The following is a 56,533-nucleotide window of genomic DNA, read 5'->3' as shown; positions in this document are numbered from 1 at the left end:
GTATCCACGCGAAGGAATATACGTTGAACGGCGAGACGGACGAGGCGATCCTCCACGCCTATCTCGAACGGGAAAGAGCCGCACCCAAGTGGTGGATGCCGCGCCTCGCATAAGAGAAACCGATGACCGTGTTCCACCGCAATGAAACCCGCGATCAGTTGCCCGAACATTTGAAGGGCGGCGTCATCGCCATCGGCAATTTCGACGGCGTCCATCGCGGCCATCAATCGGTGTTGAACCGGGCGCTCGAAATTGCAAGTGCGCGCGGCGTTCCCGCCCTTGTGCTGACGTTCGAGCCGCATCCGCGCACCGTCTTCAAGCCGGATACGCCGGTCTTCCGCCTGACGCCGGCGCCCTTCAAGGCGCAGATTCTGGAAGCAATGGGCTTCAACGCGGTCATTGAATATCCCTTCGACTACGATTTTTCGCAGCGTTCGGCGGAGGATTTCATCCATTCCATCCTGAAGGACTGGCTCGCGGCATCAGAGGTTGTGACCGGCTTCGACTTTCATTTCGGCCGCGGCCGCGAGGGCGGACCTGCCTTTCTTATGGATGCCGGCAACAAATATGGTTTCGGCGTCACGCTGATCGATGCTTTCCGCGACGAAAACACGGACGTTGTTTCTTCAAGCCATATCCGGGCGCTTTTGAAGGAAGGCGACGTCTCCTCGGTCGCCGCCATGCTCGGCTATCATTATACGGTACAGTCGAAGGTCATCGATGGCGAGAAGCTTGGCCGCCAGCTCGGCTTTCCGACCGCCAATATGCAGTTGCCGCCGGAGGCGGAACTTGCAGCCGGCATTTACGCCGTTCGTTTCCGCCTCGAAAACGGCAGGCTCTATGATGCGGTGGCAAGCTATGGCCGGCGCCCGACCGTGACGGAAAACGGCGTGCCGTTGCTCGAAACTTATCTTTTCGATTTCAGCGGCGATCTCTACGGCCAGATCTGCTCGGTCTCTTTCTTCGGTTATCTTCGCCCCGAACTGAAATTCGATGGGCTCGATCCGCTCGTCGCGCAGATCAAGCGCGACGAGGAGGAGGCGAGGGCGTTGCTTTCAGGTGTCCGGCCGCTCGGAGAACTCGACCGGAAGCTTTGTTTCGACTGAGCAATTCCAGCAAAAGCGCTTGAGCGTTTTGCGTCCGGAATTGCGTAAAAACGAAGAACCGCTCAGGACAGACTGAGCGCAGGCTGCGTTTTCTGGCGCGGCAACGGCGGGAAAGCGAGTGCGATTGCCGCCGCACCGAGCCCGACCAGGGCGGAGCCGATGAACAGCCACGAATAATTGGCGTAGGTATCGTAGATCCAGCCGCCGATCAGCGGACCGAATGCCATGCCGATGCTCGACAGCATCGTTGCCGCCCCGAACACCGTGCCGATGACGCGCGGGCCGAAATATTCACGGGCCAGCACGGCATAGAGCGGCATCACCCCGCCATAGGCGCTGCCGAAGATGACGGCGAGCGCATAGAACTCGCCGAGCTTGCTGACAGCAAGGTAGGTGGCAAGGGCCGCTGCCTGCACGAGCAGAGCTGCGATGATGACCGGTTTCACGCCGATCCGGTCCGCCAGCGTGCCATAGAGCAGGCGTCCGCCGAGACCGGCGAGACCCTCGACACTGTAGATGCTGACGGCAGCCATAGGCGCAACGCCGCAAAGCGTTGCGTAGCTCACCATATGGAAGATCGGTCCGGAATGGGCGGCACAGCAGGCGAAGAAGGTCAGCCCGAGTACGATGAACTGCGGCGAGCGGAAAACCCTCCACAAATTGGGGGCGTTGCCATCGCCCGACACGACGGCCTCATGCTTATCCTGCGGTGGCGACGGCCGGCGGCGCACGAGAAGGGCGGCCGGGATCATCAGGATGAGCGCACCGATGCCGATGATCATCATTGCGGGGCGCCATTCATAAGCGGTGATCAGCCAGCGCGCGAAGGGCGAAATCGTCATAGGCGCGACGCCCATGCCCGCCGAGACCAAGGAGACGGCAAGGCCGCGGTTCTCGTCGAACCACTCCGTCGTGGCGGCGATCATCGGCGCGAAAAAGGCGCTGGCCGAGAGACCGACGAGCACGCCATAGGTCAGCTGGAACTGCAGAAGCGTTTCCGCGCGGCTGGCAAGCATCAGCGCCAGGCCAAGGATGACGGAGCCGATCAGCACCACCGGGCGCGGTCCGTACCGGTCGCTGGCCGCACCCCAGAAGAAGCCGCCTATGCCCATGACGATGAAATTCAGCGTCATGGCGCTGGCGATGCCGGCATGCGACCAGCCTGTCGCGTCGGCGATCGGTTGCTGAAAAATGGCGAGAGAAAACATGGCGCCGAGGGCAACGCACGTCATCAGTGCGCCGGCCGCGACGATAACCCAACGGTAGGAACTGCTCATATCCTTATCACTCCTTACGGATTTGATCGGGCATGATGATTTCTCATGCCTGCGGGTAAAGACGTTCGGGTAATCCGCATTTCGACAGGGGCTTTGATTTTTTTGTATCGATCGCCACCATCGCATATTGCCTGCGCTTTGCATCCGTTGCGACCGGAGACTGTTGCAGCCAGTCAGCTTCGGAGTGACGCCCGTCGCCGTCAATCTGATGGCGCCGGCAGCCGCCAGAGCCGGAGGGCCGCAAGTGACGAGCCGCAGATGCCCCGCCTGCGGCTTTTCGTGAAGCCGGGAGGCTGAAATCCCTCTTCCTTTTCCGCTGAAAAACGCCTATGAACCGGCCCGATGAGTAAATTCCGGCTGGCGCATTCGATACGAATTATCGGCCCGGTCTTCCGCGCGCGCTGAGCGGCCGGAAGGTCCGGGTTTTCGCGCTTGAACTGAGCAAGCGCTTTCCGTCACCATAGATTTGATGTCCGCGCGCCCTGTCCGGGCCGCTAGAAACGATTGTCACACATGACCGACACAGCCGAAAAGATCGATTACTCGAAGACCCTCTACCTGCCCGAGACGGACTTCCCCATGCGCGCCGGCCTGCCGCAAAAGGAGCCGGAACTCGTCGCCCGTTGGCAGAAGATGGACCTCTACAAGAAGCTGCGCGCATCCGCCGCCGGCCGCGAAAAATTCGTCCTGCACGACGGCCCGCCCTATGCGAACGGCAACATCCACATCGGCCACGCGTTGAACAAGATCCTCAAGGACGTCATCACCCGCTCCTTCCAGATGCGCGGTTATGACTCCAACTACGTCCCCGGGTGGGACTGCCACGGCCTGCCGATCGAATGGAAGATCGAGGAAGAGAACTATCGCGCCAAGGGCAAGGCCAAGCCTGACCTGACCGAGCCGTCGGCGATGATAGAGTTTCGCCGCGAGTGCCGCGCCTACGCCGAAAAGTGGATCGCGATCCAGGGCGGCGAGTTCCAGCGCCTCGGCATAACAGGCGATTTCGAAAACCCGTATCTGACGATGAACTTCCATGCTGAAAGCCGCATCGCCGGCGAACTCTTGAAGATCGCCAGGAGCGGCCAGCTCTATCGCGGCTCCAAGCCGATCATGTGGTCGGTCGTTGAGCGCACGGCGCTGGCGGAAGCCGAAGTCGAGTATCATGACTATGAGAGCGACACGATCTGGGTGAAATTCCCGGTCACTTCAGGTTCGGCTGCCCTCAAGGATGCATTCGTCGTCATCTGGACCACAACGCCCTGGACGATCCCCGGCAACCGGGCGATCGCCTATTCCTCGCGTGTTGCGTACGGCCTCTATGAAGTCACGGCTGCCGAGAACGATTTTGGTCCGCGCCCGGGCGAAAAGCTGATCTTTGCCGACAAGCTCGCCGAGGAATCTTTCGCCAAGGCTAAGCTGCAGTACAAGCGCCTCACCGACGTCACGGCTGCCGATCTCGCTGGCGTCACCTGCGCCCATCCGCTCAAGGGTGTCGGCGGCGGCTATGAATTCGCCGTACCCCTGCTCGATGGCGACCATGTCACCGATGATGCCGGTACTGGTTTCGTGCATACCGCGCCGAGCCACGGCCGTGAAGACTTTGACGTCTGGATGGCGCATGGCCGCGAGATCGAGGCACGCCACATCGAGACCAAGATACCGTTCCCGGTTGATGACGGCGGCTTCTATACCGCCGACGCCCCCGGCTTCGAAGGCGCACGCGTCATCGATGATAACGGCAAGAAAGGCGATGCCAACGACCGCGTCATCAAAGCGCTGATCGAGGCTAACGCGCTCTTTGCCCGCGGCCGCCTGAAGCACCAGTATCCGCATTCCTGGCGCTCCAAGAAGCCGGTCATCTTCCGCAACACCCCGCAGTGGTTCGTCTATATGGATAAGACCCTGGCGGACGGAACCACACTGCGCACCCGTGCCTTGAACGCGATCGACGACACTCGCTTCGTGCCCGCCGCGGGCCAGAACCGCCTGCGCGCCATGATCGAGCAGCGCCCGGATTGGGTTCTGTCTCGCCAGCGCGCCTGGGGCGTGCCGATCTGCGTCTTCGTCGACGAGCAGGGCCAGGTGCTGCAAGACGATGCCGTCAACCAGCGTATTCTCGACGCTTTCGATGCCGAAGGCGCCGATGCCTGGTTTGCCGAAGGTGCCAAGGAACGTTTCCTCGGCAATGAGCATGACCCGGCCAAGTGGTCGCAGGTCATGGATATCCTCGACGTCTGGTTCGACTCGGGCTCCACGCACACTTTCACGCTGGAAGACCGCCCCGACCTGAAATGGCCGGCCGATGTCTACCTCGAAGGTTCCGACCAGCATCGCGGCTGGTTCCATTCGTCGCTCTTGGAATCGGCTGCGACGCGTGGCCGCGCGCCCTATAACGCCGTTATCACCCATGGCTTTACCATGGATGAGAAGGGCGAGAAGATGTCGAAGTCGAAGGGCAACGTGGTCTCTCCGCAGGATGTGATGAAGGATGCCGGCGCCGATATCCTGCGCCTGTGGGTCATGACGACCGACTATTGGGAAGACCAGCGCCTCGGCAAGACGATCATTCAGACCAATGTCGATGCCTATCGCAAGCTGCGCAACACCATCCGCTGGATGCTCGGCACGCTGGCGCACGACAAGGGCGAAGTTGTCGCCTCGGCCGATTTGCCGGAGCTGGAACAGCTGATGCTGCATCGTCTGTCCGAGCTCGATCAGCTCGTACGCGAAGGCTATGACGCCTTCGAGTTCAAGAAGATTGCCCGCGCATTGATCGACTTCGCAAATGTCGAGCTCTCGGCCTTCTACTTCGATGTCCGCAAGGATGCGCTCTACTGCGATGCGCCCTCAAGCCTTCGCCGTCGTTCGGCGCTCTATGTCATCCGCATGATCTTTGATTGCATGGTGACATGGCTCGCGCCGATGCTGCCCTTCACGATGGAAGAGGCCTGGCTCTCGCGCAATCCATCGGCCGTTTCGGTGCATCTGGAGCAGTTCGCCCCGGTCGCCACGGAATGGCGCAACGAGGCCCTGGCCGAGAAGTGGAAGAAGATCCGCACGATCCGCAGCGTCGTCACCGGCGCGCTTGAAATCGAGCGCAAGGACAAGCGTATCGGCTCGTCACTGGAAGCGGCGCCCGTCGTCTACGTCGCCGACGCGGAACTGCGCAAGGCGCTCGACGGACAGGATTTCAGCGAAGTCTGCATCACGTCTGGTATAACGGTCGAAGCGAGCGCTGGCCCGGCCGAAGCCTTCCGTCTGCCGGAAGTCCCTGATGTCGCTGTCGTTCCGAAGCTTGCCGAAGGCGTAAAATGTGCCCGTTCCTGGCGCATCACCACCGATGTCGGGTCTGATCCTGATTATCCCGACGTTTCGGCACGCGATGCTGCCGCCCTGCGCGAACTCGGCATCCGCGCCTGAAGATATTTGCCGGGTGAATTGCCTTTATGGCGTTCATCCGGTAAAAGCTGCCTGAAAATGGCCGGATTTTTGCGTCAGGGGGACGATTGTCCGGTAGCGATACTGATACCGGCATGCGGGAAGGGTTTTCATGTTAGCGACGCATTGGTTCCGTTTGGGCACCTGCCTGTCTCTTGTCATGGCGGGAAGCTCCATGATGTCAGGCTGCGCCAGCAGTCCGACTTACGGCACCGACAAGACCGCCATGGAACAGCTTGCCGACGACCTCGGCCAGTCCGTTTCGCTGACCGGTCCCGGTCCCAAGAACACCGGTGTAAAGTACACGCCGCGGCCGACGCTCGTCATGCCCGCTAAGGACCAGAAGGAAACCCTCGTCCCGCCGCAGGAGAATGTTGCCAACAAGGACAATCCGCAGTGGGTTGAATCGCCGGAAGAGGCTCGCGCCCGTCTCGTCAAGGAAGCTGACGAGAACTCGGACAATCCGAGCTATCGCTCGCCGCTCGCAAGCTCGGCCATCGAAGGCGGTCGCCAGACGAGCGAAGCCCAGGCCAAGGCCTATCGCGAAGCGCGTGCGCTGCAGAAGGGCGCCTATATCGACCAGCGTCGCTATATTTCCGATCCGCCGACCGAATATCGCGCCGTCGACGATCCGGCAAAGCTCGATGACCTCGGCACGCCGGAGCAGAAGAAGGCCAAGCAGCGCAAGAAGGATGCCGCGGTCGCCAATAGCGGCACCAAGTGGTGGCAAATCCTTCAGTAGGGCTTTAGCTGCGTAGTATCGATCAATTGCGTTGCGTCAGAATAGCGCCGGTTCTCGCAACTGGCGCTATTTCGTATCTCTTCTGCCCGAAAAGAATGCCTTCAGCATATCTGCCGCTTCGGTCTCGTTGAAGCCAGAATAAACCTCCGGCGCATGATGACAGGTCGGCTGGGCATAGAAGCGGACGCCATTGTCGACTGCTCCGCCTTTCGGGTCCTCCGCGCCGTAATAGAGCCTGCGGATACGGGCGAAGGAAATGGCAGCCGCGCACATGGTGCAGGGCTCCAGCGTGACATAGAGATCGGCGCAGGCAAGACGTTCCTGGCCAAGCTTCTCGCAGGCCATGCGGATGGCGGCGATCTCGGCATGGGCGGTGACGTCGTTGAGTTCCCGCGTGCGGTTTCCGGAGACGGAGACTGCCGTGCCATCGATGACGACGACCGCGCCGATCGGCACTTCGCCGCGATCTCCCGCAGCGCGCGCTTCCTTTAACGCCATCTCCATAAATCGATTTGTCTTCACGTTCGCACGAATTTCCACTTAACCGCAGGTGCATGACCTGATAGACAGGCCGAAAAGGCAGGCAAACAACAAATGACATCCAAAGACAAGCCAAAACGCCCAGGCGAAAGGCCCTCCGCGCGCGACGCACGGCCGAGAAGCGGTTCAAAGGCCGGTATCGACAAGCCATCGAAGGGCGCTGCTGCTGAAGTGGCAGCCAGCGAAGCTGATGGCGACGCAAAGGCCGAGCGCATTTCCAAGGTAATGGCGCGCGCCGGCGTCGCCTCCCGTCGCGATATCGAACGCATGATCATGGACGGCCGCGTCACGCTGAACGGCAAGCTCCTGGATACGCCTGTCGTCAACGTCACGCTGGAAGACAAGATCGAGGTCGACGGCGTGCCGATCCGCGGCATCGAGCGCACGCGTCTCTGGCTCTACCACAAGCCGCCGGGCCTGGTGACGACGAATTCAGATCCCGAAGGACGCCCGACCGTCTTCGACAATCTGCCGGAAGAGCTGCCCCGCGTCATGTCGATCGGCCGTCTCGACATCAATACAGAAGGCCTGCTGCTGCTCACCAATGACGGCGGTCTGGCTCGTGCGCTCGAGCTTCCGACAACCGGCTGGCTGCGCCGCTACCGCGTGCGCGCCCATGGCGATATAGATCAAGACGCGCTCGACAAGCTGAAGGACGGCATTGCCGTCGACGGCGTCCTCTACGGTTCGATCGACGCGACGCTCGACCGCACGCAGGGGTCCAACGTCTGGATCACCATGGGTTTGCGCGAAGGCAAGAACCGCGAAATCAAGAACGTTCTCGGTGCGTTGGGCCTTGAGGTCAACCGCCTGATCCGCATCTCTTACGGCCCTTTCCAGCTCGGGGAACTGCCCGAGGGCGAAGTGATCGAGGTTCGCGGCCGCACGCTGCGCGACCAGCTCGGCCCCCGCCTCATCGAGGATGCCAAGGCAAATTTCGATGCGCCGATCTATAACGCTCCGGCCGTTGCCGCCGATGAGCCCGAAGAGCCGGCGCCTGTGCGGCGTGAACGTCCGCGTCGCGACGAGGACAAGCGCGAACGGGCGCTGAGCCGCCTCGATACCAAGCGCGGCGACCGTCGGGATGATCGCCGAGACGATCGGAAGGACGACCGTCGTAGTGAAGACGACAGGCCGAAGCGCCCGGCGCTCGGCAGCCGCCGCAATGCCAATGTCTGGATGGCACCCGGTGCTCGTCCGCTTGGCGAGAAGGCAGCGGCCAAAGCTGCCAAGAATGCCCAGACCGCGCGCCGTCGCGGTGAAACCGCCCCGGTGAAGGAGCAGCGCTTTGAGCCTGCAGCAAATCGGATGCGCCCGCAGATCAATCGCGTCCATGAAGAGGACGGCGAATGGATCCGCTCGACCGAGACGCCTGCCAAGCGCGATGAGGATGAAGGCTTCGGCCGCAAGCGCTCCTTTGGTGATAAGCCGCGTGGCGAACGTCGCCCGCGTACGGGTGGAGAGGAGCGTGCGCGTTCCTTCCGCGACCGGCCACGAGAAGAGGGTGGCGAACGTTCTTCCCGTCCAGCAAGAAGCTCTGGCGGCGAAAGCCGGTCCGAGCGTCCTCGTGGCGACAAGCCCTTCAGTGGCAAGCCGCGTGGCGAGCACCGTCCGCGCACGGAGGGTGGAGAGGAGCGTCCGCGTTCCTTTCGCGACCGGCCACGAGAAGAAGGTGGCGAACGTTCTTTGCGTACGGCCAGAAGCTTCGGCGGCGAGGGCCGATCAGAGCGTCCGCGCGGCGACAAGTCCTTCGGCGACAAATCCCGCGGGGCAAAGAATTTTTCCGGCAAGCCGAAGGGTGATAGGCCGGGTGGTGGTGGCAAGCCTTCTGGCGGGCCGTCGAGAGGTGGTGCGAAAGGCAAGGGAATGACACGCGGTGCGGATCGTCGGCGGTGAGTTTCGCGGACGGCCGCTTGCCGTACCAAAATCCAACGACATCCGGCCGACTGCCGACCGGACGCGTGAGAGCCTGTTCAACATTCTGAGCCATGCCTATCCGGAATGCGTCGATGGCACCCGGATACTCGATCTTTTCGCCGGTACGGGCGCCGTCGGCCTCGAGGCCGTCTCGCGCGGCTGCCGCCACGCGTTGTTCGTCGAAAACAGCGTGGAGGGCAGGGCGCTCCTGTGGGAAAACATCGATGCGCTGGGCCTGCATGGTAGGACGCGTATCCTGCGCCGTGATGCAACCGATCTCGGCAGCGTCGGCAATCTCGAGCCTTTCGACATGGTCTTTGCCGATCCGCCCTATGGCAGGGGATTGGGAGAGAAGGCGCTTGCGGCGGCTGCCGACGGCGGCTGGCTCAAGCCTGGCGCGATTGCCGTTCTGGAAGAACGCGCCGATGTTGCCGTTTCGGTTCATCCTTCCTATGTTTTCCTCGAAAGTCGAATATTCGGCGACACCAGAGTACATTTTTTCCGGTATCAGCCGCAGTAGCCGGCACGTAGGAGCAGATCGTGCCGCAGGCGGAAATCATCAGTCCGAAATCGCCTGCCATCAGCGACCTTCCGACGGTCGCCGTCGCCTTTGGCGGCGGCGGCGCACGCGGCCTCTCGCATATCCACATTATCGAAACGTTGGATGAACTTGGCATCCGCCCGGTCGCGATATCAGGTTCTTCCATCGGCGCTATCATGGGCTCCGGCATGGCCGCCGGCATGTCGGGGGCGGAAATCCGTGAACATGCGCTGGCGACAGTGGGCAATAAGGCCGCCGTCGTCAGCCGCATCTGGGGTCTGCGGCCGGCAACGGTGCGCGACGCCGTGGCCAAGGGTATCCGCATCGGCCAATTCAATCTCGAACGCATCCTGAAAGCCTTCCTGCCATCGGAGCTTCCCCAGCGTTTCGAGAATCTGCTCGTGCCGATGAAGGTGATCACGACCGATTATTACGGTCAGAGCGAAGTCATCGTCGAACACGGCCAGCTTTTTCCGGCACTCGCCGCGTCATCTGCCATTCCTGCCGTCTTCATGCCGGTGAGACTGCATGGGCGGGTCATGATTGACGGCGGCATTGCCAATCCCGTGCCTTACGAATGCTTGATGGATATTGCCGATATCGTCATCGGCATTGATGTCGTCGGTGCACCCGAGGGCGACGGAACCCACATCCCGAACCGGATGGAAAGCATCTTCGGCTCTGGCCAGCTGATGATGCAGGCGGCGATTTCCCTGAAGCTGAAGCTCCTGAGGCCGCATATCTTCCTGCGCCCCATCGTCGGCCGCACGGGTGTCATGGATTTCCTGAAGGCTCGTGACGTGCTCGCCATGTCCGTCGGCGTCAAGGACGAGCTGAAATATGCGCTCGACCGGGAAATCGAGGCGCGGCTGAAGCGTTAATTTTTCAGAAGCTGGTGGACGTTTAGGCGTCTGCCGTCGCGTCGGACCTGCTTACCAGGGGATCGTCGTCGAAGGGATCGGGTACCCGCTTGGGCTTGATCAGCGGCTCCGGATGGATCGGTTTCGAAAACAGCAGGTCTTGTCCCGCTTGCAGACCCTCCGAAACCTGCAGCACCAGCCGCGCTTCGTCGCGCTTGCGAATGTCCTCGCCGATCTCGTAGGCATCGATTTCGGTGACCCCGAGAGCCTCCAGGGTGCGCCGGCCGAACAGCAGACCGGATTCCAGCGTTTCGCGCAGCTCGTAATCGACGCCCTTGTTGCGCAGTTCGATGGAGTGAATGCGGTCATAGGAGCGCACGAAGAGCGTCGTCTGCGGATAGTCGGCCTGGACCAACTCGACCACCTTGTCGGTTATCTCCTTCTTCTGGGTGCAGACGAGCACGATCTTGGCCCGGTCGATGCCGGCCGAACGCAGCACATCCTTGCGGGTGCCGTCGCCGAAATAAATGCGGAAACCGAAAGAAGATGCCTGCCGGATGCGGTCTGCGGAAAAATCGATGACGGTCACGCTCCGGCCGCCGGCAAGCAGGATCTGCGCGGCGATCTGGCCAAAACGCGAGAAACCGACCATGAGCACATCCGCACCCGCACCCTCGAAATCCTCGTTGAGTTCTTCATGCTCTTCTCCCGTCAGCATCCGTTTGGAAAGGGCGGCACCGAGCGGCGTCAGCGCCATGGAAAGGGTGACGATCGCAACGAGCAGCGAAGCCGTACTGCCGGGCATTAGCCCCGCGACGGCAGCCGTGGTGAAGAGGACGAAGCCGAATTCACCCCCTTGCGGCAGCAGGAAGGCGATGCGTACGGCGTCATTATGTGAGGAGCGCGCCGCGCGGCAGAGCACATAGATGATGAGCGATTTCACGGCCATGATGATAGGCACGGCGATGATGATGAACAGCACGTTGTCGAGCAGCACCTGAAGCTGCAGGGACAGCCCGACAGCGATGAAGAAGATAGCGAGAAGCACGCCGCGGAAGGGTTCGATATCGGCTTCCAACTCATGCCTGTAGGAGGATTCCGCCAGCATGACGCCGGACAGGAAAGCGCCCATCGCCATCGAGAGCCCGGCAAACTGCATCAGGCTTGCCGATCCCATCACGACGAAGAGTGCTGCCGCAATCATCGCCTCGCGCGCGCCGGTGCGCGCAATGATCTGGAAGAGTGGGGTCAGCAGGTATCGGCCCATGATGATCATCGCACCGATCGCCGCGACGGAGATGCCGAAATCGACGAGCGGACTGCCGCTGCCCTTGTCGCCGTCGAGGATGGTGACGACAGCCAGAAGCGGCACGATCGCCAGATCCTGAAACAGCAGCACGGAAAAGGAGCGCTGCCCGTAGCGGGTATTGACGTCGCCGTCGTCTTCGAGAATCTGCATGGCGAAAGCGGTCGAAGAAAGCGCCAGCCCGAAGCCGGCGACGATGCTGCCGCGCCATTCAAGCACGCCGGAAAACCAGGCGAGTGCTGTCAGCGCCAGGCCCGTCACCACCACCTGCGCCGTGCCGAGACCGAAGATATCGCGCCGCATCTGCCAGAGGCGGGTGGGCTTCAGTTCAAGACCGATGATGAAGAGCAGGAAGACGACACCGAGTTCGGCGACGTTGAGGATCTGCTCGCCATCGGTAATGCCATGGAAGACCGGCCCGATGACGATACCCGCCGCCAGATAGCCGAGAACCGTGCCCAGCCCGAGCTTCTTGAAGATCGGTGCGGCGACGACGGCGCCGCCAAGCAGCAGGATCGTTTCCGTGAAAAGCGCGTTGGGTGCGGACATGCTTCATTTCTTTCGGGTGGCGGGACAAGCGGACAGCCAGGAAAAGAATCGGCATCCACGGCCTTGATGCTTTTAGGAGTGCACAATAAATGGAACGGGAAGGAAAGGCCAAATCATGTCCTCTGAAATTGATTCCTCGACACTTCTTTCCCGTGCAAGTCAACTGATCGATCTGGCGAAAAAGGCAGGTGCAGATGCAGCCGACGCGGTGGTCGTCCGCTCGCGTGCGCAATCGGTCAGCGTTCGCTTAGGCAAGGTCGAGGGAACCGAGTCCTCCGAGAGCGACGACTTTTCGCTGCGCGTCTTCGTAGGCAAGCGGGTGGCAAGCGTTTCCGCGAATCCGGGCTTCGACCTGCAGGCGCTGGCTGAACGCGCCGTCGCCATGGCCAAGGTCTCGCCGGAAGATCCCTTCGCCTGCCTCGCCGATGAAAACAGGCTCGCAAAGACCTATCCCGATCTGCAGTTGCTCGATACGACCGAAGTCAGCGCCGACCAATTGCGGGAAGCAGCCTTGGCTGCGGAAGCTGCAGCCCTTGCCGTGAAAGGTGTCACCAATTCGTCCGGCGCCGGCGCCTCCGCCGGTCTGGGCGGGTTGGTGCTTGCCACTTCGCATGGTTTCGAAGGCAGCTACATGGCCTCGCGCTTCGGCAACTCCGTCAGCGTCATTGCCGGCGAAGGCACCGGTATGGAACGCGACTACGATTTCGACAGCCGTCTCTACTATGCCGAGCTCGACAATCCCGCCGAAATCGGCCGCCGGGCCGGCGAGCGCGCCGTCAAGCGCGTCAATCCCCGCCAGGTGCCGACCGGCAAGGGTATCACCGTAATCTTCGATCCGCGTATTGCTCGTGGTTTCGTCGGCCATATTGCCGGCGCCATTAATGGTGCGTCGGTTGCCCGCAAGACGAGCTTCCTCCGTGACAAGATGGGTCAGCAGGTGCTGAAAACGGGCCTGTCGATCACCGACGATCCCCTGATCGTGCGCGGCCCGTCTTCCCGTCCTTTCGATGGTGAGGGCGTGTCCGGCGAGCGGCTCGTGATGATCGAGGATGGGGTGCTCAAGCACTGGTTCCTGTCAACTTCCACCGCAAATGAAATCGGCGGCCTGGAGACTAATGGCCGCGGCGTGCGCGGCGGCACTTCTGTCACGCCCGCCTCGACAAATCTGGCACTCGAGCCCGGCGACATTTCGCCGGAAGAGCTGATCCGCAGCGTCGGCAACGGTTTCTACGTGACCGAGCTGATCGGCCAGGGGGTCAACATGATAACAGGCGAATACAGCCGAGGCGCGACTGGTTTCTGGATCGAGAATGGCGAACTGACCTTCCCAGTGTCTGAGGTGACGATCGCCTCGAACCTCAAGGACATGTTCATGCGGCTGACGCTCGCAAACGACATCGACCGTAAATTCGGTGTGGCGGCTCCGACCTTCGCCATTGAAGGCATGACACTTGCCGGCCGCTGACGAACGGATCACGCGATGAGCGACACGGACAAGCGCTGGCAGAGCGATCTCGCGCTGATCGCCGATGCTGCGAAACAGGCGGGCGCCGTCGCACTTGGTTTCTTCAACAACTCGCCGGAAGTCTGGTGGAAGAACGAGGAACGCTCGCCCGTCAGTGCCGCCGATTTCGCCGCCAATGAAAAGCTTGAAACCATTCTGTGCAGGGCGCGGCCGAGCTATGGCTGGCTGTCCGAAGAGACCGACGACGATGCCGGTCGCCTGAAACACGAGACGCTGTTCATCGTGGATCCGATCGATGGCACACGGGCATTCTTGGCCGGCAAGGATCTTTGGTGCGTCAGCGTCGGCATCGTCCATCGTGGCCGCCCGGTTGCCGGCGTACTTTATGCGCCAGCGCTCGATGAACTCTACGAAGCGGTGGAAGGTGGCTCCGCGCTGAAGAACGGCGAGCCGATTTCAGTCTCCACGCGCAGCCAAGCCGATCTCAGCCAGCTTGCCGTCAGCGAGGAACTGTTCAAGCTTCTGCCTGCGGAGGTTCGCGAACGCAGCGAGCGTGTCAAATATATCCCCTCACTCGCCTACCGCATCGCCATGGTGGCCGATGGCCGGCTGGACACGACGTTTGTCGGGCGGAATGCCCACGACTGGGATATTGCGGCAGCCGATCTTATTCTCGAGCGAGCCGGTGGCGGTCTCGTCGATCTCTCGGGGCACCCGACAACCTATAATAGAGAAAAAGTCAGCCACGAGGCGCTCTGCGCTTCGCCCATCCAGCGTCTTCGCGAATATCTGGACTTGTTCACTCAGCTAACAGACGGTTGACGTTTCCGTCAAAATCCCTCAGATGAGGGGCCGGAGGAGAATAGGCAGAAAGAGAATAAAAATGACGGACTCCGGCGGTAAAAAGCAGCTCCTGCACCTCGTCTTCGGTGGCGAACTCGAAAATCTCGATGGCATCCAGTTTCGTGATCTGAAGGATCTCGATATCGTCGGTATTTTCCCCGACTATGCCACGGCACTGACGGCCTGGAAGGCCAAGGCGCAGCAGACGGTCGACAATGCGCATATGCGCTATTTCATCGTCCACATGCATCGTTTGCTCGATCCGCAGGATACGACCGGGGGCAAGTGACCCGCGCAGCAATCGGCTTGTCCTCCGCTGTCCACAGCGGGGGCCTTCGTGCATCGGTTCTTGCCCTCGTTCGACGCATTCTGAACAAATTGATCGGCCATGGCGGCCGCAACGATAATTAGGGAATTGGATTGATGTCGGTCTGCATGGATCGGAGGCCTGCTGAATGAGCTCCCGGATGGCGCGGATCGGTCTGAGCGCGTACCGTCTGGCGGGAACTGTGGCGTCGCCGGTCGTCGGCCTCTACATCACCTACCGCACGGCCAAGGGCAAGGAAGATCGCGCCCGCCGGTTGGAGCGCTTCGGCTATGCTAGCGCCAATCGGCCGCAAGGCCCGCTCGTCTGGTTTCATGCCGCAAGTGTCGGCGAAACCAATGCCGTCATTCCCCTGATCCGTGAAATTCGCCGCCGCGACATCCATGTCATCCTGACGACAGGCACCATCACCTCGGCAAGGCTTGCCGCTGAGCGTCTCGGCAATGATGCGATCCATCAATATGTGCCGCTCGACCTGAAGCCCGCCGTTGGCCGCTTCCTCGATTACTGGCAGCCGGATTGCGCCATCATTGCCGAATCCGAGATCTGGCCTGCGACGGTGCTTGAACTCGGCCATCGCCGCATCCCGCAGATCCTCGTCAATGCTCGCATGTCGGACCGCTCCTTCGCCCGCTGGCGCCGCCGGCCCTCGCTTGCCGAGGCGCTCTTCGAAAACCTGGCGCTCGTCATTGCGCAGTCGGATGTCGATGCCGAACGTTTCCGCGATCTCGGCGCCGTGCCGGTCATCACGTCGGGCAACCTGAAGGTCGATACCGACGCACCTCCCTATGACAGTGCTGTCTTCGCCCGCTATAAAAAGCAGATCGGCGATCGCAAGACATGGGCGGCGATATCCACTTTCGACGGCGAGGAAAATGCCGCCGGCATCGTCCATCGGGCGCTGCGTGATCGCGACAAACAGCTGACCATCATCGTACCGCGCCACCCCGAGCGCGCTGACGAGGTCGAGGCAGCCCTCGTCAAACAGGGTCTGAAGGTTGCACGCCGTACGCGTGACGATGTTCTGACCCCGGATGTCGATATCTTCCTTGGTGATACGATCGGCGAAATGGGCCTGTATCTGCGCCTGACGGAAGTGGCCTTCGTCGGCCGCTCGCTCTTTGCCGAGGGCGGCCAGAACCCACTCGAGCCGGCTATGCTCGGCTGCGCAATCCTGTCGGGCGGCAATGTGCAGAATTTCCGCGAGGCTTATCAGAAGCTCGCCCGCAGCGGCAGCGCCCGCATGGTGCGCGATACGGAAATGCTGGCGAAGGGCGTGCATTATTTGCTGACCAATGACGAGGCGCGCGGCAGGATGATCCAGGCCGGCATCGCCACCGTGCATGAAATGCGTGGTGCGCTGAGCGCCACGTTGAAGGGGCTGGAGCCCTATATCAATCCGCTGACGGTGAAGGCGCGCCTTCTGCCGAAAGCCGTGGCGCAGGCCTGAGGAGCGGTCATGTCGGCAGAGGCGAAGATCAGGGGCATCCTCTTCGACAAAGACGGTACGCTGCTCGACTATGACGAAAGCTGGCTGCCGGTAAACCGAGAGCTTGCCCGGATCGCCGCCGAAGGCGACGCAGCACTTGCCGATCATCTGCTTGCCGCATGCGGCATGGACCCCGTCACAGGCCATATTGTTCCCGACAGCCTGCTTGCTGCCGGCAATACGCACCAGATCGCCCAGGGCCTCGTTGCCGCGGGCTCGAAACTCGATGTGATCGAGCTGACGATCAAGCTTGACAATCTCTTTGCCAACGCCGCCGAATTTTCGGTGCCGGTCACCGATCTCGCGGCCTTCTTCGGGCGCCTGCGCAAGCGCGGATTCAAACTCGGCATCGCCTCCAGCGATAATGAGCGCTCGATCCGCCAAACGGCCCAGCGTTTTGGCATTTCCGACTATGTCGACTACATCGCCGGTTATGATAGCGGCTTCGGCAGCAAGCCTGAGCCCGGCATGGTGCTCGGCTTCTGTGCTGCGACGGGCCTGCAGCCGGAACAGATCGCTATGGTCGGCGACAACAATCACGATCTCCATATGGGCAGAAATGCAAAAACCGGCCTGACGATCGCGGTTCTGACCGGCACCGGCTCGCGTGAATCGCTCTCCGCCTCCGCCGATCATGTTTTCGATGACATCACCCATATCGAAGCGCTGCTGCCGGATCTGCAACTGGCCTGAGGCGCAAGGACTTGCATTTTCACGTGTTTTGGCTTCTCAATCCGCGCCGGTCGATTTTGTGAGACCTCGCCTGGGGGTGAGGGCAAGGAAACGGGACGGCATCATGATATCCGAAGCGCCGCCTTTCTGGTGGAGGCGGGCAGGTTGGCAGGCATGGGCTCTGTCGCCCCTTTCTTTCCTTTATGGTCGTGTGGCGGGCTATCGCATGGTCCATGCGCGCCGCGCCTCGGTTCCGATTCCCGTCATCTGCGTCGGTAATTTCACAGTGGGGGGGGCGGGCAAGACGCCGACGGCAATTGCCATTGCCCGTGCCGCCAAAGCCAAGGGTCTCAGGCCAGGTTTCTTAAGCCGCGGTCACGGCGGCTCGCTGGATGTCACCACCGTCGTCGATCCCGCCCATCACCGCGCAGTCGCGGTGGGCGACGAACCGCTGTTGCTGGCGCAGGAAGCCCTGACGGTGATCTCCCGCAAGCGTGTCGATGGTGCAGTGAGGCTCGTCGAAGAAGGTGCCGATGTCATCATCATGGACGACGGTTTCCAGAGTGCACGGCTCGCAATCGACTACGCGCTTCTGGTGATCGATGCGACGCGCGGTCTCGGCAACGGTCATATTGTCCCCGGTGGCCCGGTGCGCGCGCCGATCAGATTGCAGTTGCGCCAGGCGACCGCGCTTCTGAAGGTCGGAGATGGCAATGCCGCTGACCGTATCGTCCGCATCGCGGCGCGCGCTGCCAAACCCTATTTTACCGCCACGCTGAAAGTGTCCGGCGAGAATTCTCTCGACGGCCTCAAAGTACTCGCCTTTGCCGGTATTGCCGATCCGGAGAAATTCTTCCGCACGGTCCGTTCGCTTGGAGCGAACATCGAGGTGGCGACGGCTTTCGGCGATCACGAGCATTTAAGCGAGGAAGAGATCGACGGTCTTCTCGCGGCTGCAGACCAGCAGAACCTGACGATCGTCACGACATCGAAGGATTTCGTACGTCTCGCCGGCCATCACGGCAAGGCGGAGAAGCTTGCGGCCCGCTGCCGTGTCGTCGAGGTGGAGATGGCATTCACTGATCCGCTTGCACCCAGGCTCATCATCGACCGAGCCTTCGACGCCTGCCGAGAGCGTCGGCTCAGGGAAGCGAAAAGGAAAGCTTAACGCTGGTTCGGCAGAACGCCGGCGCGCCGGTCGGCTTCGAGTGCCGAAGCGACATCGGCATAGGGTTCCTGCCGCGCTACGCTCCAGTAGCGAAGCTCATCGAGGGGGACCTGCTTGCCCGTCATTGCGCAGACGACATAGGAGCCGGGCGATAGAATTTGGAAATCGCCGTCGAGATAGCGGATCTTCGCCTCGCGGTTTCCGTGTCCTTCGAACAAATTCATGCGTTCCATCCCCGCGGTCTGTCATCCGTCTGCCATACTCCCCGACAAGTTGTTTTGCCAGCTTTTTCAGCTCCGGCCGAACAGACGCTCGATATCGGCAAGCTTCAGTTCGATATAGGTCGGACGTCCATGATTGCATTGGCCGGAGCCTGGGGTCACTTCCATCTGACGCAAAAGCGCGTTCATTTCTTCCGGCCGCAGCCGTCGTCCTGATCGCACCGAGCCATGGCAGGCCATGGTTGCTGCCACATATTCGAGCTTGGCCGAAAGGCCGGAGGCCGTGTCCCATTCGGCGATCTCATCGGCAAGCTGCCGGACGAGGCCTTGCGCGTCGACCTCGCCGAGCATGGCCGGCGTTTCGCGCACGGCAATGGCGCCCGGCCCGAAACGTTCGATCGCAAGACCGAGCTCGGAAAACTCGGCCGCATGCACCATCAGCCGGTCGCAATCCTCTTCGGGAATGTCGACGATCTCAGGGATCAGAAGCACCTGTGAGGCAAGCCGCTTGGAATGCAGCGCCTTGCGCATGGCCTCGAACACCAGCCGTTCATGCGCTGCGTGCTGATCGACGATGACGATGCCGTCATCCGTCTGGGCAACGATATAGTTTTCATGGATCTGCGCCCTTGCCGCCCCGAGCGGATAGCGCGCCACCGGTTCGGCTAAAGTGGCCGTGGCCTGCGTTTGGGGTGCAGATTCGAAAACCGGCTCCGAGCGCGCCGTCGGATGGACGAGCCCGTCAAAGGAAGCTTGCGCTCTTTCACCGAAACCGGCCGTCGACTGATATGGCCGGGAGGGAGAAGTTGCCGCCGACCATGGTGCCTGCGGCCGCTGTGGTGTCGCCTGAAAGCCGGGGCGGAAAGCGCGCAGCATGTCGCTTGCGCCAGTCGTTGCCGCCCGGCTGCCATCACGGGAAAGAGCTTCTCGGATTGCGCCGACGATCAGCCCCCTGACCAGTCCCGGATCGCGGAAGCGGACGTCGGATTTTGCTGGATGTACGTTAACGTCAACGAGCGCAGGATCGAGCGTGATGGAGAGCACTGCAACCGGATAGCGGCCGGCCGGGATCGTTTCGGCATAGGCGCCGCGGATCGCCGAGAGGATGAGTTTGTCTTGCACGGGGCGGCCGTTGACGAAGGCGTATTGATGAGCCGAATTGCCCCGGTTGAAGGTCGGCACGCCGGCAAAGCCAGTCAGTTGCACCTCTTCACGTTCGGCGTCCAGGGCGATGGCGTTGTCGCGAAATTCTTTGCCGAGCACCTGCGCCATGCGCGCCAGATGATCCTCGCCGGTTGCCGGAAACTCCAGCGTCGAGCGATCAGGGCCCGACAGCACGAAACGCACGCCCGGGAAGGCAATCGCCATACGCTTGACAATCTCGGTGATTGCCGACGCTTCCGCCCTCTCCGTCTTCAGGAATTTCAGCCGTGCCGGCGTCGCAAAGAACAGGTCGCGCACCTCGACGATCGTTCCCGGATTGGCGGCTGCAGGGCGCAGATGCACGATCTTGCCGCCGGCAACAGAGATCTCGTTGCCTGCTGCGCTGTCACGCCTGCGGCTTGCGATGCTGAGCCGCGCCACCGAACCGATCGATGGCAATGCTTCGCCCCGGAAGCCGAGCGTGCGGATATCGTCAAGCGTCTCCGATATCTTCGAGGTGCAGTGGCGCCTGACCGCAAGTTCAAGATCGGCGGCATCCATGCCGGAACCGTTGTCGCTGACGCGTAGCAGCGCCTTGCCGCCGCCGGCGGTTGCAATTTCGATACGGGTCGCGCCCGCGTCGAGCGCGTTTTCAATCAGCTCTTTTGCAGCACTCGCCGGTCTTTCGATGACTTCGCCGGCGGCGATCTGGTTGATGAGCGTTTCCGAGAGCTGTCTGATGGCCATGCGCCTATTTTCAGGGATTCGCGGCCACGAGGAAAGGCTTTTCGTTGGGCTTGAAACAGATGTCGAGGCTTGTCCCCCAAATTTGGGGGGCATTACTGTTAAGCGGCTCTTAAGACAAAAACGGCATTTTATTCATATACCTCCGGAACCGCGAAAATCGGACAGATGTGGGATGTGAAGGAATGAGTGCCGGCTTCGAAAAGGCGGACACATCATCTGTGAGTGACGCGCTGCCGCCTGAGGCCGACCTTCAGACGGCGCTTTTCGACGCTGTGTGCGACAGTCTTTCTGCTGCGTTCGTCATCTATGACCGTAACGATCTTCTTATCTTTGCCAGCCGCCAGGTCATGGAATTCTTTCCGGTGCCTGAGGCTGCGCTTCTGCCAGGCGCCCGGCTTCGCGATTTCCTGGGTGCGATCTACGACACCGGTATTCGCGAGCAGACTCTCGTGCGCCAGCCGGGTTCGCTCAGCCGCGAGGATTGGTTGTCCCAGCGCATCGCCTCCCACTGGCGTGAACGTTTCGAATCCGTCGAGCGCCACGGTCCTGACCGCTGGGTCCGCTTTTTGAAGCGCCGCCTGCCGAACGGCTATGGCGTGACCGTCATCTCGGATATTTCCGAGGCGCGTAAGCGCGAGGAACAGTGGCGCTATGATCTGGAGCGCGTGCAACTCACCGAGGATATTCTCGACCATCTGCCGTTCCCGCTCTTCGTCAAGGATCGCAACCTTGTCTATGTCGCCGTCAACAAGGCCTTCTGCGAGAAGTACCAGACGACTGCGGACGAGGTTCTCGGTCGCAAGAGTGGTGATCTGTTTTCGCCCGACATTGCCAAGCGCTTCGAGGAAAGCGATCGCCACGTGCTTGAAACCGGTGAAATGTCGGTCTCCCGCCAGCGCCAGATCGCACGCGACGGCACCGAACGCGACATTGTCAGCCGCAAGCACAGGATCGGCAAGCCGGGGCGCTATTTCCTCGTCTCCACCATGCAGGACCTGCCGCGCGACGGCGGCGAACTCGATGAGTTCAGCCAGGCCTCCGAAATCACCACTTCCAGCAACCGGACCTACCGCCGCGCCTATGTGCCGGTGCCGAACGCATCGCAGCGTCGCGAGCCGGCGGCGATGGAGGCGATCGTTCCGGAAAATTTCTCCGGCCGAAAGATCCTCGTCGTCACCTCGGATCTCGCCGCCGAGACTGCCGCGCTGCGCACGCTTGCCAAATACGGTTTCGAATCCTGCTCGGTCCGCGGCGAGGATGAGGAGGAACGTTTCCTCGAGATTGCCAGCTCCTCCGGCATCTCGCTCGATCTTCTGATCATCGATAATCAGATGGGCATGCGCTGCCTAGAGCTCGCCGAACAATATGGTATTCCCGCCCTCGTCATGGATGGGTTCCAGATCGCCAATGAGTTGACCTTCCAGATTGCCCGCCACTTCAACCGCAGCGGATGCGGCGGCAGCACCGGAGGCGACTGGGAAATTACCACGACTGAAGAAACCGCAGGCCTTCAGGTTCTCGTTGCCGAGGACAACGACATCAACCAGATCGTCTTCACACAGATCCTCGAAGGTCTCGGCTACCGCCATCGGATCGCAACGACTGGCGAAGAGGTCGTTCGTCTCTGGGCCGAAAATCGGCCGCAGATTGTATTGATGGATATCTCGCTTCCGGTCTTCAACGGCTTTGAAGCCACACGCCTCATTCGCCAGATGGAAGAGGGACAGGACATCCGGACCCCGATCATCGGCGTACTGACACAGGCTTTCGAGCGCGATCGTGCGGAATGCGCCAAGGCCGGCATGGATGACGTCGTCATGAAGCCCGTCAGCCCTGACATGCTGGAAACGATATTTCAGAAGCACCTGATGGGTGAGCCGATGAAGGCTCAATCTCTATAGACGACAGGTGCCCCCAGATCTTGGGAGTGCTTTGGGTTGTAGTGCCCTCGATTTACTATCGAATTGTTAAGATTTGGCCGTCATTCTTCGCCGGGATGCGGAGGAAAAATCTTGGGTTTGGAGTGATGGTTTCGCCGGAAATACCATTCATGACTGTGAGTCAGAACGAGCTCCAGGCGATGGCCTATACCGATCCCCTGACCGGATTGGGAAACCGCAATCGTCTGCGCGACAAGGTGATGCAGATTTCTGCCGAGCGGGCCAGCGACCCAGCGCCCTTCACCATCGGTATCGCCAATCTCGACAGTTTCAAACCCATCAACGATCTTTTCGGCTCCGATGCCGGCGATGAAATCCTGTGTCAGGTCGCCCATCGCCTGAAAGCCTGCATTCCAGATGGTGCATTGGTGACCCGTCATGACGGTGACGAGTTTGCTTTCGTCCTGCCGCTGATATTCGAGCGCGCCAGCGCCGAAAAGTTCGGCCAGATGATCCGTGAGGTCCTGTCGGCTCCGTACGATCTCGGCGACCGCAACGTACGTCTTTCCGCCTCGTTCGGCTTTGCGATCCATCCCTTTGCTGGCGAGGACTGCGAAGAGCTTTTGAAGAGCGCCGAAACGGCGCTCTATCGTTCCAAGCGCCGCGGCCGCGGGCAGATCACCGTCTATTCGCGCGAGATCGCACAGGAGATGAAACGGGCGACCCAGCTCGAACAGGCGCTTCGAAACGCCATCATCTCTGACGCGATCGACGTGCATTTCCAGCCGATCGTCTCGCTCGCCAATAATCAGGTAGTGGGCTTCGAAGCACTTGCCCGCTGGAACGATCCCGATCTCGGCTTCGTCTCGCCCGGCGTCTTCGTGCCGCTTGCCGAGGAGCGCGGCTTTATCGATGCGCTGTCGGAAGCGTTGCTGCGCAAGGCTGCGGAAGCGGCGCTGTCCTGGCCGCGCGAACTCTTCTTGTCCTTCAACCTGTCTTCGGCCCAACTCATGGATCCGGGCACGAGCAATTCTATCCTTTCGATCCTCGGCCGCGTCGGCTTCGACCCGCATCGGCTTGAGCTTGAGATCACCGAGACGGCTGTCATGAGTTCCGCCGATACGGCGCACCGGATCCTTGCCGATCTGCGAGCGGCGGGCGTGCGCATCTCGCTGGATGATTTCGGCACCGGCCAGTCGAGCCTCGGGCGCCTGCGCGATTTCATCTTCGACAAGATCAAGATCGACCGGGCCTTCGTCTCACGCATTAATTCCGACCGCGCCTCAGAGCACATCATCAAGGCGATCCTTGCCATGTGCGAAGGCCTCGAACTGGAGGTCGTGGCCGAAGGCATTGAAGATTATTCGGAAGCGGTCAAGCTACGCATGCTCGGCTGCGGCATGGGGCAGGGCTATCACTTCGGCCGGCCGGCCGATGGCATCGCCACGCTGCGCTTCCTGCACGAGAACTATTACTGCGATACAAGCGCAACTGAACGCGCCACCGCATAAGCCGCGCAAGCATACAGCGGTTGCGGTTACAACATGCGCAAAGACAAGCAAAAAGCGACGGCGCCCCATGGGACGCCATCGCCTACGCTCTACTCTCCGTACGGATTACTTGTTGGTCGTCGAGCCTGTCGACGTGTTGTCCGTCGGCAGAGCCGTACCGGTCGCTGCTGGAGCCCTTTCAGCCGACTGCATAGCCAGCGTCTTGAATTCCGGAGCGGCCTTCAGCGATTCCGCGGTTTCCGTGGTCGTGAGCTTGACGGTGCCGTCCTGCGTGTTCTGGGCGACGGTGATCTTCTGCATCGGAACGGCGACGTTCTTTTCGCCAATGCCTAGGAAGCCGCCGACACCAATGATAGCTGCTACGAGGCCGCCATCCTTCTTCATGATGAGGTCGTTGACTTCGCCGATGCTCTCATTGTTGCCGTTATAGACCGACTGGCCGATATAGGTGTTGGCGCTGATCTGGTCCGGGGCCTGCTGTGTAAGATAACTGTCGCTACCTGCCTGAGCCGTATCGGTGGTCGGTGCCGGCGCAGGGGCCTGTGCGGCGTCACCTGCAGGAGCCATCGGCTTGACCGGTGCGGGGGATGCAGGATCGGCGGGTGCAGACTGGGTGGGGGCAGCAGGGTTCGCAGGTTGCTGAGCCGTCTGCGAAAATGCCGTCGGTGCGAAAGCCGTGGCAAACAATGCGCCAGCGGCAACGGTCGTCAGGAGTTTGCGTGTCATTTCGTACCTACCTTCGTTCCTTGAGTGATCCCTGGCCTGGCAGCGCCTGTTTTCAGGCATTCCTGTCGTGCCGGTTCAAGAATGAAATGACCGATTTGCTTATTGGTTCCGGACGAAGACACGGAAAATTTTACGGTTTTCACGGAACCTTGATCGAAAAGCGACCCCAAATGCAAAAGGCGCCCTGCAACGGAGCGCCTTTGTACATGCGGGGTTTCGACGTTCAGATCACATAGGCAGGATCGAAAACACCCTTTACGGTGATGCCGAGCTCAAGGAGCGCGCCTGCGCTCGGCTGGGCGGAGCGGGCATCCTCGTCCAGCCCTTCCCAGGCCGTCGTCACCACCAGCCGGTCGGCATTGGCGCCGATGAAAGCCGGGCAGGAAGGCTGTGCGGCCGGCACCTTGTAGCGGGCGATGCGCAGGCCATCCGGGCTGTAGCGATCGACGACACCGGCGCCCCAGCGCGCGTTCCAGATATAACCGTCGGCATCGCAGACCGAACCGTCCAGCCCGCCGGGTTCGTCCATGCTGTCGACCATCACGATCGGTTCGCCCGAAGGCAGGCCGGTCTGCGGATCGACCATGACCCGCATCAGGCGGCTGATGCGGGTATCGGTGAAATAGCCGATCGTACCGTCGGGCGAAAAGCAGATGGAGTTCGGAATGCTGATACCGCCGAAGATCTTCGTCACCTTGCCGGCGGCAACATGATAGATCGCGCCGGCCTGGTTTTCGGCGCGCTTGCTCATAGTGCTGATCCACAACGCGCCCGAGGGATGCGTGCGCCCGTCGTTGGAGCGGTTCTCCGGCTTGTCGTTTTCCAGCGCTGCATAAAAGGTCAGGTTGCCGCTCGCGATATCACGCACGAAAAGCCCTTCTTCGGTCGCCAGCAGCTGGCGGTCAGAATCGATGCGGGCAAGCACGCTCGCCATGACAGGCAACGGATGCACTTTCTTTTCGTCCGTCGAAAGATTGAGCTCGTGAAGCTCCTTGCCGAGGATGTTGAACCACCAGACCGAGTTGGAAACGGGATCGTAAGTGGGGCCTTCACCGAGAACCGAATTGGTGTTGCAAAGTGTTTTGCCCTCGAATTCATAAATATCAGTCATATGCCTATGCTCCTATGGCTGCATCATAGGCTAAGATGGTTGCCTTGGCGCGCTCGGCAACCTCTGCGGCGGTCATTCCCGGCTTGTAAATGCTGGTGCCGAGACCGAAGGCCAAAATGCCCGCTCTAGTATAATCGGAAAAGTTCTTGTCCGACACGCCGCCGACCGCCGCAATCACCAGTTCCTGCGGCAGGACGGCGCGGATTGCGGTGATGCCCGACGGCCCCAGAACGCTCGCGGGGAAGAACTTGAGGCCGGTCGCACCCGCACGGGCAGCCTGCAGCGCTTCAGTAGGCGTAAAGACGCCGGGCATGGTCACCATGCCGTAGTCGCGGGCGCGGATGATGACCTCGGGCTCGACATTCGGTGTGACCAAGAGCTTGCCGCCAGCCGCATGCAGGCTGGCGACGGCTTCCGTGGTCAATACCGTGCCGGCTCCGATCAACACATTTGCGGGCGCCATCTTGGCGGCGATCTCTATCGACTTGAAGGGCTCCGGCGAGTTGAGCGGAATCTCGATCGCCGTCAGGCCATTTTCGATCAGCGCGCCGACCACGGCTTCGGTTTCCTCGGGCTTGATGCCGCGCAGGATGGCAATCAGCGGACGCTTCATCTCGGGGAAGGGGACACGGTTCATGTGAAATATCTTTCTCAGTTCGGCCAAATGGCTCAATTTGGCCAGATGGCTTGGGCAGCAGCCGAAAGCCCGCCGCGGACGGCGGCATCGGCATCGATGGCGGTGAAGGAAAGGGAGAGCGTGCAGAAAGCCTGCTCGTAAAGCGCCTGCAGGCGTCCGGAAGCGACGAGGGTAATGGCCGTATCGTTTCCGGCATCCTGCAGCGCGCCGGCAATTTCAAGGCCGATCAGAGTGCCGGAGAGCTTGGCTTGAGCAGCGGCAGCCGAAATACCGTGCAGAAGCTGGCCGGAGCGGGCGGTGAAAATCATGTTCGACGCAAGTGCCGGCCGCTTGAAGGCGGCTGCAACCGCCGCTTCGAAGGCCGCTGCATCGGCCGGCTGGTCCTCGGCGCCGGCAACGGCATGCATGAGGATTGTGTGTTTGCTGATGGCGTCGAAAAGCTCGCCGGTCATGAACGTGGAGAAACCGGTGACCTTGCCGTCTCTGACATGCACCCACTTGGAATGCGTACCCGGCATGCAGACGGCCTGCATTCCCTTGCTGTCTGGCCCGAGTGCCCCGAGAAGCTGCGTTTCTTCGCCGCGCATGACATCGGGCGTCTCAGCATCGCGCTGCGCGAGGCCCGGGAGAATGCGCACGTCGCGGCTTTCGTCAGGCACGGAAACCGCGCCTGACAGAATCGAGGAAAGCGAAGCCGGCACGTCGATATAACCCGCCTCTACCCAGCCCTGCCGCGCGCCCGCCATGCCGCAGACGATGACCGGCAGGTCATCAGGCGCTTCGACGGCTGCGAGATGTCCAGCGAGAACCTGGGGAAAGCCGGTTTTGGCGGCCGTGGTCATGCCTTCGCTGCTGCGGCGCTCCGCAAGAACGCTGCCGTCGGCGCCGATAAGCCAGAGCCGGAAGCTGCTGGTGCCCCAGTCCACCGCGACATATGCTGGATTTGCCATTAGAGAACGCCTCCGTCGACGATCAGGGACTGCGCGGTCATGCCGGCTGCGCAGTCGGATGCAAGAAACAGAGCCGGACCGACGATCGCGTCCGGCTTCAATGGGGTCTTCAGGCATTGCTCCTGCACGGAGCGGGCAATGCTTTCCTCCGTCAGCCATAGCTTCATCTGCCGCTCGGTCACCACCATGCCCGGCAGGATGCAGTTGACGCGGATATTCTCGGGGCCAAGTCTTCCAGCCATGCTCTTTGTGAGGCCGACGATTGCCGCTTTGGCGGCGGCATAAGCAGGAAAGACGCCCATATTCAGCTTGAAGGCAATTGACGACATGTTGATGATCGCTCCGCCGCCGGCTGACCGCATCGAAGGGGCAACCGCCTGCGAGGTGAAGAAGACATGGCGCAGGTTGATTGCCTGGTTGTTGTCCCAATAGTCCTCGGTCACGTCGTCGAATTCGTGCCGGTCGTCCCAGGCGGCATTGTTGACGAGCACCCGGATCGGCCCGGACCTTTCGACAACCTCGCTCACAGTCCGCCTGATGGCTTCGATATCGCGGAGGTCTGTGTGGTGGAAGCTGACCGGATACGCAGTTTCTCCGGAAAGCCGTTCTGCCAGTTCCCGGCTTTCTACCTCGGCGATGTCGAGGAAGGATACCTTTGCGCCCTGCCTTGCGAAACCCTCGACGAGGGCAGCGCCGATGCCGGAACCGCCGCCGCTCACCAGCACCGTGCGATCCCTGAACTCGGGGAATTGTGCGGTCACAGCACTCATCGTCTTTCCTCCCGCATGTGGTTATTCCATTATTTGGAACTTAATTTGACTATATGGAATTATTCGATTAGCCTGCCTTTAGTGTCAAGAGTAGGAAAGGCGATGAACTCCAGCGGCGACAGCATGGCGCAAGCGGATGACGAGAGCCTGTTGTGTGACACCGGCGCTTCGCGTGATACTAGCACGCGTGATACTGGCACGCTCGGCAAGCTGGTGATGCTGCTTGATCTCGTCACTCATGCCGACGCTCCCCTGCGCTTTACCGATATTCTCGCTTTAACCAACCAGCCGCGCGGCACGCTGCACCGGCAGCTCGGCCATCTGGTGGCGGAAGGACTCCTCGAACTTGACGCCGAAGGCCGTTATGCGCCGGGCCTCCGGCTCCTCGATTTCGCCTCGAGAAGTTGGGCGCGCAACGAATTTCGCCTGATTGCCGCTCCGCATCTGGCCTCTCTTCATCGGGAGACGGGTGAGACCGTCCATCTCGGCGTGCTGCGTGGCTCCTCCATCATTTATCTCGACAAGGTCGAAGGACACCAGCCGGTGCGCATGTATTCACAGATCGGCAATGCCTCACCCTGCTATTGCACCGGTGTCGGCAAGGCCGCACTCTCAGTGTTGTCATCGGTTCAGCTCGACGAGTTGCTCCCCGGCCTGCATTTCAACCGCTTTACCTCGGCGACGCATGTGAGCGCTGAAAGCCTGCTGATGGAGATCGGCGAAATTGCCGCGGCCGGCCATGCTTTCGATCGCGAGGAGCACGAGGCTGGTATTCGTTGCGTCGCCGCCCCCATCTGGTCGGACGATCGGTCCTTCATCGGCGGGGTTTCCGTCACCGGTCCCGCTTACCGGCTGTCGATGGAACTTCTCCAGGAATGGACCATTCCTGTCCAGGTGACGGCCCGGAAAATCATGGACGAAATGCGCGTCCGTCTCGGGCCAAGGCGTTGAAACCGATTTGACCGTTCTCAACCGCTGGACGTGGTACGCATAGCATGCTTATGATGAGTGCAATATTGAGATTTGACGGCGAATCACGCCAACTGAGGTCGTCCGCGAAATCATCGACATTCACCGGCCGAACGCGCTGCACGCCGAGGCCGAATCCCATTGATCTGACGGGCGTCGCGTAACCCACCCTGTACTGACCGTTTTTCTACAAGGCTGCCAGCGGTTTACCCAAAGCCCGGTTCGAAGGCGAAAAAATCTGATGGCAAGCTTACCGCAAACTTCGGTGGAAGAGGCCTACGTCCAGGAGGTCGCCGGCCTAAAGACGCAGTTCGACATTTTCCGCTTCATGAAGCGGGTGACGGAGGCCTATCGCAGCCGGGCATTCATGGTTTTGAACCTGCCGCCGGTTACCTCCTTCGATCTTCAGGGCAACACGATCATTACCAGCTGGCCCGCTGAACTCTTGTCCATCTACGATCAGGAAGGACTTATGGTGAACAGTCCGGTCCTGCGCCGGCTGCGCACGTCGACTTTGCCCTTCTTCTACGATACATCGCGCACCAACTGGCCGCGCGACGACGGCAAGACAGGTGTCGTTGCAGCCCTTTTCGAACGCTTCAAGATGATGCGCTGCGCCTATTTTCCGACCCATGAACCGTCGGGCGCGCGCGGTGCAGTCTCCTTTGCCGGTGATCGCGAGCCCTTCACTCCGGCGGAGATGCGGGAACTCAGCTACATCGCGATCCATGTCTTCGATCGGCTGGCCGAAATCCGCAATCTCGATACGCGCATGACCGATACACTGACGGACCGTGAGATCGATTGCCTCAATTGGACGGCCGCTGGTAAGACCAGTGCGGAGATCGCGGAAATCCTCGATCTCTCCGAACACACGGTCAATCACTACCTGAACCGCGCAACAAAGAAGCTGGATACAGTCAACCGCACGCAGGCCGTCGCCAAGGCACTGCGCATTGGCCTCATCAAGTAAGGCCCCGATTTCAGCAGGGCCTACGGCCTAAAATAACGTCAGTTGCTGCTTGGCTGCTCAATATCTGAGCGTCGATTGCTCGATGGATTGCTGGAACTGACGATTGCCATCCTTTTTTCGCAATTTTCGCAGTTGGCACGCTTCCTGCTTCGTTATCGACAGAGGTCCAGAGGGGACTTTGAAAACAGCGCCAGATCAATGGCGCGACCGACACGCCGCCGTCTGATATCGCTGCCGCTTTTCTCCCGGCGTTCCGATATCGGCGGCGCTTGTTGCGTTTGGTACCGCCTTTTACCCTGTTCCGAGACCGGACGATTTCTTTCTATACTTCTGGCTTTTTTCGCTTCCTCTACGTTGCTCCGAATTGCGCCGATTCTCGACGGAGAGAGAATGTGCTGCCTTGCTTTGACGTCAGGTGTGCCTGCTGCCCGATTTTATTTGGCGAAGCTGCCGGCCTCCACTATTTACTGATGACGAAAAAGCAGTGAGGGTGGAATGACCGAGGTCACCAAGGAACAGGTACTGGAAACGCTTAAGACCGTGCGAGGGCCGGATCTGGAGCACAACATCGTCGAACTCGGCATGGTTTCCGATGTCTTCATTTCCGATGGCAAGGTCTATTTCTCCATCACCGTGCCGGCCGAACGCGCCAAGGAGCTGGAGCCGCTGCGGCTCGCTGCCGAGCGCGTCATCAAGGAAATGCCGGGTGTCAAAGGCGCGCTTGTGGCACTGACGGCAGACAAGAAGGCCGCCGCCAATGCGCCCGCAGCGCGCCCCGCTCCCCAGGCTGACCACAGCCATCACGGCCACTCCCATGCCCCGCAGCTGCCGCCTCGCACCGCCAAGATCGGCGTTCCCGGTATTGGCGCCATTATCGCTGTCGCGTCGGGCAAGGGGGGCGTCGGCAAGTCGACGACTGCGGTCAATCTGGCCCTCGGTCTGCAGGCGAATGGTCTTCGCGTCGGTATTCTCGATGCCGATATCTACGGCCCCTCTATGCCGCGCCTCCTGAAGATTTCCGGCCGCCCGACGCAGATCGACGGTCGCATCATCAACCCAATGGAGAATTACGGCCTCAAGGTCATGTCTATGGGCTTCCTCGTCGACGAGGAAACCGCGATGATCTGGCGCGGACCGATGGTTCAGTCCGCCCTCCTGCAGATGCTGCGCGAAGTTGCCTGGGGCGAGCTCGATGTTCTCGTCGTCGACATGCCGCCCGGCACAGGTGACGCCCAGCTCACCATGGCTCAGCAAGTGCCGCTCGCCGGCGCCGTGATCGTCTCGACGCCGCAGGATCTGGCGCTGATCGATGCCCGCAAGGGCCTCAACATGTTCCGCAAGGTCGAAGTGCCTGTTCTCGGTATTGTCGAGAACATGAGCTATTTCGTCGCGCCCGATACCGGCACGCGTTACGACATCTTCGGCCACGGCGGGGCGCGCAAGGAAGCCGAGCGCATCGGTGTGCCCTTCCTTGGCGAAGTGCCGCTGACCATGAACATCCGCGAGACTTCGGATGCCGGGACGCCGCTCGTCGCCTCCGATCCAAATGGCATAGTCGCCGGAATCTACCGTGCCATTGCTGCCAAGGTCTGGGAGCAGGTCGGCGAAAGGCCGCAGCGCGCTGCACCTGCAATCGTCTTCGAGTAGGGCGAATCACTTGGCCGCTCACCTCAGATTGTGGAGGAAATGAGATGAAAAGGCGCAGTTCAGGTAAGATGTCTTGATTATTTTCCGGCTTTGCTTCATATGCGCGCCGGCGTCATCATGGCGCGTCTGCAAATGCTCTGTGATGGCGCCTGTCGATGAAGGTTCCGCCCTCTCTGCATATTCGGAGTTGACTTGTCGATCGAAGGATTGGTGACTGCGATGCGGTGGAGCAACCCGGCCGGTAAGGCCGACATGGCCGGAGTTTTATGAACCTGCTTTATCCGCTTCCGTTACGATCGATGACCAGTGTGCCCTGGCGTGACTGCGCTCGCGAGGGCGTGGAAGTGCTTTCGATGAAAAGGGCTAAGACGGTTGGGCGCGGGAGATGCGGGCTGTGATCACCGCATATTGTTCCAACTGCAAGTCGGTCGAGATCCGTGATCTTGCCAATCCTCCTGAGTTTCCGGCGGATGTGGTATGGGTCGACATGGTCGAACCGACTCGCGAGGAGGAACTGCATGTCGAAAAGATCCTTGGCATCGAAGTGCCGACCCGTGACGATCTCAGGGCAATTGAGCCGTCAGCCCGCCTCTATGTCGAAAATAATGCGGTATACATGACCGCTTCGCTGATATGGAAAGCGGAAACGGAAGCGCCGACCCTGACGGATGTCGCATTCATCCTCGCCGGCGACAAGTTGGTGACCATCCGCTATGCCCATCCGAAGTCCTTCGCACTCTTCATCGCCGCTCTGCACCGCATACCGGAACAGTGGCGCAGCGGCGCCGCTTTGCTCGCCAAGCTCCTGGAAACGATCGTCGATCGGACCGCCGAAGTTCTGGAAATGTCGATCTCCCGCCTCGACATCCTCTCTGTGCATGTGTTCGGTGACCGTGCCAAGAAGGTGCGCAAGCCATCGAACTATCTGGAAGAGAAGCTGAAGGACATTGCCGGCCATCACCGCATGATCAGCAAACTGCGCGACAGTCTCGGTTCGCTCTCGCGCCTTCTCACTTTCTTCTATACGATCCCGGTCGTGCAGCACGATCAGGAAACCAAAGAGCTCTGCCGAACGATCTCGCGCGACATCCAGTCCCTTTCGGAACATGCGTCCTTCGTCGCCGGCAACATCACCTTCCTGCTCGACGCTTCGCTCGGCCTCATCAACATCGAGCAGAATGCCATCATCAAGATTTTTTCGATTGCTTCGGTCGTGTTCTTGCCGCCGACGCTGGTCGCCTCCATTTATGGCATGAATTTCGAATTCATGCCGGAGTTGCACCTGACCGCGGGTTATCCCTATTCGCTCGGTCTCATGGTGATCTCCGCCGTCATTCCCTTCTTCTTTTTCCGCTGGAAAGGCTGGCTCTGAGGAGCCTGTGATTGCTTCATGTCTGAAGAAAGCCATTCTCACGAACGTCACCTTGGGCCGCGCAAGCTCTTCTATCTTGCGCTGGGTTCGGTAGGTGTCGTTTACGGAGATATCGGCACGAGCCCGCTTTATGCCTTCCGCGAAGCGCTGAAGCCGGTTGCCCATGACGGTCTCACCCGTTTCGAGGTAATCAGCCTGATTTCCCTGATGATCTGGGCGCTGACTATCATCGTCACCATCAAATACGTGCTTTTCCTGCTGCGCGCCGACAACGACGGCGAAGGCGGCACGCTGTCGCTGCTGGCCCTACTGATGAAGACCGCCAACGGCCACACTGCGCTCCTGATGCTGCTCGGGCTGATGGGCGCAGCGCTCTTCCTGGGAGATGCCATGATCACCCCGGCGCTCTCGGTTCTCTCGGCCGTCGAAGGTCTGAAGCTCGTCACGCCGCAGCTATCGGATTATATCGTGCCCATATCGGTGGCGATCCTGGCATTGCTCTTTGTCGTGCAGTCACATGGAACGGGCGCGGTCGCCCGCTTCTTCGGTCCTATCACGGCGCTCTGGTTCCTCGTTATGGCCGCCGCCGGCATTGTCCATATTTCGGATGATTACGGCATCCTCGCCGCCTTCAACCCCTATTATGCCGTAAGCTTCCTGCTGCACGAGGGCTTCTACGGCGTTGTCGTTCTCGGCGCCGTCTTCCTGACCGTCACCGGCGCGGAAGCGCTCTATGCGGATCTCGGCCATTTCGGCCGGCGTCCGATCCAGTGGGCGTGGTTTGTGCTTGTGTTTCCGTCGCTGACGCTGAACTATCTCGGGCAGGGCGCGCTCGTTCTCGGCAATCCGATGACGATGTCCGATCCCTTCTACCTCATGTATCCGCAATGGGCGCTCTTGCCGGTCGTCATTCTCGCAACCGCCGCCACCATCATCGCAAGCCAGGCCGTCATAACAGGCGCCTTCTCGCTCGTGCGCCAGGGGATCAACCTCGGCTTCCTGCCGCGCATGGAAATCCTCTTCACATCCGAGACCAATACCGGGCAGATTTTCGTGCCGTCGGTCAATGCGGTGCTGTTTTTCGGCGTTATCTTCCTCGTGCTCGGGTTCAAGACCTCGGATGCGCTGGCCACCGCCTATGGTATCTCCGTCACCGGCGCAATGGTCGTCACCTCGATCATGGCCTTTGAATTCGTCCGCGCTCGCTGGAACTGGTCGCTTCCGGTTGCCGTAATCGCACTCGCGCCGCTGGTTGTTCTCGAACTGATCTTCCTCGGCGCCAACCTCTTGAAGATTCACGACGGCGGCTACATCCCGATCATGATCGCAACGGCTTTCACCGTCATCATGTGGACCTGGCGCCGCGGCACGGCGATCCTGACGGAAAAGACCCGTCACACCGATATTCCGCTCGCGTCCTTCGTCAGCTCCATCGAGCGCAAGAGCGAGCATTCGCCCGCCCATGTTCCTGGCACTGCGATCTTCCTGACCAGCGATCCGGATTCCGCACCCGCCGCACTGCTGCACAATCTCAAGCACAATCATGTGCTTCATGATCGCAATGTCATCCTGACGATCCGCACGGTCAACAAGCCGCGCGTCTCGCCGCAGGAGCGCTACAAAGTCGAGCAAATCTCGGAACGCTTCTCGCGCGTGGAACTGCTCTTCGGCTTCATGGAATCGCAGAATGTCTCGCAGGCACTGGCGGCGCTGCGCAAGACCGGCCTGAAGTTCGATATTATGACGACGTCCTTCTATCTCGGCCGCCGCAAGCTGGTGCCTGATGCCAAGTCCGGCATGCCCTACTGGCAGGACCGTCTCTATATCGCGCTCGCAAACGCCGCCGCCAATCCCTCGGATTACTTTCGCCTGCCGGCAAACCGCGTAGTGGAACTAGGCTCGCATGTCATCATCTGACGGGGGTAAGGAGAGGGTGCCATCTCACCCTCTCCCGCTCTGTGCGGGTCGGGAATGAGCGGGGCCAGATGATCGATTTGACGAAAATATCAGCCGCGTTGGAACATGCGGAAATCTTCATGGGCATATTCCGGGACAGATCGTTAACCAGCTATCAAGGTTAATGCGAGATTTTCTTGGGACTGTTCCTGCGTCCCATGCTCGGAGTCCGCGTTGCGTCGAAATGGCCGTTCCCGCAGCAAGCTGCGTCTCTTGCCCCAGAATTGGGTCTCTCCCGCAATCTTCGGCGTGGCCGGATGGCTGATCTTCCCGAACGTCGCTTCCCACGCCGATCTTGCCACCATGCTTGCTGGTCTCGACAATGATGGCGAAAGCTGGCGCATGGTTCTAACCAATTCGCCCGCAGGCTCCATCCACCAGGCGGAACTCGCTTTTGCCGATCCCGCCGCCACCGGCTCGATCGCTGCCGGTGCCGGCATGGTGCTGCCCGACGGCCGCAAGGTTGCCTTCGTCTCCGGCGAGAAGGGCAGTGAGAGTAGTCCCGACGAGGATCGCGTCAATCGCGATGCCAAGAAGGGTCGCGTCGTCGCCGTCGAAAAGGTGCAACCGCCGAAGGATTTCTCCGCCGGTTCGATCATCGAGCGCACCAAACTTCTCTTCCGCCCGGTCTTCGATCTCAAGGATAAGTCTGCCTTCGTGAAGCCGACGATCAAGGGCAAGGAAATCGAGATTGCCACGGCCTTCTATAAGACGCAGCCGGCTCCGCAGCAGGACAATGCTGTGCCGGCAATGCTGGCAAGCCTCGTGACCAGCAATAAGGCGGACGTATTGGCGACGGCCTATGCGGCGGCGGCACCGGATTATTCCCGCCAGTCGCCTTTCGATTCGATCCTGACGGACAAGGACGAAGGTCGCTTCGTGCCGCAGATAGGCCCGAAGGATCATGCCTGGGCTGCCAGCATCCTCCCGCCCAGCGTCTTTTCCGCAAGCGAGCAACAATGCCTGGCTTCAGGAATCTATTTCGAAGCGCGCGGCGAATCTGTGAAGGGGCAGGCGGCCGTCGCGCAGGTCATCCTCAACCGCGTCCGCAACCCAGCCTATCCGAAGACAATCTGCGGGGTCGTCTACCAGAACGAAGACTGGCGCAACCGCTGCCAATTTTCCTTCGCCTGCGACAGCATCAAGGATCGTGTGAATTCGCAATATCACTGGCGTGTCGCCCGCGATGTTGCCCTGGCCGTTACCGCAGGCAAGATTTGGCTGCCGCAAGTCGGGTCGGCCACGCATTACCATGCCGTCTACGTCCGGCCGAATTGGGCCAGGACCATGGAAAAAGTCGGCCGCATCGGCATGCATGTCTTCTACCGCACCTATGGCGGCGGCTGGAGCTGATATCGCGCAAAAGCGTGCGGTGGTTTTGGGATAAGGATATGCGTGAAACAAAAGCCTGAAGCCTGGCAGGCGAATCCGAAGGATCGCGACACGCTTCAAGCAAAAGGGCACTGATTGCCGATTTTTTGCCGCCCGGCGTTGTTCGAAGACGGATTCTGTCGATGAAATCGGGTGCGAGGGGGCGAGTTCCGCTTAAACATTTGATTTTCTGGGATTATTTTATGGCTGGACACAGGCTCGCTACGCCTTGACTATACTAATCCCTAAAACTATGTTGCGCGCGACTTCAGAACGGGCCGGAAGGTTCTTTAACCTTCGCGTCCGTGGTTCGGAAAACCGGGGTAGCGGGATTGCGGGCGACGGGAGCGGAGGAGAGCACGATGGCGGATGACCGCGAAGAAAGTCTTGAACAGCGCCGTCGGCAGCTGGAAGCGGAACTTGCTTCCAAGCGTGTCGATGACAGGAAGGAAGAAGCGCGGGAGGCCAGCGCCGAGCAGAGCCGTAAAGGTTATGCGCAGGCGATGAAGCTTTCGAGCGAATTCATTTCTGCCATTGTTGTCGGTGCTGTACTCGGCTGGCTCTTCGACCATTTTGTTGGCACGACGCCTTGGGGGTTGATTGTTCTTCTGCTTCTTGGATTCTGTGCCGGCGTTTTGAATGTTTTGCGCGCTGCGGGGAAGGTTGCCCAACCCCTGGATCGCCAAAACGCTGATAAATAGGGCCGCCCGGCCCAGTGCAATTTCCGCTTCCCGGCGGGCCAAAGAGAGAGAGCAACCGGTGTCAAACGATCCGACTCATCAGTTCCAGATCTTCAAGATTGTGCCGATCGAGATCGGCGGGATTGATTTCTCGTTCACCAATGCATCGCTCTTCATGGTGGCTTCGGCGGCCGTCGCTGCTGGCTTCCTTTATTTCTCGACCACGAACCGTGCTATCGTTCCTGGCCGTTCGCAGTCGCTTGCCGAAATGTCCTACGAGTTCATTGCCGGCATGCTGAAGGAAGGCGCGGGCACCAAGGGAATGAAATTTTTCCCGCTGGTCTTCTCACTCTTCATGTTCGTGCTGACGGCAAATCTGCTCGGCATGTTCCCGTATTTCTTCACGATCACCAGCCAGATCATCGTCACCTTCGCGCTGGCGATCCTCGTCATCGGCACCGTTCTAGTCTACGGCTTCTATAAGCACGGCTTCCACTTCTTTAATGTCTTCGTGCCCTCGGGCGTGCCGGGCATTCTGTTGCCGCTGGTCGTCGCGATCGAAATCATTTCCTTCCTGTCCCGACCGATTTCATTGTCGGTTCGTCTTTTCGCAAACATGCTCGCCGGTCACATAACGCTGAAGGTGTTCGCAGGCTTCGTCGCCTCGCTTGGAGCCCTCGGTGCAGTCGGTGTCGGCGGAGCCGTTCTTCCTCTCATCATGACCGTCGCCCTGACCGGTCTCGAGTTCCTCGTTGCCTTCCTTCAGGCTTACGTCTTTGCGGTGCTGACTTGCATGTACCTCAATGACGCGATCCATCCAGGCGGGCACTAAGGATAACGACATCGACGTCAAAGGGCGTCAGTCATTCGCCGCAACAACCATTTAAAGGAGTTCAACATGGACGCGGAAGCAGCAAAGTTCATCGGTGCAGGTCTGGCTTGCTTTGGTATGGCCGGTACGGCTCTCGGCCTCGGCAACATCTTCGGCAGCTACCTCTCCGGCGCTCTGCGCAATCCGTCTGCCGCTGACAGCCAGTTCGGCCGTCTGGTATTCGGTTTTGCCGTTACGGAAGCTTTGGGCATCTTCTCGCTGCTCGTCGCTCTTCTCCTCCTCTTCGCCGTCTGATCTCGGTGGAATTGATGGATCACGGCCTGCGAACAGCGAGCCGTGATCCTTTGCATTTGCAGTACACCTGGAGGTGAGCATGTTTTTTGTGACCCCGGCCTACGCTGAAGAGGTCCCGGCGGGAACCGCGACGGATGCGCATGCCGCTCCGGCTGCCGGCGAGGTCCATACCGAGACCGGCGTCGCCGAAGGCGAGCACGCGCGTGGGCCTTTCCCGCCCTTCGATTCGTCGACCTATGCATCCCAGCTCCTCTGGCTGGCGATTACGTTCGTCATTTTCTACCTGCTCATGCAAAAGGTCATCGCACCGCGCATCGGCGCCATCCTCGAGCAGCGTCACAACCGCATCTCGCAGGATGTCGAAGAAGCCGGCCGCCTGAAGTCGGAAGCAGATGCTGCCGTCGCAACCTACGAAGGCGAACTTGCCGCTGCCCGCGCTAAGGCAAACTCGATCGGCACTGCCGCTCGTGACGCCGCCAAGGTCAAGGCCGAGGAAGACCGCCGCGCCGTCGAGGCAAGCCTGACCGAAAAGCTGAAGGCTGCCGAAGCCCGCATCGCCGATGTGAAGGCGAAGGCTTTTGCCGATGTCGGTGCCATCGCCGAGGAAACCGCAGCAGCCGTTGTCGAACAGCTCATCGGCGGCTCTGCTGCCCAGTCTGATGTTGCCGCTGCCGTTGCAGCCGCCAAGAAGGAGGCTTGATCGATGGAATTTGCTTTCGATGCAACTTTCTTCGCCTTCGTCGGCCTCGTTCTCTTCCTGGCACTGATCGTTTACCTGAAGGTCCCGGGCATGATGGCGAAGTCGCTTGACGACCGCGCCGACCAGATCCGCAACGAGCTGGCGGAAGCCAAGCGTCTGCGTGAAGAGGCCCAGCACCTGCTCGCTGAATATCAGCGTAAGCGCAAGGAAGCCGAAGCCGAAGCCGCGCACATCGTGGCTGCAGCCGAGCGCGAAGCCGAAATGCTGACCGCCGAGGCGAAGAAGAAAACGGAAGAGTTCGTCGCCAACCGTACGGCTCTTTCCGAGCAGAAGATCAAGCAGGCCGAAGCCGATGCAATGAAGGCTGTCCGCTCTGCTGCCGTCGATCTCGCCATCGCAGCTGCCGAATCCGTTATCGGCAAGCAGGCCGATGGCAAGATCCAGTCCGAGCTTTTTGGTCAGGCCGTCGGCGAAGTAAAGACCCGTCTGAACTGATCTGCAGTTCTTTGGAATTGGAAAAGCCTCGCTTCAGCGGGGCTTTTCTGCTTTTGGCGGTGCTGTTGTGCGTGGCGTGATATCTGAACTTATGACGGGCAGCGCTGAGAATAACGGATAGCTCGTTTCGGAAGCTTTTACCGCCCCCGATGCCTGTACGGCATGAATCGTCTTTGATAGCTACCATCCGGTGGCTCAAAGCGAAACGCGAGGGATATCCGGCTGGAGCCTAATCCTCCAGCATCTCTCCATTAACCTCTCCCACGACGCCCTCCTTGCGGAGTGGCCGGAAGCTCATCCGGTGCAGCGAGCATGGTCCGTGCTTTTCGATGCCGGAGCGATGCTGCGCCGTGCCATATCCGACATGAGCAGCAAAACCATATTCGGGAAATACCAGATGCGCGCGCGCCATCATTCGGTCGCGAGTGACCTTCGCCACGATGGACGCGGCAGCGATTGAAACGGACCGGGCGTCACCCTTCACCACGGCCTGACCGGGGCAGTCGAGCCCAACGGGCACATCCAGCCCATCCGTCAGCACATAGCTTGCCGGTATGGAAAGGCCGCAGATCGCGCGTCGCATGGCGTCAAGACTTGCCTTGCGGATATCGGTCTCGTCGATGCGTGTAGAACTGGATGAAGCGATGGAAACGGTAGCGGTTGCAAGAATCTGGACGAACAGCTCCTCGCGCCGCTGCGCTGAAAGCTGCTTGGAATCGTTGAGGCCTTCGGGAATACGTTTGGGATCGAGGATCACAGCTGCGGCAACGACGGGGCCTGCAAGCGGTCCGCGTCCAGCCTCGTCGGCGCCAGCGACAGGCCAGTGACCAGCCTTGCGGGCTTTCAGCTCCAGCCGGAAATCCGGCACGAGGGGAGCCTCTTCAAAGAGCAGAGGAGAATCGGGTGACGTGCGACGTTTCATGCGGTTGAACCTCGCACGCCAACCCGATTTCCTGCAAGCCCCCGGATCAGGGCGGCGACGGCCGGGGGCGGTCCAACGGATGAGTGCGGTCAGGCCCATCCGCCGGAATTGCGCAAGACAGAAGACGCAGGGCAGGTCTTCTTCACGCCTTACGCAAGCCTATTAGCAATTCCCAGCAAAAGTGCATCGCGGTTGTGCGTTTGCGGAATTGCGTGAAAATAACCAGTCATAGCAACGAAAGCTGCACGCCGCTGCCATTTGGCGGCACGAAGAGATCGTCGCGCAAGGCAAGGCTTCGACGGGTCAACTCCAGCCGCTTCGCCGCCATCTCAAAGCGGCGGGCGATCTGCCAGGCGTAGGGCCCGGCGCCTTTCATGCGCTTGCCGAATTCGGCGTCATAATCCTTGCCGCCGCGCATCGAGCGTACCAGCGACATCACATGACGATAGCGATCAGGATAATTCTGCAGCAGCCAGTCGCGGAACAGCGGGCTTACTTCCAGCGGCAGCCGCAGCAGCACATAACTTGCCTCTTCTGCGCCTGCCGCCTTCGCGGCATCGAGGATACGTTCCAGTTCGTGATCGTTGAGTGCCGGGATGATCGGCGCGGCCATCACCGACGTCCGCACACCGGCCCCGGAAAGCCCGCGGATCGCCTCCAGCCTGCGCGTCGGCGTCGAAGCCCGCGGCTCCATAAGGCGCGCAAGCTTGCGGTCGAGCGTCGTGACCGAAATGCCGACACGCACGATGTTCTTCGCCGCCATCTCCGTGAGAATATCGAGATCGCGCAGGATCATCGCCGACTTGGTGACGATCGCAACAGGGTGGTTCGCCTTGTTGAGCACTTCGAGGATCTGCCGCATGATGCGCCATTCCTTTTCGATCGGCTGGTAAGGGTCGGTGTTGGTGCCGATCGCGATGACGCGTACCTTGTAACCGGGCTTGGCAAGCTCCCGTTCCAGAAGCTTAGGCGCGTCCGGCTTGGCAAAGAGCTTGCTTTCGAAATCCAGCCCTGCCGAAAGACCCATATAAGCATGGGTCGGTCGGGCAAAGCAGTAGATGCAGCCATGCTCGCAGCCGCGATAGGGATTGATCGACCGGTCGAAGGAGAGATCGGGAGATTCGTTGCGGGTAATCGCCGTGCGCGGCTTCTCGATCTGCACATCCGTCTTGAACGGCGGCAGTTCCTCGAGCGTCTGCCAGCCGTCATCGAAGGTTTCGCGCTGTGTGGGCTCGAAGCGGCCGCTGGGGTTCAGTCCCGCACCGCGGCCACGCCGCCGGTCGACCTCGACGCGCAGCCCCGAGGCCGCGATCATCGCGTCGGCAATATCTGCCGTATTGGCAGGCGCGAATGCAGCCTGCCCTGCAAGGGACTGTGGTCTCATCGGATTCTCCAGCGGTGAAAAACGTTCAATTCCGCTCGTTTTGATGATTATATTCCTATCGGCAAAATGAGAACAATGCAAGAACAAAATGCGGAAAGTCGCGCTGGCAAAATTTTGTGCGGCGCTCTATAAACGGGCAATGTTGACTGTCGTTCTTGAATGCCAGGATCAGGAACCTGAGCTGGCCCAGACTCTATCGGTGTTGGTGGCGGGCGCCGTGGAGGGCCTCGTCAGTGACGTGGTCGTGCTCGATCACGGCTCACGCGATGGCACGTCGCGAGTGGCGGACGCCGCCGGTTGCCGTTTCCATTCGCACTGGGATATCAAGGACATCATCCGATCCGCCCGCGGCGAATGGCTGCTCTTCGTCGAGCCGGGCGCAAGACCGCAGGCAGGCTGGATCGACGAAGTCTCGGAATATGTGGTCTTGAACAAGGTCCCTGCGCGCTTTACCGCCTCGCGCGGGTATCGCCGCCCTTTTTTTCAGCGTGTAGGTCGTGTCAGGCCGCCACTGGAGCTCGGCCTGCTCATGCCTAAGAAACTTGCCATTTCAGTTGCAAAAAGCGGCATGAGCCTTGCCGAATTCACCAAGGCACAGAAGCCACGCCAACTCTCCAGCGAGTTGATTCCCTCCTGGGTCGCCCGCGCCGCGCGATAGCGCACTCTCGATATTGCGAAAAGATAGCGCTCAATAGGATTTCGCGCTATAATTCGAGTATGGCGCCGCCGAAGCGCTTGGCTTCGCAACGGATGGCCATGGAATGCCGGTGAACGGCAGAACAGGTCAACGAAAATCTCCTCTTCTGCCGGGTTCCCGGCAAAAGGAGGTGCGTCATGCTACCCAATATCGTCCACGGCCTGCTGGCCGTCATATTGACGGCATTGCTGATCGCGCATCCGCATCCGGCAGCATCGCAGATGATGCGCAGTTGCGCAGGCCGATCCGAGATCGTCAAATTCTTGGACAGCAACTTTTCTGAAAAGCTCACGGCAGTCGGACTGATCAACCAGAACGCCGCTCTCGAGGTCTATGCTGCCGAAAGCGGCACCTGGACACTCATTATCACGGACGTTCACGGCATCAGCTGCGTGCTACTGTCCGGCGACAGCTGGGAAACCATGCCTGCCCTGCCAGCCCTCGCGACATAGCGATGTCGCTGTCGCAGTCGGTCTATTTCGTCGCGTCGCGCTTGAGGTGCTCGTCGAGCCGCGGCATGATCTCCACGAAGTTGCAAGGCATCTGCCGGTAGTCGAGCTGCGCCTTCAAGATGCCGTCCCAGGCATCCTTGCAGGCGCCGGGCGAGCCTGGCAGCACGAAGATGAAGGTAGCGTTGGCAACACCTGCCGTGGCGCGCGACTGGATCGTCGAGGTGCCGATCTTGTCGTAGGAAATCCGGTGGAACACGGCTGAAAACCCGTCCATCCTTTTTTCGAAGAGCGGTTCCAGCGCGTCGGGCGTGACGTCGCGGCCGGTAAAGCCGGTACCGCCCGTGGTGATGACGACGTCGATCTCCTTGGCTTCCGTCCAGGCGCGCACGCGTGCGGTGATCGTCTCGCGGTCGTCAGGCACGATGTCGCGGTCGATCAGCTGATGTCCGGCTTCGGCAATCCGTGCCGCCAGCGTATCGCCGGATTTGTCATCGGCCAGCGTACGCGTATCCGAGACGGTCAGAACCGCAATGCCGAGCGGAATAAAAGCTCGTTTTTCGTCCAGGCCTGCCATCATGCACCTCCTGCGAAAGTCTCGGTCGACTGGAAATACCAGTCCGGGCGGGCCGCGTGAAGACGCTCAGCGGCGCGCAGCGCAGCAACGGGTGTCTCGAAAATGCCGAAGCAGGTCGCGCCAGAGCCGGACATGCGGGTGAAAAGCGCGCCTTCTGCCGCAAGCATGTTTGAAATCTCTGCGATTTCGGGAACCAGCTCCCGCGCCGGCATCTCAAGATCATTGCGTGTGGTCCGTATGGCTTCCATCCAGTGCGGCGTCTTCTTCAAGACCAGCGGAGGATTATTCTTGGTGACAAGCCGCCGGAAGATCTCGGGCGTGGAAACGCCTTTCAGCGGATTGGCGAGCACCATGGCGAAGGAGGGCAGGGTATCGGCCGTCTCTATCTTTTCGCCGATGCCGCGTGCGATCAGCGGCGTGCTTTTCAGGCACATCGGCACGTCGGCCCCAAGCTTCAGTGCGAGGCCGGCAACGGTCTCAGAGGGAAGCGTCACGCCCCACAGGCGCAGCAGCCCGCGCAGCGTTGCTGCCGCATCGGCAGAGCCGCCGCCGATTCCGGAAGCGACCGGCAGATTCTTTTCCAGATGGATGCGCACGGGCGGAGCACCACCTGCCGCTTCCCGCAGCAGGTCACGTGCCTTCAGCACCAGATTGGTGCCGGGGTCTTCGGCAAGCACATCGGCGAACTGGCCGGAAAGCGTAAAATCATCGGCATCGGCAGGCGCAAAGCCCAGACGGTCGCCGTGTCGCGCAAACGTCACCAGCATTTCAAGAAGGTGGTAGCCGTCAGCCCTCTGGCCCGTCACATGCAGGGCCAGATTGATTTTTGCGCAGGCATCTTCGGCAACGGCAAAATCGTCTGTCACGGAAGTTGGCATGCCCATGTCAGGCATGCGGCCTCAGGATTTCTTGTCGACCGGCGGCGGCGTCACCGGCTGCGGGTCCGGCTGCTTCTTGTCGACGGTCTTGGAGTCGTCATCCTGTGCAGGCAGGCCGTTGGCGACCTTTTCCTTTATCTTTGGAATCTGGGCTTCCTCGGGCTCGGAGGCGAGCGCCCTGTTCCACTGATAGACGGCTTCCAGCTTGCGGCCCACACGCCAGTAGGCATCGCCGAGATGGTCGTTGATCGTCGCGTCGCCAGCCTTGATCTGCGCGGCGCGTTCCAGCTCATCGACAGCATCGCTGTAACGGTTGAGGCGGAAATAGGCCCAGCCGAGCGAGTCAATGATGTAGCCGTCATCGGGACGCAGCTCGACGGCCTTCTTGATCATCTCAAGGCCTTCATCGAGGTTGCGGTTCATGTCGATCCAGGAATAGCCGAGATAATTCAGAACCTGCGGCTGGTTCGGATTGAGGTCGAGCGCCTTGCGGAAGTTCGGCTCCGCCTGGTCCCACTTCTTCAGCCGCTCATAGGCGATGCCGCGCTGGAAGAAGACGCTCCAGTCTGCGCGGCCCGGCAGCGGCCCGATCACTTCGACGGCCTTGTCGTAATTGTCGGCCATCGCCTGATAGTCCTTGGCGTCGGAAAGCACGCTGCCATAGGCGAGATAGCTCCTGACATCCTTCGGGTCGGACGTGATCAGCGCCTGCAGGTGCTTGCGGGCTTCGTCCACCTTGCCGCCCTGGGCGAGTGCCAGGCCGAGCTGCAGTTCGGAGATGCGGCGCATCGGCGAATTCGCCGGCACCTTCTGGTAAAGCGCAATTGCGCGGTCCATCTGGTTCTGCTTTTCGGCAATGCCGCCGAGCAGTACCAGCGTGTCGGCACTGTTCGGATCGAGCGCCTTGGCTGTCTGCAGATAGAGCGAGACGATGTCCTCGGCGCCGTCGCGGTTCAGCGCGCCGCCGACCGAGAAGAGTACCCCGGCCGCGCCCTCTTCGGCGCTCTTGACCTGCTGTTCCTGCTTCTCGCCCTTTTCGATGCTGTCGCGCAACGCGTTCAGCGGGGCATAGTTCGGCAGCAGGTTGTCACCGACCGAAACAGCGTCAAGCGCCTTCTGCTTATTTCCCTGCGAGGCTTCGAGGCGGGCAAGCGCCATGATGGCGCGCATGAACGTGTCGGGGGCAGTCGCGCCGCCTTCCTTGTCGAGCACAGCATCATTGAGATGCTGGCGGGCAGATTTGACGTCGCCGTTGACGATCGCGATCGCACCGGCATTGTAGTTCTTGAAGATGCGGACCCAATCCGGTCCCTTCATCTTCTCGACCATGGTGAGCCCTTCCCTGCCGCGGCCAGCACCCACTCGCGCCCAGGCCAGCAGAAGGTCGTTCATCATGCGGTCGAGATCGTTCGGACCATCATATTTCAGGATCGATTCTGCCGTCTTGAACTCGCCGCGGCGCATCGCATCCATGCCGCGCACGATCGTGGTAATCCGCTCGACGGTCGGATCGCCCTTCAGGTCGTTGGCATATTTCACGCCGTCTCTGATATCGCCATTGAGGAGCAGCGAGATCATCAGGCGCTGGCGGATTTCCGGATTGCCCGGCTCGATTTGCAAGGCTTTCTTGTAAAGTTCGATCGCCGTCGGATAATCGTGATCCACATCGGCCGTGCGGGCAGCAAGGAAAGCGCCGGAGAAGGTCGAAACACTATCCGGATCAAAGGTCACGGCCTTGCTGGCGTCATCTGCCTTGGCCGCATCTTCGGCGTTCACACCGCCAATTCCGCCGAGCGAAAGGACCGCCGCCAGGGCTGCGCTCGAAAGGAGACGGGTGACAAATCTCTGCCGCATTAGAAAACCTTTCTTCAGGGACGGCCGGAACAACGCGCCGACCGCAAAATCAGTTGCAAACACTGATTCACAACAGGATGGCTTTTTTGAAGCGGCCCTGCAAGAAATTCAGCCCTCGTCTATGACGTTTGATTAAGCATGCGCGCAAAAGTGCGCAACGGTTTGCGGTAACGACATGCGTCAAACAAACTTAAAGGGTGCACACGAATCCCTGATATCGCGACACCCTAATTCACGCGTTCGATGCAGAAGTCGATGACCTCCATCAGGGCCGATTTCCAGGCGCTCTCGGGCAGCGGCGCGAGCGCATCCCGTGCGATCGTGCCGTAGTGAACCGCCCGCTGAATCGTGTCGTTCAGCGTGCCGTATTTGGTAATCAAGCCGAGCGCCTTTTCCAGATTGGCATCGCTGCTGTTCCCGCCTTCGATCGCATCACGCCAGAAGGCACGCTCTTCCTGCGTGCCGCGGCGGTAGGCGAGGATGATCGGCAGCGTGATCTTGCCCTCGCGGAAATCGTCGCCCACATTTTTTCCGAGATCGGCAGCCTTGCCGCCATAATCCAGTGCATCGTCGACGAGCTGGAAAGCAAGGCCGAGGTTCATGCCGTAGGATTTCAGTGCGTTGCGGCCGGATTTTCCGGTTTCCGCAACGATCGGCCCGACTTCTGCTGCCGCGGCAAAAAGTGCTGCCGTCTTGGCGCGGATGACAGAGAGGTAATCGTCCTCGGTGGTTTCCATGTTCTTTGCGACCGAGAGCTGCAGCACCTCGCCTTCTGCGATGACGCAGGCTGCGGAGGAAAGCACATCGAGCGCTTCGAGCGAGCCGACTTCGACCATCATGCGGAAGGCCTGACCGAGCAGGAAATCGCCGACGAGCACGCTTGCCTGATTGCCCCAGATCGTGCGGGCGGTCGACTTGCCTCGGCGGAGGTCGCTTTCGTCTACCACGTCGTCATGCAAAAGCGTTGCCGTGTGCATGAACTCGACTGATGTGGCGAGCTTGATGTGATTCTCGCCCCGATAGCCAAAGAGCGATGCTGCCGCGAGCGTCAGCATCGGCCGCAGGCGCTTGCCGCCGGATGAGATGAGATGGTTCGCCACCTCCGGGATCATCTGGACATCGGAGCCGGCCTTGGAAAGGATAAGCTGGTTCACCCGCTCCATATCCGCCTTGGTGAGGTCCACCAGCGGCTTGATGGAAGCCAGTTTGTTTTTGTTTTCTTCAAGCGGTATGACCACGCCCAACGACCCGGACTCCTGTTCATTCATTGCCTTTGACAATAGAAAGGGGCGATGGAAGCGGCAAGGGGTGAATTGTCGCTGCCAGCAAATTCGAAAAGGAAAATGACGGCAAATGCATGAGCTTATCCGCGCAAACGATCCCGTTCTGCTCTCATTTGCAGAGAGCCTTATGAAGGATGCGGGAATTCCGTGCTTCATCGCCGATCAGGGTATGAGCGTGCTGGAGGGTTCGCTCGGCATGCTGCCGCGTCGCCTGTTGGTCGATGAGGCGATGGCCGATCTAGCCCGCCGCATCCTCACCGATGCGGGTCTCGGCGGCGAATTGCGCGAGCGGAAGTGAAAAGATGACGCAAGCGGTGACTGACACGATAGACGCCTTTCATCGCGGCCTTTTCCATATTGTCCAGCCGAAGGGCAGGGGGCACCGCGCAGGCATGGACGCCATGCTGCTAGCCGCCCTTGTTGCCGATGATCGCCCAATAAAGGTTGCCGATCTCGGTGCTGGTGCAGGTGCGGCGGGTCTTGCCGTCGCGTCCCGTCTTCCGAAGGCTGAGGTCGTGCTATTCGAGCGCTCGGCAGAGATGGCAAACTATGCCCGCCGAAGTGTCGATCTGCCTGACAATGCCCATATGGCGGACCGCGTCTCGGTCATCGAAGCCGATGTCACGTTGACAGCCAGGGCGCGCAATGATGCGGGTCTCATCGACGAGAGCTTTGATCACGTTATTATGAACCCGCCGTTCAACGATGCCGGCGATCGCAGGACGCCCGATGCGCTGAAGGCCGAAGCTCATGCCATGACGGACGGCCTGTTCGAAAGCTGGGTTCGCACAGCCGGCGCCATCATGATCCCGGGCGGTCAATTATCTTTGATCGCAAGGCCGCAATCGATCGCCGAGATCATTGATGCCTGCGGCAAGCGCTTCGGCGGAATTGAGATCACTGCCATTCATCCGCGTGAAGGAGAAAACGCCGTCCGCATCCTGATGACGGCGATCAAGGGCTCACGGGCACGGCTTTCGCTGCGTGCTCCCCTCTTCATGCATGAAGAGGGGAGCCACAAGTTCTCCCCTCTCGTTGATGATTTCAACAATGGCCGCGCGGCTTATGGCAGGCTCTGAAGCTATTCCACGAGAACTGTGCAGCGGTTTCCGTTTTGAATGGCGTAAAGAACCAGTTCAGGAATTGCCCGAGAACAGGTTTAGCCTCCGCTCACGAAGTCGAGGAGCAGCTTGACGTTCAGACCGGCGATCACGACAGCGATCACGTAGGCGACGGCGCTGAGCCATTTCGGGGCGACGAGTTCCCCCATCTTCGCCTTGCTGGCCGTGAACATGACGAGCGGAAAGACGGCGAAGGAAAGCTGCAGGCTGAGCACCACTTGGGTCAGGATCAGCAGTTCTGCCGTGCCCTGATTGCCATACCAGATCGTCACGAAAGCCGCGGGAACGATCGCGATGGCACGAGTGATCAGGCGTCGCACCCACGGCTTCAGCCGGATTTTCAGGAAGCCTTCCATGACGATCTGCCCGGCAAGCGTCGCGGTAACCGTGGAATTCAGGCCGCAGCAGAGCAGCGCAATACCGAAGAGCGTCGGCGCAATCGCAAGGCCCAGCAGCGGCGACAGCAGCGAATGCGCCTCACCGAGTTCCACCACATCCGTCTTGCCGTTGGCATTGAAGGCGGCTGCTGCAAGGATCAGGATCGAGGCGTTGATCAGAAGTGCGAAGCAGAGCGCCACGGTGGAGTCGAGGGTCGCAAAGGTCAGCGCTTCCTTCTTCTCCGGCACGCTATGGCCGTAGGAGCGTGTCTGCACGATGCCGGAGTGAAGGTAAAGATTGTGCGGCATCACGGTAGCACCCAGAATACCGAGCGCCAGGTAGAGCATTTCCGGGTTGGTGACGACCTCTGTTGTCGGTAGGAAGCCTCTGATGACGGCGCCCCATTGCGGGTCGGCCAGGAAGATCTGTACCGCAAAGCAGATCGCGATGACGCCGAGCAATGTGATGATGAAGGCCTCCATCCAGCGGAAGCCGAGCCTCTGCAGCAGAAGGATGACGAAGACGTCGAGCGCGGTGATCAGCACGCCGATTTCGAGCGGAATGCCGAAAAGCAGATTGAGGCCGATCGCCGTGCCGATCACCTCGGCAATATCGGTGGCGATGATGGCGATTTCCGCAAAGGCCCAGAGCGGCACTGCGACATAGCTCGGATAGGCATCGCGACAGGCCTGCGCCAGGTCGCGACCGGAGCCGATGGCAAGACGCGCGCAAAGCGATTGCAGCACGATCGCCATGATGTTCGAAAGCAGTGCGACGGTTAGCAGCGCATAGCCGAACTTCGATCCGCCGGCGAGCGAGGTTGCCCAGTTGCCAGGGTCCATGTAGCCGACCGCCACCATGTAGCCGGGGCCGAGGAAGGCTGCCGCGCGCCGCCACGTGGAGCTGTGTCGGCCTGTACCAACCGTACGATAGACGTCGGAGAGTGAAGCTTCCCCGCGCTCGGTCCGCCAGCCGCCCTTTGCCTTCGGATTTATGATGTCCATGCCATTTTCACCTGTTTGTCCATGTTGGTACTATGTCTGATTAGAATGATAATGCAAGTCATTCGCAAAAAGAAAAATGCCGCTTGCCATTTTCGGAACGCAGCCATTGCGTTTGTCGTTCCAGCGCATACATGCAATGCCCTTGTAATGTGCATGTGCATGCTGGCGCCGCCGATGGTGAAGGAAAAGAAATGGCTGGATTTTTGAGAAGGCTGATGCCGAAGCGGTTTCGCGGAGATGGGATCATCATCCCGGTCGTCAGGCTGCAGGGCGCGATCATCAGCGGGGGCGGCCAATTCCGCCCGACCCTCAATCTCGCCAATGTTGCGCCGGTGCTTGAAAAGGCCTTCTCCATGAAGGACACACCGGCCGTTGCCATCTCCATCAATTCGCCGGGCGGCTCGCCCGTCCAGTCCCGCCTTATCTTCACCCGCATCCGCGAGCTTGCGCGTGAAAAGCAGAAGAAGGTTCTGGTCTTCGTGGAGGATGTGGCAGCCTCCGGCGGCTACATGATCGCGCTGGCGGGGGATGAGATCATCGCCGATCCGACCTCCATTGTGGGCTCGATCGGCGTCGTCTCTGGCGGCTTCGGTTTTCCGGAGCTCCTGAAGAAGATCGGTGTCGAGCGTCGCGTCTACACAGCAGGCGAAAACAAGGTGATCCTCGATCCCTTCCAGCCCGAGAAGGAAAAGGACATCGAATATCTGAAGAGCCTGCAGCTGGAGATTCACCAGGTCTTCATCTCCATGGTGCGCGAGCGCCGCGCCGGTAAGCTGACGGATGATGCGACAGTTTTCTCCGGCCTCTTCTGGAGCGGCACGCGCGGCCTGGAACTCGGCCTGATCGACGGGCTCGGCGACATGCGCCAGGAACTGAAGAAACGCTACGGCCAGAAAACGAAGCTGCAGCTTATCACCGCTGCCCGCGGCCTGCTCGGCCGACGTATTCCCGGTGTCGCGCCCGTCTCGCTCGAAGGTGCGGCGTCCGGCCTCGCATCGGGGCTTGTCGAAGCGGCGGAGGAAAGAGCATTGTGGAGCCGCTACGGGCTTTGACGGGAGAGACGAGGGGACATGGCACAGCTTATCACGTTATTGATCCTCGTCTGCGCGGGCTGGTGGCTGTATCGCCGCTTCGTCTCCGACGCGCAGAAGCTTACTGAAAAATCCCGCCGCGCCCAGAAAGAGCGCCAGACGGGAGCGATCGGCACGCTGGTGAAGGATCCGGCAACGGGCGAATATCGCCTCAAGCGGGAAGACGAATAACGCTCGGCGAAGCAGCACCTGGCTTTCGGCGAATACAGTGCAAAAGCCTTGACCCCTGCGGCGCTGCGTGGCACCTGTCGCGCTCATACTTCAAGCAATCGGTGCTCTTCCATGTCCGCGACAATTCCAGACCATATGAACCCCAAGCGCTCTTTCCAGGCGCTGATCCTGACCCTGCATAATTACTGGGCGGACAAGGGTTGTGCGGTCCTCCAGCCCTATGACATGGAAGTCGGCGCCGGCACCTTCCACCCGGCCACTACGTTGCGCGCGCTCGGACCGAAGCCGTGGAAGGCAGCTTATGTTCAGCCCTCCCGCCGTCCCTCCGACGGCCGATACGGCGAAAACCCGAACCGCCTGCAGCACTATTACCAGTATCAGGTCATCCTGAAGCCGAACCCGTCGAACCTGCAGGAGCTGTATCTCGGCTCGCTCGCCGCCATCGGCCTCGATCCGCTGCTGCACGATATCCGCTTCGTCGAGGATGACTGGGAAAGCCCGACGCTCGGCGCCTGGGGCCTCGGTTGGGAATGCTGGTGCGACGGCATGGAAGTCTCGCAATTCACCTATTTCCAGCAGATCTGCGGCATCGAATGTTCGCCGGTCGCCGGCGAGCTGACCTATGGTCTGGAGCGCCTTGCCATGTATGTCCAGGGCGTCGACAATGTCTACGACCTGAACTTCAACGGCCGCGAAGGCGACGAGAAAATCAGTTATGGCGATGTCTTCCTGCAGGCCGAGCAGGAATATTCCCGCCACAACTTCGAATTCGCCAATACCGAGATGCTGCATCGCCATTTCATCGATGCCGAGAAGGAATGCCAGGCACTGCTCGCCGCCGGCGCTCCCGGCGACAATGCCAACCGGCGCCTGCACAAATGCGTCTTCCCGGCCTATGACCAGTGCATCAAGGCCAGCCACGTCTTCAACCTGCTCGACGCCCGCGGCGTGATCTCCGTCACCGAGCGCCAGAGTTATATCCTGCGTGTACGCACTCTGGCGAAGGCCTGTGGCGAAGCCTTCCTGCTGACGGATGCTGGTGGCGTCAACTTGTCGAAAGAGGCCGCGTGACGCAAAAGCCTGCGAGCCGTATAGTTCATATCAATGGCTGGCCAGGCACTGGGAAGCTGACTATCGGCCGCTTGCTGGCGAAAAGGCTCGGCGCGCGGCTCATCGACAATCACATGCTGCTTAATCCGGCCGAAGCTCTTTTCGCCCGCAGCAACCCCCTGCATGCATCACTGCGTGAGCAGATCCGGCGAGCGGTTTTCGATCATGCCGTGCGCGCCGATCCGGCTGAAAGCTTTGTCTTTACCGATGCTCTTGCGGAGGATGAGCATGATAGTGCGATGTTCTCCTGGTATCTCGATCTCGCTGCCGCTAGGGGCGCGGATCTGATCGCGATTCTCCTCGATTGCGCGCCGGAGGAGAATGCCAGGCGCCTCATCTCTCCCGGCCGATCCGAGGCGCTCAAGCTGACGGATACGGCGATGCTGCAGCGGCTGCGGGCAAACTACACACTGCTGCGTGGGCTGGCTGAACGCACCATCGAAATCGATACGACAAGCCTTTCACCGGAGCAGACGACTGCCAGAATCCTGGCCGATATCGGCGTTTGACGGCAGCCAGTAAACCTGAGTAGTCTCCGCGCGTACATTACTTCGTTGCAGAGGATTCGCGATGTATATCGCTCTTGGCGTCATCGTTCTGATCGCACTCTACGTTGTCTTCATCTATAACGGCCTCGTCCGTTCCCGGCAGATGGCCGAGGAAGCCTGGTCCGGCATCGATGTGCAGCTGAAGCGCCGTGCGGATCTGATCCCGAACCTGATCGAGACCGTCAAAGGCTATGCCGCCCATGAAAAGAGCACGCTCGAAGAGGTTGTCGAACTTCGCAACAGAGCGCAGGCGGTTCCCGCTGGCGATGTTGCCGGCAGGGCGCAGGCGGAAGGCCTGCTCGGCCAGGCGCTCGGCCGGGTGATGGCGCTCGCTGAAGCCTATCCCGATCTGAAGGCCAACCAGAATTTCTCCGAACTCCAGGCCTCGCTGGAAACGATGGAAAGCGAAATCCAGATGGCGCGCCGCTATTACAACGGTGCTGCCCGCGATCTGAACGTCAAGGTCGAGAGCTTCCCGTCGAACCTCATCGCCGGCCAGTTCGGTTTTGCCAAGCGCGAATATTTCGAAATCACCAACGAGGCCGATCGCGCCGTACCATCCGTCAAGTTCTGACCTTTGTCTTTGCACAAAAACTGCTATGAGCAGTCCGACGTGGCCGTGCGCGGCCGCTGCAATGGACAGAAGAGACAAGCGCAATGAGTAAAGCCAAGCTCACCATCATCCCGCCGGGCAAGCCGCTCACCGGTCGTGCCGTGGTTCCGGGCTCGAAGTCGATCACAAACCGCGCCCTGCTGCTGGCAGGCCTTGCCAAGGGCACGAGCCGGCTGACCGGCGCGCTGAAGAGCGACGACACGAAATATATGGCCGAGGCGCTCAGGGCCATGGGCGTGCAGATCGACGAGCCTGACGATACGACCTTCGTCGTCACTGGCAGCGGAAAGCTCCATCAGCCGAAAGCCCCACTCTTCCTCGGCAATGCCGGCACGGCGACCCGTTTCTTGACAGCGGCTGTCGCTTCTGTCGAAGGCACTGTCGTTGTCGATGGCGACGAGCACATGCGCAAGCGCCCGATCGGCCCGCTGGTCGCAGCCCTGAAGTCGCTTGGGCTGGATGCCGAGGCGCCGACTGGCTGCCCGCCGGTGACTGTGCGCGGCAATGGACATTTCGCCGCGGGGCGCGTTGAAATCGATGCCGGCCTTTCGAGCCAGTATGTCTCCGCCCTTCTGATGGCAGCACCGCTTGCCAACCCGGGCGCCAACGCACCCGTGACGATCGCGCTTGCCGGTACCGATATCGGCGCCCGCGGTTATGTCGATCTGACCCTCGCCGCCATGGAAGCCTTCGGCGCCAAGGTGGAGCAGCTCGATGCCGCGACCTGGCGCGTCGAGCCGACCGGCTACACCGCAACCGATTTCGTCATCGAGCCGGATGCCTCCGCGGCAACATATCTGTGGGCGGCCGAAGTGCTGAGCGGCGGCAATATCGATCTCGGAGTCGCTAATGAGGCGTTCACCCAGCCCGATGCCAAGGCCTATGAGACGATCGCAAAATTCCCGCACCTGCCGGCTGAGATCGACGGCTCGCAGATGCAGGATGCCATCCCGACGATCGCCGTCCTTGCCGCTTTCAACGAGACGCCGGTGCGTTTTGTCGGCATCGCCAATCTGCGCGTCAAGGAATGTGACCGTATCCGCGCGCTGTCGACGGGCCTGAACAACATCCGCGATGACCTTGCAGTCGAGGACGGCGATGATCTCATCGTCCATTCCGATCCTGCGCTCGCCGGTCAGACCCTGCCGGCCGATATCGACACCTTCGCCGATCACCGCATCGCCATGAGCTTTGCGCTCGCCGGCCTGAAGATCAACGGCATCACCATTCTCGACCCTGACTGCGTCGGCAAAACCTTCCCTGCCTACTGGCGCACGCTTGCGGGACTGGGGGTTGCCTACAAAGACGAAGCCTGAGCTAAGCTGGGGCAAACCGTAACCGGGGGAGGGGACATGATCCGGCGGTTTTTCGGCATTTGTTTCGCATTGCTGCTGCTGTTTGCGGCGCGCGCAGCCATAGGCGAAGAATTCATCGCCTCCTTCGATTCCGCCATTCAGCTGGAAAAGAGCGGGGCGATGACGGTGGCGGAAACGATCACCGTCAACGCCGAAGGCGACCGCATCCGGCGAGGCATCTTCCGTGATTTTCCGCTGACATTCAGGGATGCGAGCGGGCGGCGCCGCAGCGTCGATTTCAGTGTCGTCTCGATCAAGCGTGATGGCCGGGACGAACCCTGGCATACGGAATCCATCACTGGCGGCATCCGTATCTATGCCGGCTCTGAAGACGTGATGGTCTCTCCCGGCCGCCACCAATATGTCTTCACCTACAAAACGAACCGTCAAATCCGTTACTTCGACGATCATGACGAGCTCTATTGGAACGTCACCGGCAACGGATGGATTTTTCCGATCCGCTCGGCAGTAGCGACGGTCACCTTTCCGCCGCGTGTCGTGCCCGAAGATATCACCTTCTTCACTGGCCCAGTTGGTGCCACCGGTAAGAATGCGCGCGCGAGCGTCGACGACGGCCGGCTGGTGGTTGCAACCACCGCCCCTCTCGACGAGGAGGAGGGGCTAACCTTTGCCGCGAAACTGCCGAAAGGTGCGATAAATCCGCCGAACGCCGATCAGGAAAGAAGTTGGTGGTTCAGCGATAACCGCGACTATTTCATTGGTTTCGGCGGCCTCATCCTCGTCTTCCTCTATTATACGCGCTCCTGGCTGAAGGTTGGGCGTGATCCAGCGCGCGAGATTATCGTGCCGCGCTGGGATCCGCCTTCTGATATCTCGCCCGCGCTTGTCAATTACGTCGACAACAGAGGCTTTTCCGGCCAGGGCTGGACCGCACTTTCGGCAACCGCGCTCGACCTTGCGGTGCGCGGCTATGTCACGCTTGAAGATCTCAAGGACTCGATCGTCATCCGTCGTACCGACAAGCCGCTCGGCAAGGAGAAACTTCAGGCAGGCGAGGCCGAGTTCCTGAAGGCGGTCGGGGGCAGCGGCGATACGTTCACCATCGACAAGGCCAATGGCGAAAAAGTCAAATCGGTCGGCCAGAGCTTCCGCTCATCGATCGAGCGGGAACACCGCGGCAAATATTACAATTCCAATGCGGGTTATATCACCGGCGGTGTGATACTAAGCGCCGCCGCCCTGGTAGCACTCTTCGTCTTCGGCTCGCTGGAGCCGGATACGATTGCGCTGATGATCATCCCGATCGGCATTTCCGTCTTCCTGTCTGTCTTCGTTGCAGGTTTTGCGAAGGCGCTGCATCGCGGCCGTTCGCTCGTCGGCAAGATTTTTGCAGTCATCGCCATCGCTATCGCCGTTTTTGTGGGCTTCAGCATTCTCTCCGCCGTTGTGCTGGCGCTCGGCTCTTCGCTGATGGAAATCCACGAAACGCCCATGCTTTTTGCAGTGGGCGGCATCGTGCTCTTCAATATTCTCTATTTCTTGATCATGGGGGCGCCAACGCCGCTTGGCGCCAAGATGACGGCCGGTGTCGATGGCCTGCGGCAATATTTGACGCTCGCCGAAAAAGACCGCATGAACATGGCGGGCGCACCGCAAATGTCGCCGCAGCATTTCGAAACCCTGTTGCCCTATGCCGTGGCGCTCGGTGTCGAAAAGCCTTGGTCGCGCACCTTCGAGACCTGGTTGGCTGCAGCTTCCGCAGGGGCCGCCGCGGCTGCCTATAGTCCTGGCTGGTATTCCGGCAATTTCAACAGCGGCAGTTTTTCCGATCGCATCGGCGGCTTCTCCTCATCGATGGCCTCGACGATTGCCTCCACCATTCCGTCACCGCCGCCCTCCAGTTCGTCCTCGGGT

54 protein-coding genes (1 of these 54 cut by a window edge) are annotated in these 56,533 nt (G+C 60.4%); 37 read left to right on the top strand and 17 right to left on the bottom strand.

The window, feature by feature from the left end; all coding sequences use genetic code 11:
* On the top strand, window positions 1-113 hold the final stretch of the coding sequence (locus tag JNB85_RS04230; protein WP_220333158.1) for a TIGR01459 family HAD-type hydrolase. 736 nt of this gene lie to the left of the window's left edge; 113 of the gene's 849 nt are visible here — the last part of the coding sequence; its start codon lies off the left edge, out of view; the stop codon is at window positions 111-113.
* 9 nt (window positions 114-122) lie between these two features.
* A complete protein-coding gene (locus JNB85_RS04225) occupies window positions 123-1,106 on the top strand; it encodes a bifunctional riboflavin kinase/FAD synthetase (RefSeq protein ID WP_220333157.1) in 984 nt (327 codons plus the stop codon).
* Window positions 1,107-1,168: 62 nt separating this feature from the next.
* Here JNB85_RS04225 and JNB85_RS04220 read toward each other — a convergent pair whose 3' ends face one another.
* A complete protein-coding gene (locus JNB85_RS04220) occupies window positions 1,169-2,383 on the bottom strand; it encodes an MFS transporter (RefSeq protein ID WP_220333156.1) in 1,215 nt (404 codons plus the stop codon).
* A gap of 513 nt (window positions 2,384-2,896) precedes the next feature.
* Between JNB85_RS04220 and ileS the strand changes: the two genes are divergently transcribed.
* Both ileS and JNB85_RS04210 read left to right on the top strand, forming a co-directional pair.
* Window positions 2,897-5,803 (top strand): isoleucine--tRNA ligase, encoded by a 2,907-nt coding sequence (ileS, locus tag JNB85_RS04215; RefSeq protein ID WP_220333155.1) that lies wholly within the window; start codon window positions 2,897-2,899, stop codon window positions 5,801-5,803.
* A 130-nt stretch (window positions 5,804-5,933) separates the two neighbouring features.
* Window positions 5,934-6,563 (top strand): hypothetical protein, encoded by a 630-nt coding sequence (locus tag JNB85_RS04210; RefSeq protein ID WP_220333154.1) that lies wholly within the window; start codon window positions 5,934-5,936, stop codon window positions 6,561-6,563.
* Window positions 6,564-6,629: 66 nt separating this feature from the next.
* Here the strand turns inward: JNB85_RS04210 and JNB85_RS04205 are convergent, their stop codons facing one another.
* On the bottom strand, window positions 6,630-7,067 hold the full coding sequence (locus tag JNB85_RS04205) for a nucleoside deaminase (RefSeq protein ID WP_220333723.1): 438 nt from the start codon (window positions 7,065-7,067) through the stop codon (window positions 6,630-6,632).
* A gap of 90 nt (window positions 7,068-7,157) precedes the next feature.
* Here JNB85_RS04205 and JNB85_RS04200 point away from each other — a divergent pair, with 90 nt between their 5' ends.
* Genes JNB85_RS04200 through JNB85_RS04190 form a run of 3 tightly spaced genes read left to right on the top strand, consistent with a single transcriptional unit; the run spans window position 7,158 to window position 10,442 of the window.
* Window positions 7,158-8,999 (top strand): pseudouridine synthase, encoded by a 1,842-nt coding sequence (locus JNB85_RS04200; protein WP_220333153.1) that lies wholly within the window; start codon window positions 7,158-7,160, stop codon window positions 8,997-8,999.
* Window positions 8,980-9,540 (top strand): 16S rRNA (guanine(966)-N(2))-methyltransferase RsmD, encoded by a 561-nt coding sequence (rsmD, locus tag JNB85_RS04195; RefSeq protein ID WP_220333152.1) that lies wholly within the window; start codon window positions 8,980-8,982, stop codon window positions 9,538-9,540. The genes JNB85_RS04200 and rsmD overlap by 20 nt, the downstream gene beginning before the upstream one ends.
* 20 nt (window positions 9,541-9,560) lie before the next feature.
* Window positions 9,561-10,442 (top strand): patatin-like phospholipase family protein, encoded by an 882-nt coding sequence (locus JNB85_RS04190; RefSeq protein WP_220333151.1) that lies wholly within the window; start codon window positions 9,561-9,563, stop codon window positions 10,440-10,442.
* Window positions 10,443-10,464: 22 nt separating this feature from the next.
* Here the strand turns inward: JNB85_RS04190 and JNB85_RS04185 are convergent, their stop codons facing one another.
* Window positions 10,465-12,276: a monovalent cation:proton antiporter-2 (CPA2) family protein gene (locus tag JNB85_RS04185; protein ID WP_220333150.1), complete on the bottom strand. Its 1,812-nt coding sequence runs from the start codon at window positions 12,274-12,276 to the stop codon at window positions 10,465-10,467.
* A 115-nt stretch (window positions 12,277-12,391) separates the two neighbouring features.
* Here JNB85_RS04185 and JNB85_RS04180 point away from each other — a divergent pair, with 115 nt between their 5' ends.
* The 6 genes from JNB85_RS04180 (at window position 12,392) to lpxK (ending at window position 18,238) form a co-directional block, all read left to right on the top strand.
* Window positions 12,392-13,741 (top strand): TldD/PmbA family protein, encoded by a 1,350-nt coding sequence (locus JNB85_RS04180; RefSeq protein ID WP_220333149.1) that lies wholly within the window; start codon window positions 12,392-12,394, stop codon window positions 13,739-13,741.
* Window positions 13,742-13,756: 15 nt separating this feature from the next.
* Complete coding sequence (locus JNB85_RS04175) at window positions 13,757-14,563, top strand: 3'(2'),5'-bisphosphate nucleotidase CysQ (protein WP_220333148.1); 807 nt, start codon at window positions 13,757-13,759, stop codon at window positions 14,561-14,563.
* Window positions 14,564-14,624: 61 nt separating this feature from the next.
* Window positions 14,625-14,873, top strand: coding sequence for a DUF4170 domain-containing protein (locus JNB85_RS04170; protein WP_220333147.1), 249 nt, complete (start codon window positions 14,625-14,627; stop codon window positions 14,871-14,873).
* A 166-nt stretch (window positions 14,874-15,039) separates the two neighbouring features.
* Window positions 15,040-16,359 carry a lipid IV(A) 3-deoxy-D-manno-octulosonic acid transferase gene (gene waaA, locus JNB85_RS04165; RefSeq protein ID WP_220333146.1) on the top strand — a complete coding sequence of 440 codons (1,320 nt, stop codon included), beginning with the start codon at window positions 15,040-15,042 and terminating at the stop codon, window positions 16,357-16,359.
* A 9-nt stretch (window positions 16,360-16,368) separates the two neighbouring features.
* Window positions 16,369-17,091 (top strand): HAD family hydrolase, encoded by a 723-nt coding sequence (locus tag JNB85_RS04160; protein WP_220333145.1) that lies wholly within the window; start codon window positions 16,369-16,371, stop codon window positions 17,089-17,091.
* A gap of 103 nt (window positions 17,092-17,194) precedes the next feature.
* A complete protein-coding gene (lpxK, locus tag JNB85_RS04155) occupies window positions 17,195-18,238 on the top strand; it encodes a tetraacyldisaccharide 4'-kinase (RefSeq protein WP_220333144.1) in 1,044 nt (347 codons plus the stop codon).
* On the opposite strand, the gene JNB85_RS04150 is transcribed toward lpxK, so the two are convergent.
* Entirely contained in the window at window positions 18,235-18,462 is a 228-nt protein-coding gene (locus JNB85_RS04150) for a DUF2093 domain-containing protein (RefSeq protein WP_220333143.1), read from the bottom strand. The genes lpxK and JNB85_RS04150 overlap by 4 nt on opposite strands.
* 66 nt (window positions 18,463-18,528) lie before the next feature.
* The gene (gene mutL, locus JNB85_RS04145) at window positions 18,529-20,349 is read right to left on the bottom strand and encodes a DNA mismatch repair endonuclease MutL (protein WP_220333142.1); all 1,821 of its coding nucleotides are present in this window, start codon (window positions 20,347-20,349) and stop codon (window positions 18,529-18,531) included.
* Window positions 20,350-20,531: 182 nt separating this feature from the next.
* Between mutL and JNB85_RS04140 the strand changes: the two genes are divergently transcribed.
* Together JNB85_RS04140 and JNB85_RS04135 are read left to right on the top strand one after the other, a co-directional pair.
* Window positions 20,532-22,250 carry a response regulator gene (locus tag JNB85_RS04140; RefSeq protein WP_220333141.1) on the top strand — a complete coding sequence of 573 codons (1,719 nt, stop codon included), beginning with the start codon at window positions 20,532-20,534 and terminating at the stop codon, window positions 22,248-22,250.
* A 125-nt stretch (window positions 22,251-22,375) separates the two neighbouring features.
* Complete coding sequence (locus tag JNB85_RS04135) at window positions 22,376-23,740, top strand: putative bifunctional diguanylate cyclase/phosphodiesterase (protein WP_420852253.1); 1,365 nt, start codon at window positions 22,376-22,378, stop codon at window positions 23,738-23,740.
* A 105-nt stretch (window positions 23,741-23,845) separates the two neighbouring features.
* Here the strand turns inward: JNB85_RS04135 and JNB85_RS04130 are convergent, their stop codons facing one another.
* The 5 genes from JNB85_RS04130 to JNB85_RS04110 all read right to left on the bottom strand — a co-directional run bounded on the left by JNB85_RS04130 (window position 23,846) and on the right by JNB85_RS04110 (window position 27,934).
* A complete protein-coding gene (locus JNB85_RS04130; protein ID WP_220333139.1) occupies window positions 23,846-24,466 on the bottom strand; it encodes a PRC-barrel domain-containing protein in 621 nt (206 codons plus the stop codon).
* A gap of 223 nt (window positions 24,467-24,689) precedes the next feature.
* Complete coding sequence (locus JNB85_RS04125) at window positions 24,690-25,577, bottom strand: SMP-30/gluconolactonase/LRE family protein (RefSeq protein ID WP_220333138.1); 888 nt, start codon at window positions 25,575-25,577, stop codon at window positions 24,690-24,692.
* A 4-nt stretch (window positions 25,578-25,581) separates the two neighbouring features.
* On the bottom strand, window positions 25,582-26,214 hold the full coding sequence (locus JNB85_RS04120) for a 2-dehydro-3-deoxy-6-phosphogalactonate aldolase (RefSeq protein ID WP_220333137.1): 633 nt from the start codon (window positions 26,212-26,214) through the stop codon (window positions 25,582-25,584).
* Between the two features lie 32 nt (window positions 26,215-26,246).
* Window positions 26,247-27,164, bottom strand: coding sequence for a 2-dehydro-3-deoxygalactonokinase (locus JNB85_RS04115; protein WP_220333136.1), 918 nt, complete (start codon window positions 27,162-27,164; stop codon window positions 26,247-26,249).
* Window positions 27,164-27,934, bottom strand: a complete 771-nt coding sequence (locus JNB85_RS04110) for an SDR family NAD(P)-dependent oxidoreductase (protein WP_220333135.1) — start codon at window positions 27,932-27,934, stop codon at window positions 27,164-27,166. The genes JNB85_RS04115 and JNB85_RS04110 overlap by 1 nt, the downstream gene beginning before the upstream one ends.
* Before the next feature lie 123 nt (window positions 27,935-28,057).
* On the opposite strand from JNB85_RS04110, the gene JNB85_RS04105 reads away from it, so the two are divergent.
* The 11 genes from JNB85_RS04105 to JNB85_RS04055 all read left to right on the top strand — a co-directional run bounded on the left by JNB85_RS04105 (window position 28,058) and on the right by JNB85_RS04055 (window position 39,223).
* Window positions 28,058-28,885: an IclR family transcriptional regulator gene (locus JNB85_RS04105; RefSeq protein WP_220333722.1), complete on the top strand. Its 828-nt coding sequence runs from the start codon at window positions 28,058-28,060 to the stop codon at window positions 28,883-28,885.
* Between the two features lie 259 nt (window positions 28,886-29,144).
* Window positions 29,145-29,876, top strand: coding sequence for a LuxR family transcriptional regulator (locus JNB85_RS04100; RefSeq protein ID WP_220333134.1), 732 nt, complete (start codon window positions 29,145-29,147; stop codon window positions 29,874-29,876).
* A 495-nt stretch (window positions 29,877-30,371) separates the two neighbouring features.
* A complete protein-coding gene (locus JNB85_RS04095) occupies window positions 30,372-31,523 on the top strand; it encodes an Mrp/NBP35 family ATP-binding protein (protein WP_220333133.1) in 1,152 nt (383 codons plus the stop codon).
* A 394-nt stretch (window positions 31,524-31,917) separates the two neighbouring features.
* On the top strand, window positions 31,918-32,895 hold the full coding sequence (locus tag JNB85_RS04090; RefSeq protein ID WP_183749122.1) for a magnesium transporter CorA family protein: 978 nt from the start codon (window positions 31,918-31,920) through the stop codon (window positions 32,893-32,895).
* A gap of 18 nt (window positions 32,896-32,913) precedes the next feature.
* Complete coding sequence (locus tag JNB85_RS04085; RefSeq protein WP_220333132.1) at window positions 32,914-34,812, top strand: potassium transporter Kup; 1,899 nt, start codon at window positions 32,914-32,916, stop codon at window positions 34,810-34,812.
* A 213-nt stretch (window positions 34,813-35,025) separates the two neighbouring features.
* A complete protein-coding gene (locus JNB85_RS04080) occupies window positions 35,026-36,204 on the top strand; it encodes a cell wall hydrolase (RefSeq protein ID WP_220333131.1) in 1,179 nt (392 codons plus the stop codon).
* A 380-nt stretch (window positions 36,205-36,584) separates the two neighbouring features.
* Window positions 36,585-36,923 (top strand): AtpZ/AtpI family protein, encoded by a 339-nt coding sequence (locus JNB85_RS04075; protein ID WP_183749125.1) that lies wholly within the window; start codon window positions 36,585-36,587, stop codon window positions 36,921-36,923.
* A 58-nt stretch (window positions 36,924-36,981) separates the two neighbouring features.
* On the top strand, window positions 36,982-37,734 hold the full coding sequence (locus tag JNB85_RS04070; protein WP_220333130.1) for a F0F1 ATP synthase subunit A: 753 nt from the start codon (window positions 36,982-36,984) through the stop codon (window positions 37,732-37,734).
* A 66-nt stretch (window positions 37,735-37,800) separates the two neighbouring features.
* Window positions 37,801-38,028: a F0F1 ATP synthase subunit C gene (locus tag JNB85_RS04065; protein ID WP_015338972.1), complete on the top strand. Its 228-nt coding sequence runs from the start codon at window positions 37,801-37,803 to the stop codon at window positions 38,026-38,028.
* A gap of 79 nt (window positions 38,029-38,107) precedes the next feature.
* The gene (locus tag JNB85_RS04060) at window positions 38,108-38,728 is read left to right on the top strand and encodes a F0F1 ATP synthase subunit B (RefSeq protein ID WP_220333129.1); all 621 of its coding nucleotides are present in this window, start codon (window positions 38,108-38,110) and stop codon (window positions 38,726-38,728) included.
* Between the two features lie 3 nt (window positions 38,729-38,731).
* Complete coding sequence (locus JNB85_RS04055) at window positions 38,732-39,223, top strand: F0F1 ATP synthase subunit B (protein WP_183729067.1); 492 nt, start codon at window positions 38,732-38,734, stop codon at window positions 39,221-39,223.
* Window positions 39,224-39,452: 229 nt separating this feature from the next.
* Here JNB85_RS04055 and JNB85_RS04050 read toward each other — a convergent pair whose 3' ends face one another.
* Both JNB85_RS04050 and JNB85_RS04045 read right to left on the bottom strand, forming a co-directional pair.
* Window positions 39,453-40,145: a ribonuclease HII gene (locus JNB85_RS04050; RefSeq protein WP_220333128.1), complete on the bottom strand. Its 693-nt coding sequence runs from the start codon at window positions 40,143-40,145 to the stop codon at window positions 39,453-39,455.
* A gap of 226 nt (window positions 40,146-40,371) precedes the next feature.
* Window positions 40,372-41,529, bottom strand: a complete 1,158-nt coding sequence (locus JNB85_RS04045; protein WP_220333127.1) for a PA0069 family radical SAM protein — start codon at window positions 41,527-41,529, stop codon at window positions 40,372-40,374.
* Window positions 41,530-41,668: 139 nt separating this feature from the next.
* Between JNB85_RS04045 and JNB85_RS04040 the strand changes: the two genes are divergently transcribed.
* Window positions 41,669-42,187, top strand: a complete 519-nt coding sequence (locus JNB85_RS04040; RefSeq protein ID WP_220333721.1) for a glycosyltransferase family 2 protein — start codon at window positions 41,669-41,671, stop codon at window positions 42,185-42,187.
* A 176-nt stretch (window positions 42,188-42,363) separates the two neighbouring features.
* Complete coding sequence (locus JNB85_RS04035; RefSeq protein WP_220333126.1) at window positions 42,364-42,678, top strand: hypothetical protein; 315 nt, start codon at window positions 42,364-42,366, stop codon at window positions 42,676-42,678.
* 22 nt (window positions 42,679-42,700) lie between these two features.
* Here JNB85_RS04035 and moaB read toward each other — a convergent pair whose 3' ends face one another.
* From moaB to JNB85_RS04015, 4 genes are all read right to left on the bottom strand, one after another.
* A complete protein-coding gene (moaB, locus tag JNB85_RS04030) occupies window positions 42,701-43,252 on the bottom strand; it encodes a molybdenum cofactor biosynthesis protein B (protein WP_220333125.1) in 552 nt (183 codons plus the stop codon).
* Window positions 43,252-44,145 carry a 4-(cytidine 5'-diphospho)-2-C-methyl-D-erythritol kinase gene (locus JNB85_RS04025; RefSeq protein WP_220333124.1) on the bottom strand — a complete coding sequence of 298 codons (894 nt, stop codon included), beginning with the start codon at window positions 44,143-44,145 and terminating at the stop codon, window positions 43,252-43,254. The genes moaB and JNB85_RS04025 overlap by 1 nt, the downstream gene beginning before the upstream one ends.
* A 6-nt stretch (window positions 44,146-44,151) precedes the next feature.
* Window positions 44,152-45,984, bottom strand: a complete 1,833-nt coding sequence (locus tag JNB85_RS04020; protein WP_220333123.1) for a tetratricopeptide repeat protein — start codon at window positions 45,982-45,984, stop codon at window positions 44,152-44,154.
* Window positions 45,985-46,211: 227 nt separating this feature from the next.
* Window positions 46,212-47,228 carry a polyprenyl synthetase family protein gene (locus tag JNB85_RS04015; RefSeq protein ID WP_220333122.1) on the bottom strand — a complete coding sequence of 339 codons (1,017 nt, stop codon included), beginning with the start codon at window positions 47,226-47,228 and terminating at the stop codon, window positions 46,212-46,214.
* A 109-nt stretch (window positions 47,229-47,337) separates the two neighbouring features.
* Here JNB85_RS04015 and JNB85_RS04010 point away from each other — a divergent pair, with 109 nt between their 5' ends.
* A complete protein-coding gene (locus JNB85_RS04010; RefSeq protein WP_220333121.1) occupies window positions 47,338-47,565 on the top strand; it encodes a putative signal transducing protein in 228 nt (75 codons plus the stop codon).
* Between the two features lie 4 nt (window positions 47,566-47,569).
* Window positions 47,570-48,346 carry a tRNA1(Val) (adenine(37)-N6)-methyltransferase gene (locus JNB85_RS04005; RefSeq protein ID WP_220333120.1) on the top strand — a complete coding sequence of 259 codons (777 nt, stop codon included), beginning with the start codon at window positions 47,570-47,572 and terminating at the stop codon, window positions 48,344-48,346.
* Between the two features lie 80 nt (window positions 48,347-48,426).
* Here JNB85_RS04005 and JNB85_RS04000 read toward each other — a convergent pair whose 3' ends face one another.
* The gene (locus JNB85_RS04000; RefSeq protein WP_220333119.1) at window positions 48,427-49,770 is read right to left on the bottom strand and encodes an Nramp family divalent metal transporter; all 1,344 of its coding nucleotides are present in this window, start codon (window positions 49,768-49,770) and stop codon (window positions 48,427-48,429) included.
* Between the two features lie 191 nt (window positions 49,771-49,961).
* Between JNB85_RS04000 and JNB85_RS03995 the strand changes: the two genes are divergently transcribed.
* The 7 genes from JNB85_RS03995 to JNB85_RS03965 all read left to right on the top strand — a co-directional run.
* A complete protein-coding gene (locus JNB85_RS03995; protein WP_220333118.1) occupies window positions 49,962-50,822 on the top strand; it encodes a S49 family peptidase in 861 nt (286 codons plus the stop codon).
* A gap of 18 nt (window positions 50,823-50,840) precedes the next feature.
* The gene (locus JNB85_RS03990; RefSeq protein ID WP_220333117.1) at window positions 50,841-51,032 is read left to right on the top strand and encodes a hypothetical protein; all 192 of its coding nucleotides are present in this window, start codon (window positions 50,841-50,843) and stop codon (window positions 51,030-51,032) included.
* A 111-nt stretch (window positions 51,033-51,143) separates the two neighbouring features.
* Window positions 51,144-52,103 (top strand): glycine--tRNA ligase subunit alpha, encoded by a 960-nt coding sequence (locus tag JNB85_RS03985; protein ID WP_220333116.1) that lies wholly within the window; start codon window positions 51,144-51,146, stop codon window positions 52,101-52,103.
* Window positions 52,100-52,651 carry a P-loop nucleotide/nucleoside kinase family protein gene (locus JNB85_RS03980; protein ID WP_220333115.1) on the top strand — a complete coding sequence of 184 codons (552 nt, stop codon included), beginning with the start codon at window positions 52,100-52,102 and terminating at the stop codon, window positions 52,649-52,651. The genes JNB85_RS03985 and JNB85_RS03980 overlap by 4 nt, the downstream gene beginning before the upstream one ends.
* A 61-nt stretch (window positions 52,652-52,712) precedes the next feature.
* Entirely contained in the window at window positions 52,713-53,264 is a 552-nt protein-coding gene (locus tag JNB85_RS03975) for a LemA family protein (RefSeq protein ID WP_220333114.1), read from the top strand.
* Between the two features lie 83 nt (window positions 53,265-53,347).
* The gene (locus tag JNB85_RS03970) at window positions 53,348-54,619 is read left to right on the top strand and encodes a 3-phosphoshikimate 1-carboxyvinyltransferase (RefSeq protein ID WP_220333113.1); all 1,272 of its coding nucleotides are present in this window, start codon (window positions 53,348-53,350) and stop codon (window positions 54,617-54,619) included.
* Window positions 54,620-54,655: 36 nt separating this feature from the next.
* On the top strand, window positions 54,656-56,533 hold a 1,878-nt coding region (locus tag JNB85_RS03965; RefSeq protein WP_220333112.1), incomplete at its 3' end, for a DUF2207 domain-containing protein.

The organism is Rhizobium mesosinicum (assembly GCF_019511345.1).
Lineage (GTDB): Bacteria > Pseudomonadota > Alphaproteobacteria > Rhizobiales > Rhizobiaceae > Rhizobium > Rhizobium mesosinicum.
The sequence above is the reverse complement of the archived record's forward strand: the minus strand, read 5'-3'. Positions and strand labels throughout refer to the sequence as shown.

Excerpts from the sequence above, each read along its gene's own strand:
- JNB85_RS04180 (WP_220333149.1), top strand. The coding sequence starts at position 12,392 with ATGTCCTCTGAAATTGATTCCTCGACACTTCTTTCCCGTGCAAGTCAA.
- JNB85_RS04040 (WP_220333721.1), top strand. The coding sequence starts at position 41,669 with ATGTTGACTGTCGTTCTTGAATGCCAGGATCAGGAACCTGAGCTGGCC.
- JNB85_RS04050 (WP_220333128.1), bottom strand. The coding sequence starts at position 40,145 with ATGAAACGTCGCACGTCACCCGATTCTCCTCTGCTCTTTGAAGAGGCT.
- JNB85_RS04185 (WP_220333150.1), bottom strand. The coding sequence starts at position 12,276 with ATGTCCGCACCCAACGCGCTTTTCACGGAAACGATCCTGCTGCTTGGC.
- lpxK (WP_220333144.1), top strand. The coding sequence starts at position 17,195 with ATGATATCCGAAGCGCCGCCTTTCTGGTGGAGGCGGGCAGGTTGGCAG.
- JNB85_RS04000 (WP_220333119.1), bottom strand. The coding sequence starts at position 49,770 with ATGGACATCATAAATCCGAAGGCAAAGGGCGGCTGGCGGACCGAGCGC.
- JNB85_RS04100 (WP_220333134.1), top strand. The coding sequence starts at position 29,145 with ATGGCAAGCTTACCGCAAACTTCGGTGGAAGAGGCCTACGTCCAGGAG.
- JNB85_RS04220 (WP_220333156.1), bottom strand. The coding sequence starts at position 2,383 with ATGAGCAGTTCCTACCGTTGGGTTATCGTCGCGGCCGGCGCACTGATG.
- JNB85_RS04205 (WP_220333723.1), bottom strand. The coding sequence starts at position 7,067 with ATGGAGATGGCGTTAAAGGAAGCGCGCGCTGCGGGAGATCGCGGCGAA.
- JNB85_RS04020 (WP_220333123.1), bottom strand. The coding sequence starts at position 45,984 with ATGCGGCAGAGATTTGTCACCCGTCTCCTTTCGAGCGCAGCCCTGGCG.
- JNB85_RS04105 (WP_220333722.1), top strand. The coding sequence starts at position 28,058 with ATGGCGCAAGCGGATGACGAGAGCCTGTTGTGTGACACCGGCGCTTCG.
- JNB85_RS04175 (WP_220333148.1), top strand. The coding sequence starts at position 13,757 with ATGAGCGACACGGACAAGCGCTGGCAGAGCGATCTCGCGCTGATCGCC.
- JNB85_RS04045 (WP_220333127.1), bottom strand. The coding sequence starts at position 41,529 with ATGAGACCACAGTCCCTTGCAGGGCAGGCTGCATTCGCGCCTGCCAAT.
- JNB85_RS04200 (WP_220333153.1), top strand. The coding sequence starts at position 7,158 with ATGACATCCAAAGACAAGCCAAAACGCCCAGGCGAAAGGCCCTCCGCG.
- JNB85_RS03975 (WP_220333114.1), top strand. The coding sequence starts at position 52,713 with ATGTATATCGCTCTTGGCGTCATCGTTCTGATCGCACTCTACGTTGTC.
- JNB85_RS04225 (WP_220333157.1), top strand. The coding sequence starts at position 123 with ATGACCGTGTTCCACCGCAATGAAACCCGCGATCAGTTGCCCGAACAT.
- JNB85_RS04135 (WP_420852253.1), top strand. The coding sequence starts at position 22,376 with ATGGTTTCGCCGGAAATACCATTCATGACTGTGAGTCAGAACGAGCTC.
- JNB85_RS04060 (WP_220333129.1), top strand. The coding sequence starts at position 38,108 with ATGTTTTTTGTGACCCCGGCCTACGCTGAAGAGGTCCCGGCGGGAACC.
- JNB85_RS04115 (WP_220333136.1), bottom strand. The coding sequence starts at position 27,164 with ATGGCAAATCCAGCATATGTCGCGGTGGACTGGGGCACCAGCAGCTTC.
- JNB85_RS03985 (WP_220333116.1), top strand. The coding sequence starts at position 51,144 with ATGTCCGCGACAATTCCAGACCATATGAACCCCAAGCGCTCTTTCCAG.
- JNB85_RS04010 (WP_220333121.1), top strand. The coding sequence starts at position 47,338 with ATGCATGAGCTTATCCGCGCAAACGATCCCGTTCTGCTCTCATTTGCA.
- JNB85_RS03990 (WP_220333117.1), top strand. The coding sequence starts at position 50,841 with ATGGCACAGCTTATCACGTTATTGATCCTCGTCTGCGCGGGCTGGTGG.
- ileS (WP_220333155.1), top strand. The coding sequence starts at position 2,897 with ATGACCGACACAGCCGAAAAGATCGATTACTCGAAGACCCTCTACCTG.
- JNB85_RS04025 (WP_220333124.1), bottom strand. The coding sequence starts at position 44,145 with ATGCCTGACATGGGCATGCCAACTTCCGTGACAGACGATTTTGCCGTT.
- JNB85_RS04160 (WP_220333145.1), top strand. The coding sequence starts at position 16,369 with ATGTCGGCAGAGGCGAAGATCAGGGGCATCCTCTTCGACAAAGACGGT.
- moaB (WP_220333125.1), bottom strand. The coding sequence starts at position 43,252 with ATGGCAGGCCTGGACGAAAAACGAGCTTTTATTCCGCTCGGCATTGCG.
- mutL (WP_220333142.1), bottom strand. The coding sequence starts at position 20,349 with ATGGCCATCAGACAGCTCTCGGAAACGCTCATCAACCAGATCGCCGCC.
- JNB85_RS04170 (WP_220333147.1), top strand. The coding sequence starts at position 14,625 with ATGACGGACTCCGGCGGTAAAAAGCAGCTCCTGCACCTCGTCTTCGGT.
- JNB85_RS04035 (WP_220333126.1), top strand. The coding sequence starts at position 42,364 with ATGCTACCCAATATCGTCCACGGCCTGCTGGCCGTCATATTGACGGCA.
- JNB85_RS04055 (WP_183729067.1), top strand. The coding sequence starts at position 38,732 with ATGGAATTTGCTTTCGATGCAACTTTCTTCGCCTTCGTCGGCCTCGTT.
- JNB85_RS04125 (WP_220333138.1), bottom strand. The coding sequence starts at position 25,577 with ATGACTGATATTTATGAATTCGAGGGCAAAACACTTTGCAACACCAAT.
- JNB85_RS04150 (WP_220333143.1), bottom strand. The coding sequence starts at position 18,462 with ATGAATTTGTTCGAAGGACACGGAAACCGCGAGGCGAAGATCCGCTAT.
- JNB85_RS04140 (WP_220333141.1), top strand. The coding sequence starts at position 20,532 with ATGAGTGCCGGCTTCGAAAAGGCGGACACATCATCTGTGAGTGACGCG.
- JNB85_RS04210 (WP_220333154.1), top strand. The coding sequence starts at position 5,934 with ATGTTAGCGACGCATTGGTTCCGTTTGGGCACCTGCCTGTCTCTTGTC.
- JNB85_RS04110 (WP_220333135.1), bottom strand. The coding sequence starts at position 27,934 with ATGAGTGCTGTGACCGCACAATTCCCCGAGTTCAGGGATCGCACGGTG.
- JNB85_RS04120 (WP_220333137.1), bottom strand. The coding sequence starts at position 26,214 with ATGAACCGTGTCCCCTTCCCCGAGATGAAGCGTCCGCTGATTGCCATC.
- waaA (WP_220333146.1), top strand. The coding sequence starts at position 15,040 with ATGAGCTCCCGGATGGCGCGGATCGGTCTGAGCGCGTACCGTCTGGCG.
- JNB85_RS04130 (WP_220333139.1), bottom strand. The coding sequence starts at position 24,466 with ATGACACGCAAACTCCTGACGACCGTTGCCGCTGGCGCATTGTTTGCC.
- JNB85_RS03970 (WP_220333113.1), top strand. The coding sequence starts at position 53,348 with ATGAGTAAAGCCAAGCTCACCATCATCCCGCCGGGCAAGCCGCTCACC.
- JNB85_RS04005 (WP_220333120.1), top strand. The coding sequence starts at position 47,570 with ATGACGCAAGCGGTGACTGACACGATAGACGCCTTTCATCGCGGCCTT.
- JNB85_RS04085 (WP_220333132.1), top strand. The coding sequence starts at position 32,914 with ATGTCTGAAGAAAGCCATTCTCACGAACGTCACCTTGGGCCGCGCAAG.
- JNB85_RS03995 (WP_220333118.1), top strand. The coding sequence starts at position 49,962 with ATGGCTGGATTTTTGAGAAGGCTGATGCCGAAGCGGTTTCGCGGAGAT.
- JNB85_RS04075 (WP_183749125.1), top strand. The coding sequence starts at position 36,585 with ATGGCGGATGACCGCGAAGAAAGTCTTGAACAGCGCCGTCGGCAGCTG.
- JNB85_RS04095 (WP_220333133.1), top strand. The coding sequence starts at position 30,372 with ATGACCGAGGTCACCAAGGAACAGGTACTGGAAACGCTTAAGACCGTG.
- JNB85_RS04065 (WP_015338972.1), top strand. The coding sequence starts at position 37,801 with ATGGACGCGGAAGCAGCAAAGTTCATCGGTGCAGGTCTGGCTTGCTTT.